Raw genomic sequence first — 57063 nt, 5'->3', positions numbered from 1 at the left:
CTGCCCGTTCGCACCCGGTGCCAGCGGCAACATCGCCACCGAGGACCTGGTGTACCTGTTGCGCGACAGCGGGATCGCCGTCGACGTCGACCTCGAAGCCGCCATCGCCGCGGCCCGTGTCGCCGAACAGGCCGTCGGGCACGAGCTACCCAGCGCGCTGCTGCGCGCCGGTGATCGAATCCTGGGCTGACATGGTGTCCGACGCTGGGACGACTCTGACCGCCAAGGGCCGCCAGACCCGCGAGGCCATCGAACTCGCGGCCCGGAAACTGTTCGCCGAGCGCGGATTCCACGGCACCACCTTGGCCGATATCACCTCGGCGGCCGGTAAGTCCGCGGCGGTGTTCTACCGGTACTTCGACGACAAGGAGGATCTGCTGGCGTCGCTGGCCGAGTCCTTCCTGCACGATATCGTCGAACCGTCCGGCACCCGCGTGCCGTTACCCGACTCACCCGAGGACACGGACTACTTCCACACGGTGGTGACCGGGTACTGGAACCTGTTCAAACGCAATATCGGCATCATGATCGCCGTCGCCCAACTCGGGGCCACCCAACCGCGGTTCGCGAAGGTCCAGCACGAGTTCCGCCGCTTCGGCATGGACATGGTCGCCGGCTCGGTACGCCGAGCACGTGAACAGGGCTACGCCCAGGACCTGCAGGCCGAACACATCGCCGCGGCCATCGCCCTGCTGTTCGAGAACTTCACCGTGGTGGTGGTCGGCAATCCCGGAACCGAACTACAGATCAGTGACGCCGACGCCATCACGACGCTGTCGACCATCTGGAAGAAAACCCTGTACGGCTTCTGATTCGAGGAGAGATCACCGTGGATTTCGCTTTGCCCGAACATCTTCCGGGCCTGCTGGCCGAGATGGACGCCTTCATCGAGGCCGACATCAAGCCGCTGGAACGCGAGAACATGCAGTACTTCGATCGCCGCCGCGAGTTCGCCCGGACCGATCTGGACAACGGTGGCGTCCCGACCCGGGAATGGGAGGACCTGCTCGACGAGATGCGTCGCCGTGCCGATGCTGCCGGCTGGCTGCGCTACGGTCTTCCGGCGGAGTTCGGCGGCCGCGGCGGCTCCAACCTGGACATGGCCGTCATCCGGGAACACCTGGCGCACAAGGGACTCGGCCTGCACAACGACCTGCAGGACGAATCATCGATCGTCGGCAACTTCCCGCAGGTCATCATGATGAGCAAGTTCGGCACCGACGCGCAGAAGGCCGACTGGATCGAGGCGATGCTCACCGGCAAGCGTTCGATGGCGTTCGGGCTGACCGAGCCCGACCACGGCAGTGATGCGACCTGGCTGGAGACCACCGCCGAACTGCACGGGGACGAGTGGGTGATCAACGGCACCAAGCGGTGGAACACCGGGGTGCACCGGGCCACCCACGACCTGATCTTCGCGCGGACCAGCGGTGCGGCAGGCTCGGCCACGGGCATCACCGCGTTCCTGGTGCCCACCGATACGCCCGGGTTCACCGTGCCCTACTACTGGTGGACCTTCAACATGCCCAGCGACCACGGTGAGGTCGAACTCAAAGACGTCCGGGTGCCCGCCGACGCGATGCTCGGCGAAGTCGATCACGGCCTGGAGGTCGGCCAGACCTTCCTGCACGAGAACAGGATTCGGCAGGCGGCCAGCAGCCTGGGGGCCGCCCAGTACTGTATCGACCGAGCCGCCCAGTACGCCGGGGACCGCATCGTGTTCGGCAAGCCACTGTCGGTCAACCAGGCCGTCCAGTGGCCGCTGGCCGAGCTGCAGACCGAGGCCCAGATGGTGCGACTGCTGGTGTACTACGCCGCCTGGCATCTGGACCGCGACCACCACATGGAGGTCTCGGACAAGGTGTCGATGGCCAACTACCGGGCCAACCGACTGGTGTGTGAGGCCGCCGACCGCGCCATGCAGATCCACGGCGGCATCGGCTACAGCCGCCACGAACCGTTCGAGCACATCTACCGCCACCACCGCCGCTACCGGATCACCGAGGGCGCCGAGGAGATCCAGATCCGGCGGGTGGCGCAGCGGATGCTCAAGTTCGGGCGCAAGTGACCGAATCTGCAGAGCTGGCAGACGCGCTACGCACGGTCCTCGGCGCCGACCGGATCACCGATCTGCGGGTACTCACCGGCGGGGCCAGCCGTGCCACCTGGGCGTTCAAAGCACAGACGGCCGCCGGGGAGCGTGCCTTGATCCTGCGCACCGGGGCACCCGACGATGTGCACGCCGGGATGGAGTTGGAGGCCGCCGCACTGCGCCGGGCCGCGGCCGCAGGTGCCCCGGTCCCCGAGGTCCTGGCGGCCGACGACTCCGCGGCCGCACTGGGCAATCCGTACCTGGTGTGTGACTTCATCGCCGGGGACACGATCGTGCGCAAGATCGCGCGCACCCTCGACGACGAATCCCGGCCCCGGTTGTTGCGCCAATGCGCACAGGCGCTGGCCGCGATTCACCGCGCCGACCCGCACGGTATCGGTCTGCCGAGCACCGACCCGCTCGACGAGTGGCGCACCCAGCTCGACGAGATGGGTGACACCACAGCGACATTCGAGTACGCCTTCCGCTGGTTGGACCGTAACCGCCCGGCGGCCACCCCGACGGTGCTAGTGCACGGCGACTACCGGATGGGCAACCTGATCGTCGACGACAACGGGCTGGCCGCCGTGCTCGACTGGGAACTGACCCATATCGGGGAGGCCCTCGACGACCTGGCCTGGTTCTGCATCCGCGCCTGGCGCTTCGGCGCGCCGGCCGCCCTGGGCGCCGGTGGGCTGGGCAGCATCGAGGATTTTGTCACCGCCTACGAGGAGGCCGGCGGTGCCGCCGTGGACCGGTCGGCGCTGCGCTGGTGGATCGTCGCCGCGACCCTGCGCTGGGGGATCATCTGCCGCTATCAGTTCGAGCGGCACCGCTGCGGGCAGACCCGGTCGGTGGAGCTCGCGGCGATCGGGCGCCGGGTGTGTGAGACCGAATTCGACCTGCTGCAACTGTTGGAGTCGCGATGACGGATATCCATTACCGGCCGACCGCGGCCGAACTTGTCGCCGCGGTGGCCGAATTCCTCGAGGGTGAGGTCCGGGATGCAACTGGGCCCAATAGTCGGCTCGCCGACGCCGGGGCGCTGAACTTCCACGCCCGCGTCGCCGCCAACGTACTGCGCACCGTGGAACGCGAGCTGCTCGACGACCGACCCGCCCCCGATCTACTGGGCCACCCCGATGAGGCGACACTGGCCGCGGCCATCCGGACCGGCGATTTCGACGACCGCGACGACGAACTTCTGCCCGTGCTGCGCGCGGTGGTGGGCCACCGGCTGGCGGTTGCGCACCCGGGCTACGAGCGGGACTGAGTCAGCCGTGCCGGCGACCCTCGATCAGGGTCTGGATCAGGTCGACGATCTGCTGTTGACCGGCCGCCGCCGCGTCGAGGCGACCGCGCATCTCGACGAAGCCGCGGTCGACGTGGGCACGCAAGTCGTTGAGATCCTCGCGCATCGCGTTGAAAGATCCGGTGTTGGCCTGCCGCAGGTCGCGGATCTCCGCCAGCAGCCCAGGGCCACTCGCTTCGAGATCGCCAGAGTCGGAGGCCACAGCCGGAGCCTACCGCCACCTGACGAGCCATCGCGGCAAATCTCAGACCCGTCGCACCCGGGCCAACCAGGCCGGTTCGTCGACCACGGTGCCCACCGGCACACCCAGCAGCGGGGCGTGCGCCTGCCCCACCACACCGCGGTACGTCGTCGTCTCCAACGACTCGATCTCCCAACCGTCGGCAAAGGCTTTGCGGATCACCTGCTCACTGACCTCCGGCCCGAAGCCTCGGCCGGAATCCGACAGCGCCAGCAGGTACAGATACCCGCCGGGTGCCACGGCGCCGTGCAGGCTCGCGACGTACCGCGCGCGATCCGCATCGTCGAAGATGTGGAACAGCGCGCTGTCCAGGATCGTGTCGTACACCTCAGCCAGGTCGAAGGCGTCGGCGACCTCGAAGCGGGCATCCACACCGTGCGCGGCGGCGTTGGCGCGCGCCTGCTCGACGGCGTGCGGGGCGAAGTCGATGCCGAGCACGTCATAACCCAGCCGGGTCAGCGCAATGGTGTGCTCACCGAGTCCGCAACCGATATCGAGCAGTCGGCTGCGCAACCGGCCGGTGCGTTCCAGCGCGACGACGGCGGGTTGCGGCTCACCGATCACCCAAGGCGCCGTGTGTGTTTCGTACGCGTTGTCAAACTTGAAAGCGGCGGCAAAGCGTCTACGCATGAGACCCAGTGTTCAACCTGAAGAGAAGTTGAGGTCAACCCCATGACAGCAGCCGTTGCGGACCGACTGTTCGACGCCATCGAACGCGGTGACTACCCGGATGTCGAGGCTTTGTGGGCCACCGACGTCGCCGTCTGGCACTCCGGGGACGCCGCCGACAACGACCGGGTCCAGGCGCTGAAGGTGATCCGCTGGTTCCTGCGGATCACCGCGACACGCCGTTACGAGATCCTGGATCGACAATTCTTCGAGGGTGGATTCGTCCAGCAGCACATCCTGCACGCCACCGCGACCCATGGCGCTTCCATCGATTTGCGGGTATGCATCGTGATCAAGGTGAGTAACGACGGTCTGATCACCCGTATCGACGAATACTTCGACCCCGCCGAGATGGCGCCGCTGCTGCCGAGCTGAGGAGCACAGATGGATCTGCAGGATTGGGCTGGAACCTGGCACCTGGATCCCGAACGCACCACCGTCACCACCCACAGCCCGACTTTTTGGGGATTCGCCCACGTCAAGGGGATCTTCGCGGTCGCCGAGGGCAGCGCCCAGGTGGGCACCGGCGTCGACGACACCGTCACCGGAGCTTTGCGTATCGATGCCGGCTCGGTACGCACCGGTATCAAGCGGCGCGACGCCCACCTGCGCTCGGCCGATTTCTTCGATGTCGACCGATTCCCGACGATCGACATCGCCGTCGAGTCCGCCGAGGTCACCAGCCCCACCTGGGTGACCCTGCACGTCCGGCTGACGGTCAAGGGTTCCGAACACGAACTCGACCTGCCCACGCACGTGCGCAACCTGGGCGGCGGCGCGGTTGCGCTGAGCACCACGACCACGCTGAACCGGCGCTCCTTCGGAGTGGACGGCAACCTGCTCGGCATGATGGGTGACGCGGCCGGTATCGAAGCGGCCGCGGTCTTCGTCCGGCAGCCGTAGCATCGCCGGTGTGGCCGACACCCATGCGCAGCTACGGATCCTGGTGTACAGCTCCAACAACCGCACCCGGGAGCAGGTGCGCTCGGCGCTGGGTCGACGCATCCACCCCGATCTTCCCGAGCTGAGCTACCTCGATGTCGCGACCGCGCCGGTGGTGGTGTCCGAGGTGGCCGGCGGCGGATTCGATCTGCTGATCCTCGACGGTGAGGCGGCGCCGACCGGCGGGATGGGGCTGGCCAAACAGCTCAAGGACGAGATCGAGGTGTGCCCACCGATTCTGGTGCTGACGGGCCGGCGCGATGATGCCTGGCTGGCGTCATGGTCGCGCGCCGAGGCCGCCGTGTCGCATCCGATCGATCCGATCCGACTCGGCGAAGCGGTGGCAGATCTATTGAAGCCGGCAAACTGATCCAGCACGAAATGCGCTGCGGCCGTTAATTCTTCATCACCCTCGCTGGTGACGGTGGAGCGGCCGAGCAACTGACTGCGATCCTATCGGAAATGCGGCGCCTCGACGGTTGACGCGTCTAAGCTGTGTTCTAGCTCACATCGACTCAACCACCGAGAGAGCGGCACAGACATGAACGTCTACACACCGATTCTGGTGCTCGGGACGATCGCGGCCGCCTTCGCGATCGTCTCGGTGGGTATCGCCACGTTCATCGGGCCGCGCCGCTACAACCGGGCCAAACTCGAAGCCTACGAATGTGGCATCGAACCACTGCTGCCCGCGGCCGACGCCAAGATCGCCACCGGCCAGCGATTCCCGATCAAGTACTACCTGACGGCGATGCTGTTCATCATCTTCGACATCGAGATCGTGTTCCTGTACCCGTGGGCGGTCTCCTTCGACTCGCTGGGCCTGTTCGCCGTCGTCGAGATGCTGCTGTTCATGCTCACCGTGTTCGTCGCATACGCCTACGTCTGGCGCCGGGGAGGGCTGTCATGGGACTAGAGGAACAACTGCCCGGCGGCATTCTGCTGTCCACCGTCGAGAAGGTGGCCGGGTATGTGCGCAAGGGATCGCTGTGGCCGGCCACCTTCGGCCTGGCGTGCTGCGCCATCGAGATGATGGCGACGGCCGGACCCCGCTTCGACATCGCCCGGTTCGGGATGGAACGCTTCTCGGCCACGCCGCGACAGGCCGATCTGATGATCGTGGCCGGCCGGGTCAGTCAGAAGATGGCACCGGTGCTGCGACAGGTGTACGACCAGATGGCCGAACCGAAATGGGTACTGGCCATGGGGGTATGTGCCTCCTCGGGTGGCATGTTCAACAACTACGCGGTGGTCCAGGGTGTCGACCACGTGGTGCCGGTGGATATCTACCTGCCCGGCTGTCCACCCCGGCCGGAGATGCTGCTCAACGCAATCCTCAAGCTGCACGCCAAGATTGCCGAGATGCCGCTCGGGGTGAATCGCGCCGAGGCCATCGCCGCGGCCGAACAGGCCGCGCTGGCAACACGACCCACCATCGAGCTGACGGGGTTGCTGCGGTCATGACAGAACTCGACAGGGAGGTCATCGGCACCCGCCGTGGCATGTTCGGCGTCACCGGCAGCGGCGACACCTCCGGATACGGACGCCTGGTCCGTGAGGTGGTGCTGCCGGGCAGTTCACCGCGCCCCTACGGCGGCTACTTCGACGAGGTCGTCGACGCCCTGATCGCGGCGCTGGGCCCGGACCGGTTCACCGATGCGATCGAACGGGTCGTGGTGTTCCGCGACGAACTCACCCTCGACGTACGTCGTGCCCACCTCCCCAACATCGCCCAGACCCTGCGTGACGATCCCGCCCTCCGTTTCGAACTGTGTCTGGGCGTATCGGGTGTGCACTTCCCCGACGAACCGGACCGAGAACTGCACGCGGTGTACCCGTTGATGTCGATCACCCATAACCGTCGGTTGCGCATCGAGGTCGCCGCACCTGATGCGGATCCACATGTGCCGTCGCTGTTCTCGGTGTACCCGACCACCGACTGGCACGAGCGCGAGACCTACGACTTCTTCGGCATCATCTTCGATGGACATCCGGCACTCACCCGCATCGAGATGCCCGACGACTGGGTGGGGCATCCGCAGCGCAAGGACTACCCGTTGGGCGGCATCCCGGTGGAGTACCACGGGGCGCAGATACCACCGCCCGACGAGCGGAGGTCCTACAACTGATGTCAGTGGAGACCGATCCCCCCGTCGTCATGGTCGGAGGCCAGGACTGGGATGCCGTCGTCGCCGCCGCCCGAGAACACGCCGGGGAACGCATCGTGGTCAACATGGGCCCACAGCATCCGTCCACCCACGGGGTGCTTCGACTGATCCTGGAGATCGAGGGCGAGACCATCACCGAGGCACGGTGCGGAATAGGCTACCTGCACACCGGAATCGAAAAGAACCTCGAATACCGTACCTGGACCCAGGGCGTCACCTTCGTCACCCGGATGGACTATCTGTCCCCGTTCTTCAACGAGACGGCGTACTGCCTGGGTGTGGAGAAACTGCTCGGTGTCACCGACGACATCCCCGAACGCGCCAGCGTCATCCGGGTGATGCTGATGGAACTCAACCGCATCTCCAGTCATCTGGTGGCGCTGGCCACCGGCGGTATGGAACTGGGCGCCATGTCGGCGATGTTCTTCGGATTCCGGGGCCGCGAGGAGATCCTGGCCCTTTTCGAAACCATCACCGGGCTACGGATGAACCACGCTTACATCCGGCCCGGCGGGCTGGCCGCCGACCTGCCCGACGAGGCCATGCCCCAGCTTCGCCGGCTGCTCGAGGTACTGCCCGAGCAGCTGCGCGATCTGGAGAAGATGCTGCGCGAGAACTACATCTGGAAGGCCCGCAGCAAGGGCATCGGCTACCTGGACCTGACCGGTTGTATGGCGCTGGGGATCACCGGTCCGGTGCTGCGGTCCACCGGTCTGCCCCACGACCTGCGCCGCGCGCAGCCCTACTGCGGGTACGAGACCTACGATTTCGACGTCTGCGTCGACGACGGCTGTGATGCATACGGGCGCTATCTGATACGCGTCGACGAGATGAAGCAGTCGCTGCGGATCGTCGAGCAATGTGTGTCGCGGCTGAAGCCCGGGCCGGTGATGCTCACCGACAAGAAGCTGGCCTGGCCCGCCGACCTCGAGATCGGCCCCGACGGGCTGGGCAACTCCCCCGACCACATCGCCAAGATCATGGGTTCGTCCATGGAGGCGCTGATCCATCACTTCAAACTGGTCACCGAGGGCATCCGGGTGCCGGCCGGGCAGGTGTACGTGGCGGTCGAATCGCCCCGCGGCGAACTGGGTGTGCACATGGTCAGCGACGGCGGCACGCGACCCTACCGGGTGCACTACCGCGACCCGTCCTTCACCAATCTGCAGGCGGTGGCCGCGATGTGCGAGGGTGGCATGGTCGCCGACGCGATCTCGGCGGTGGCCTCGATCGATCCGGTCATGGGAGGTGTAGACAGGTGACGCTCGTCGACCTACAGCTCGGACAGCGGCCCGACGAGGCCGGCCCGCCGATCAGCGCTGGGCCACAAACGTATTCGGATGCGGTGACCACACGGCTGACCGCCGATGCCGAACAGATCATCGCCCGCTATCCGAGCCCGCGGTCGGCCCTGCTGCCACTGCTACATCTGGTGCAGTCGCAGGACGGCTACCTCACCCCCGCCGGTGTCGGCTTCTGCGCCGCGCAACTCGGGCTCACCCCCGCGGAGGTGACGGCCGTCGCCACGTTCTACTCGATGTACCGGCGCACCCCCACCGGCGACTATCTGGTCGGGGTCTGCACGAACACGCTGTGCGCCATCATGGGTGGTGACGCAATCCTGGAGGTACTGCAGGACCATCTCGGCATCCACGCCGGGCAGAGCACCGCCGACGGATCGATCACGCTGGAGCACATCGAGTGCAATGCGGCATGCGATTTCGCGCCGGTCGTGATGGTCAACTGGGAGTTCTTCGACAACCAAACCCCATCCTCGGCACGGGATCTGGTCGACGACCTGCGCGCGGGCAGCGGCGCCCGACCCACCCGAGGCGCATCGTTGTGCACCTTCAAGGAAACCGCGCGCATCCTTGCCGGGTTCCCCGATCAGCGCCCGGGCGCCAACGACGGCGCCCCAGGCGATGCCACGCTCGCCGGCCTGCAACTGGCCCGCGAACGCGGGATGACTGCTCCCGCGTCGGCGCAGCAGAACGGGGAACGCCCGTGACCCTCGCCCCTGTCCTCAGCGCGCACTGGGACGACCCCGATTCCTGGACGCTGGACGGCTACCGGCGCCGCGGCGGCTATGAGGCCATGCGTATCGCATTGGCGATGGATCCCGACGAGCTCATCACCTCGGTCAAGGACGCCGGACTGCGCGGGCGTGGTGGTGCGGGTTTCCCCACCGGGCAGAAGTGGTCGTTCATCAACCAGTCCGATCCCAAACCCAAGTATCTGGTGATCAACGCCGACGAGTCCGAACCCGGTACGTGCAAGGACATTCCGCTGATGATGGCGAACCCGCATGTGCTGGTGGAGGGCGCGATCATCGCCGCCCACGCCATCCGCGCCGCACACGCCTTCATCTATCTGCGCGGTGAGGTGGTCCCGGTGTTACGCCGACTGCAGGGTGCGGTGGCCGAGGCGTATGCCGCCGGATACCTCGGGAACGGCATCGATCTGGTGGTGCACGCCGGGGCCGGCGCCTACATCTGCGGTGAGGAGACCGCGCTGCTGGATTCGTTGGAAGGTCGCCGCGGTCAACCCCGGCTTCGGCCGCCGTTCCCCGCCGTCGCCGGCCTGTATGCCTGCCCGACGGTGGTCAACAATGTCGAATCCATTGCCAGCGTCCCGGCGGTCGTGGCCCGTGGGGTGGACTGGTTCCGGTCGATGGGATCGGACAAGTCACCCGGATTCACGCTGTACTCGCTGTCCGGGCATGTCACCACCCCCGGGCAGTACGAGGCGCCGCTGGGCATCACCCTGCGCGAGCTCCTCGACTACGCCGGTGGTGTGCGAGCCGGGCACCAGCTGAAATTCTGGACCCCGGGCGGCTCGTCGACCCCGCTGCTGACCGACGAACACCTCGACGTGCCACTGGATTACGAGGGGGTGGCCAGGGCCGGATCGATGCTGGGCACCAAGGCGCTGCAGATCTTCGACGAGACCACCTGTGTGGTGCGCGCGGTGCGGCGCTGGACACAGTTCTACGCCCACGAGTCGTGTGGCAAGTGCACCCCGTGCCGGGAGGGCACCTACTGGCTGGCGCAGATCTACGAACGCCTGGAGACCGGACACGCGATGGCCGAGGACATCGACAAGCTGCTCGACATCGCCGACGCGATCCTCGGCAAGTCGTTCTGCGCGCTCGGTGACGGTGCGGCCAGCCCGATCATCTCGTCCATCAAGTACTTCCGGGATGAGTACGTGGCGCACCTCGGGGTCGGCTGCCCGTTCGACCCGCACGCGTCGACTGTATTCGCAACCGCGGAGGCCAGTGCATGAAGGTTCCGTTCTTCTCGCGAGCAGAAACAAAACTGCAGATTTGGAGCGAAATACCGCAGTTTTGCGTCTGCTCGCGGAGGCAAGGGGGAGATCTAAGATGACGCTGGCCGGGCCTGCCAAAGAGACCACCGACGTCGAGATGGTGTCGTTGACCATCGACGACCACCAGATCAGCGTCCCCAAGGGCACATTGCTGATCCGGGCCGCCGAACTGATCGGCATCCAGATCCCACGCTTCTGCGATCACCCGCTGCTCGACCCGGTCGGCGCCTGCCGGCAATGCCTCGTCGAAGTAGAGGGCCAGCGCAAACCGCTCGCCTCGTGCACCGCGACCTGCACCCCCGACATGGTGGTGAAAACCCAGCTGACCTCCGAGATCGCCGACAAGGCCCAGCACGGCGTGATGGAACTGCTGCTGATCAACCATCCGCTGGACTGCCCGGTCTGCGACAAGGGCGGCGAATGCCCCCTGCAGAACCAGGCGATGTCCAACGGCCGCGCCGACTCCCGCTTCACCGATGTCAAACGCACCTACCCGAAGCCGATCAACCTGTCCGCACAGGTGCTACTCGACCGCGAGCGCTGCGTGCTGTGCGCGCGCTGCACCCGGTTCTCCAACCAGATCGCCGGCGACCCGTTCATCGAACTGCTGGAACGCGGTGCGCTGCAACAGGTCGGCATCGCCGACGGCGAGGCATTCGACTCCTACTTCTCCGGGAACACCGTGCAAATCTGTCCGGTCGGCGCGCTCACCGGCACCGCCTACCGGTTCCGGGCCCGACCGTTCGACCTGGTGTCCTCGCCGAGTGTCTGCGAACACTGCGCCTCGGGCTGCGCGCAGCGCACCGACCACCGCCGCGGCAAGGTGCTGCGCCGGTTGGCCGGTGACGATCCCGAGGTCAACGAGGAGTGGAACTGCGACAAGGGTCGCTGGGCGTTCACCTACGGCGGCCAAGGCGATCGCATCAGCACACCGTTGATCCGCGAGACCGACGGCAGCCAGCGTCCGGCATCCTGGTCGGAGGCGGTGGCCGTCGCCGTGCGCGGGCTGACCGCGGCGGCCGGCCGGGCCGGGGTGCTCGTCGGTGGCCGGGCAACCGTCGAGGACGCCTGGGGTTACGCCAAGTTCGCGCGGATCATGCTGGGCACCAACGATATCGACTTTCGCTCCCGGCAGCACAGCTCCGAGGAGACGCAGTTCCTGGCCCACACCGTGGCGGGGCGACCGTTCGAGATCAGTTACGCCGATCTCGAATCGGCCCCGGCGGTCCTGCTGGTCGGTTTCGAACCGGAAGAGGAATCCCCGATCGTCTTCCTGCGGTTGCGCAAGGCATTTCGTAAACGCGGCCTGCCGGTCACCGCGGTTGCCCCATTCGCCACCCGCGGGCTGCAGAAGATGGGCGGGCGGTTGGTGCTGGCCGCGCCCGGCGGCGAGGCTGCCGCGCTCGACGGGCTGGAACTGACCGAGGGCACCCTGATCCTGGTCGGTGAACGGCTCGCCGCCGCACCCGGCGCCTACTCCGCGGTGATCCGGTTGGCGGCGGCCAACGGATCCCGGATCGCCTGGGTTCCCCGGCGGGCCGGCGACCGCGGCGCGCTGGAGGCCGGTGCCGCACCGAATCTGCTGCCCGGTGGGCGGCCCGTCGCGAATCCACAGGCCCGCGCCGAGGTCGCCGCCGCCTGGAACATCGAGACACTGCCCGCCGAGCCCGGCCGCGACACCGACGGCATTCTGGCGGCCGCGACGGCGGGTGAGCTGGCGGCACTGCTGATCGGCGGTGTCGACGTCGACGACCTACCCGACCCGCAGGCGGCGCTGGCCGCCGTCGACGCCGCGCCGTTCGTGGTCAGTTTGGAACTGCGGCACGGTCCGGTGACCGAGCGCGCCGATGTGGTGTTCCCGGTGGCTCCGGTGGCCGAGAAGGCCGGCACCTTTGTGAACTGGGAAGGCCGCCTTCGCCCGTTCGGCGCCGCACTGCCGCCCGCAGCGACCGCCGACATGCGGGTACTGGCGGCCCTGGCCGACGAGGTCGGCGTCGATCTGGGGCTCGCCGATGTCGCCACCGTCCGTGCCGACATCAACCGACTGGGTAGCTGGACCGGTCCGCGACCGACACCTCCGATCCTGCCCGCAGCCGACACCGCCGCGCCCGCGCCCGGGCAGGCGGTCCTCACCGGCTGGCGCATGTTGCTCGACGCGGGACGACTGCAGGACGGTGAGCCGCACCTGGCCGGGACCGCGCGCCCCGCGGTGGCTCGGCTGTCGGCGGCCACCGCCGCCGAGATCGGCTGTGCGGACGGTGATCCGGTGCGGGTGTGCAGCGAGCACGGTGCACTCACCTTGCCGGTCCAGATCACCGAGATGCCCGACCGGGTGGTGTGGGTGCCGTTGAATTCAAGCGGCGCACAGGTGTACCGAAGTCTGGGCGTACCGCTCGGCGCCATCGTCGGAATCGAGCGGTCATGACGGCACAGCGAGAAGCGAAGCGGGATCGCCGATGAATATGCCCGATTTGAACAGCTTCGGGCACGACCCGTGGTGGCTGATGCTCGCCAAATGCCTGGGCATCTTCATCTTCCTGGTGCTCACCGTGCTGGTGGCCATCCTGGTCGAGCGAAAGGTGCTGGGCCGCATGCAGATGCGGTTCGGCCCCAACCGGGTCGGCCCGTTCGGCCTGCTGCAGAGCCTGGCGGATGGCATCAAACTCGCGCTCAAGGAGGGGCTGATCCCGGCCGGAGTGGACAAACCGATCTATCTGATGGCTCCGGTGATCTCGGTGATCCCCGCGATCATGGCCTTCGCGGTCATCCCGATGGGCGGGCAGGTCTCGGTGTTCGGGCACACCACCGCGCTGCAACTCACCGATCTTCCGGTAGCGGTGCTCTACGTGCTGGCCGTCACCTCGATCGGGGTGTACGGCATCGTGCTGGCGGGCTGGGCGTCGGGTTCCACCTATCCCCTGCTGGGTGGTTTGCGGTCCAGTGCCCAGGTGGTGTCCTACGAGATCGCGATGGCGCTGTCGTTCGTCGCGGTGTTCCTGTACGCGGGCACCATGTCGACGTCGGGAATCGTTGCCGCCCAGCACAGTACCTGGTTCGTCTTCCTGCTGCTGCCCTCGTTCGTGGTGTACGTGACATCGATGGTCGGCGAGACCAACCGCGCGCCGTTCGACCTACCCGAGGCTGAGGGTGAACTGGTCGGCGGGTTCCACACCGAGTACTCGTCGCTGAAGTTCGCGATGTTCATGCTCGCCGAGTACATCAACATGACGACAGTATCCGCGCTGGCCGCCACCATGTTCCTCGGCGGTTGGCAGGCGCCGCTACCGTTCAGCCTGATCGACGGAGCAAACTCCGGTTGGTGGCCACTGCTGTGGTTCGTGGCCAAGGTGTGGGGCTTCCTCTTCTTGTTCATGTGGTTGCGCGCCACGCTGCCCCGGATGCGTTACGACCAGTTCATGGCGCTGGGCTGGAAGGTGCTGATCCCGGTGTCGCTGGGGTGGATCGTGGTGGTCGCGATCACCCAGACGTTGCGCGCTCAGGGCGCCCCAGCCTGGACGACGGCCGCGGTCAGCGTCGCGGCGATCGCCCTGCTCGCCGTCGTCGTGCTGATCCGACGCATGCTGCGCCGGCACGCGATCCCGCATTTCACCCTGCCCACCGATCCGGGTCAGGTCAGTGCCTTCCCGATACCACCGCTGCCACAGATTCCACGCCCACTACCCGACGTTAAGGAGTATTCCGATGTCTAAGGTCGGCGACGCGCTCGGCGGTTTCGGCGTCACCTTCAAGGCGATGCTGCAGAAACCGATCACCGAGGAGTACCCCGAGAAACCCGGCCCCGTCGCCCCGCGGTATCACGGCCGCCATCAGCTCAACCGCTACGCCGACGGACTGGAGAAGTGCATCGGCTGCGAGCTGTGTGCCTGGGCCTGCCCCGCCGATGCGATCTTCGTCGAAGGCGCCGATAACACCGAGGGGCAACGGTTCTCACCCGGCGAGCGGTACGGACAGGTGTACCAGATCAACTATCTGCGCTGCATCGGCTGCGGACTGTGCATCGAGGCCTGCCCGACCCGCGCCTTGACCATGACCAACGACTACGAGATGGCCGATGACAACCGCGCCGACCTGATCTACGGCAAGGACAAGCTGCTCGCGCCGCTACAGCCCGAGATGACGCCACCCCCGCACGCGATGGCCGAGGGCAGCACCGACGAGGACTATTACCGCGGCAATATCCGCGCCGACGGTGTCGTGCGGGAGACGGCACAGTGACCTCGACGGGTGAGGCGGTGGTCTTCTGGGTGCTCGGCACCCTGGCCCTGATCGGGGCCATCGGCGTCGTCGCCGCACCCAAGGCGGTCTACTCCGCGCTCTTCCTGGCCGTCACGATGATCAACCTGGCGGTGCTCTACATCGCCCAGGACGCGGTGTTCCTCGGCGTGGTGCAGATCGTCGTCTACACCGGTGCGGTGATGATGCTGTTCCTGTTCGTGCTCATGCTCATCGGCGTCGACTCCTCGGAATCGCTGGTGGAAACGATTCGCGGCCAACGCATCGCCGCGATCGTCGCCGGGCTCGGATTCGGTGTGCTGCTGATCGGCTGCATCGGTAACGCCGCACTCGGTCGGTTCGTCGGGCTCGAGCAGGCCAACAGCGCAGGCAATGTCGAGGGTCTGGCGGTGCTGATCTTCACCCGCTACGTATGGGCCTTCGAGCTCACCAGCGCGCTGCTGATCACCGCCGCGGTCGGCGCGATGCTGCTGGCGCACCGGGAACGGTTCGACCGCCGCAAGACCCAGCGCGAGCTGGCCGTCGAGCGGTTCGCACCCGGCGGTCATCCGACCCCGATGCCAAATCCCGGTGTGTACGCCCGGCACAACGCCGTCGACGTCCCGGCCCGGCTGCCCGACGGCAGCGCCGCGCCCACCTCGGTCAGCTCGGTGCTGGTACCGCGCGGAAGCGAACGCCCATGAACCCGGCCAATTACCTGTACCTGTCGGCGCTGATCTTCACCGTCGGCGCGGCCGGAGTGCTGTTGCGCCGCAACGCCATCGTCATGTTCATGTGCGTCGAGCTCATGCTCAACGCCGCCAACCTGGCGTTCGTCACCTTCTCCCGGATGCACGGCCACCTCGACGGTCAGGTGGTCGCGTTCTTCACCATGGTGGTCGCCGCCTGCGAGGTGGTCGTCGGGCTGGCCATCATCATGGCGATCTTCCGGGCCCGCCAATCGGCGTCGGTGGACGCCGCCAGTCTGCTGAAGAACTGATGCCATGGAAACCCTGACCTGGCTGCTGATCGCCCTGCCGCTGGCCGGGGCCGCGGTGCTGTTGCTCGGTGGACGAGCCACCGACAGATGGGGTCATCTGCTCGGCTGCGCCACGGCCCTGGGTTCATTCGTGCTCGGCGTGCTGGTGTTCATGAATCTGCTGGGTCGCCCGGTGCAGGACCGAACCGTGACGCAGACGCTGTTCAGCTGGGTGCCCGTCGGTGAGCTGCGGGTCGACTTCGGCCTGCAGGTGGATCAGCTGTCGATCTGCTTCGTGCTGCTGATCACCGGCGTCGGATCGCTGATCCACCTGTATTCGGTCGGCTACATGAGTCACGACCCGGAGCGCCGACGGTTCTTCGCGTATCTGAACCTGTTCCTGGCCGCGATGCTGCTGCTGGTGCTCGCCGACAACTTCCTGGGCCTGTACATGGGCTGGGAGGGTGTCGGTCTGGCGTCCTACCTGCTGATCGGATTCTGGTCGCACAAACCGAGTGCGGCCACCGCGGCGAAGAAGGCGTTCGTGGTCAACCGGGTCGGTGACATCGGCCTCGCGGTGGCGCTGATGGTGATGTTCTCGGCCACCGGAACCGTCTCCTACGCCGGGGTTTTCGCCGCCGCCCCACAACTGTCCGAGGGCACGCTGACCGCGATCGGACTGTTGCTGCTGTTGGCCGCGTGCGGAAAGTCGGCACAGGTGCCGCTGCAGGCCTGGCTCGGTGACGCGATGGAGGGCCCGACCCCGGTGTCGGCGCTCATCCACGCCGCCACCATGGTCACCGCCGGCGTGTACCTGATCGTGCGGTCCGGCCCGGTCTTCAATCTGGCTCCCACCGCGCAGGTGGCGGTGACCATCGTGGGCGCGGTGACCCTGCTGTTCGGTGCGGTGATCGGTTGCGCCAAGGACGACATCAAGAAGGCGCTTGCGGCGTCCACCATGAGCCAGATCGGCTACATGGTGTTGGCCGCCGGATTGGGGCCGGCCGGGTATGCGGTGGCCATCATGCACCTGATCACCCACGGGTTCTTCAAGGCCGGGCTGTTCCTGGGCGCGGGTTCGGTGATGCACGGGATGGACGACGAGACCGATATGCGCCGCTTCGGTGGATTGCGCGCGGTCATGCCGATCACCTTTGTGACGTTCGGGCTCGGGTATCTCGCCATCATCGGGGTGCCACCGTTCGCGGGCTTCTACTCCAAGGACGCCATCATCGAAACCGCCTTCGCCGCAGGCGGTGTCAAGGGCCTGCTGCTCGGCGGGGCGACACTGCTGGGCGCCGGGATCACCGCGTTCTACATGACCCGGGTGATGCTGCTGACCTTCTTCGGCCCCAGACGCTGGAGTGCGCAGGCGCATCCGCACGAGTCGCCGTCGATCATGACCATGCCGATGGTGGTGCTGGCCATCGGCTCCGTCGGGGCCGGTGCGGTACTCGCCGTCGGCGGCGGACTGGTGAGTTGGCTGGAGCCCGTGGTGGGCACCCATGAAGCCCACCATCTGATCCCGGTGTGGGCGATGACGGCGATCATCCTCACCGTCGTCGCGGTCGGTATCGGCTTCGCCTACCGGATGTACGCCACCCGGCCTGTCCCCGAGACCGCGCCGGAGGCATCGGCGCTGACCGTCGCCGCCCGCAACGACCTGTACGGCGACGCCTTCAACGAACGCACGTTCATGCGGCCCGGGCAGCAGCTGACCGCGGGCCTGGTCGAGATCGACGATGACGCCGTCGAGGGCGCCACCCGCGGGCTGGCGGTCGTCATCTCCGGTGCCTCCCAACGGTTGCGGGGATGGCAGACCGGCTTCGCCCGGTCCTACGCACTGTCCATGCTGGCCGGCACGGTTCTGGTGATCGGGGCGATTCTGATGGTGAGGGTCTGGTGAACGGCCTGGGCTGGCTGACCGCGCTGTGGGCGGTGCCGATGCTCGGTGCCGCGGCGGTGATTCTGCTGCCCTCCAAGGTGTTCGCCCGCTGGGCGGCGCTGGCGGTTTCGCTGGCGGTGCTGGCCATCGCGGTGCTGCTGGCGGTGCGGTTCGATCCCGCGGGCCCGCAGTTCCAGTTCGTCGAGGACTACCCGTGGATCCCGACGTTCGGCACCGGCTACATCCTGGGTCTGGACGGGATCGCCCTGGCGCTGGTGGTGTTGACCGCGGTACTGGTGCCACTGCTGATCGTCGCGGGTTGGAACGACGGTCAAGACGACAGTAGAGCCCGGTCCACCCAGTCCTACCTGGCGTTGACACTGGCCGTCGAGGCCATGGTGTTGATCTCGTTGATCGCGCTCGACGTGCTGCTGTTCTACGTGTTCTTCGAGGCCATGCTGATCCCGATGTACTTCCTGATCGGCGGCTTCGGCGGCGCGAACAGGTCACGCGCCGCGGTGAAGTTCCTGCTGTACAACCTGTTCGGCGGTCTCATCATGCTGGCCGCGGTGATCGGGCTGTACGTGGCCACCATGGACTCGCTCGGCGGCACCTTCGATTTCCGGGCCATCGTCGCCGCGGTGCAGAGCGGTCAGCTCGCCATCAACCCGGCCTTGCTGAATGCGCTGTTCCTCGGATTCATGTTCGCCTTCGCGGTCAAGGCACCGCTGTGGCCGTTCCACCGTTGGCTGCCCGATGCTGCCGTCGAATCCACCCCGGCGACCGCGGTCCTGATGATGGCCGTCGTCGACAAGGTCGGCACCTTCGGCATGATCCGGTACTGCCTGCAACTGTTCCCCGACGCGGCCAAGACCTTTCAGCCGTTGATCATCACGCTGGCGGTCATCGGCATCGTCTACGGCGCCGTCGTCGCGATCGGCCAGACCGATGTGATGCGGCTGATCGCGTACACCTCCATCTCCCACTTCGGATTCATCATCCTGGGCATCTTCGTGCTGACCAGCCAGGGCCAGTCCGGCTCCACGCTGTACATGGTCAACCACGGCATCTCGACCGCGGCCCTGTTCCTGATCGCCGGTTTCCTGGTGTCCCGTCGCGGGTCCCGTGCCATCGCCGACTACGGCGGGGTGCAGCGGGTCGCACCGGTGTTGGCCGGCACCTTCCTGGTCGCCGGCCTGGCCACTCTGTCGCTGCCCGGTCTGGCTCCGTTCATCAGTGAATTCCTGGTGCTGATCGGCACATTCGGCCGGTTCCCGGTGCTGGCGGTGATCGCCGCGCTCGCGCTGGTGTTGTCCGCGATCTACATCCTGTGGGCCTACCAACGGATGATGACCGGACCGGTGGCCGAGGGTAACGAGACACTGCGCGACCTGATCCCGCGCGAACTGATCGTGGTGGCCCCGCTGATCGCGCTGCTGCTGGTGCTCGGCATCTATCCCAAACCGGCACTCGATGTCATCAACCCGGCCGTCACCCACACGCTCACCACCATCGACGTCGAAGATCCCCTGCCGGCGACCGCGGAAGGACCGGGCCGATGAACGTCGAGGCGCCGATCATCGAATACGGCCAACTCTCCCCGCTTCTCATCGTGCTCGGGGTGGCGGTGACCGGTGTGCTGGTGGAGGCGTTCGTGCCGCGCCGCGCCCGGTACGGCACCCAGCTGGTCCTGGCGCTGGGCGGGCAGGCCGCTGCGCTGGCCGCGGTGGTGTCGGTGAGCATTGATCTGGGATCCTCCCCGGGCAACAGCGCGGCGGTGGGTTCACTGGCGGTGGATCGGCCGGCGTTGTTCCTGCAGGGGCTGCTACTGGTGATCGGCATCCTCGGTGTCCTGCTGGCCGCCGAACGTCGGATCCCCGCGAGCGCCGGGGCCGGGCTGGACGGTTTCACCCCGCAGGCCGCGGCGGTGCCGGGCAGTGTGGCCGAGAAGGTGGCCGCCAAAGCGGTTGTCGCGCAGACCGAGATCTTCCCGCTGATGATGATCGCGCTCGGCGGCATGATGATCTTCCCGGCCGCCGACGACCTGTTGACCATGTTCGTCGCACTCGAGGTGCTGTCGCTGCCGCTGTACCTGATGTGCGGGTTGGCCCGGCGGCGCCGGTTGGTATCCCAGGAGGCTGCACTCAAGTACTTTCTGCTGGGAGCCTTCGCCTCGGCCTTCTTCCTGTACGGAATCGCGCTGCTGTACGGCTATTCGGGCGGGTTCCGGCTCGACGATATCGCGACGGCCATCGAGGCGGGCAGCGACGGAAGCGCCCTGGCGCTGGCGGGTGTCGGCCTGGTGTCGGTCGGGATCCTGTTCAAAGTCGGTGCGGTGCCGTTCCATTCGTGGATACCCGACGTCTATCAGGGTGCGCCCACCCCGGTGACGGCGTTCATGGCGGCGGCCACCAAGATCGCCGCGTTCGGTGCGATGCTGCGGATCTTCTATGTCGCGCTGCCCGGTCTGGCCGACGACTGGCGGCCGATGCTGTGGATCATCGCCATCGTCACCATGATCGTCGGCACCCTGACCGCGGTCACCCAGACCGATGTCAAACGGATGCTGGCCTATTCGGCGGTCGCCCATACCGGATTCATCCTCACCGGTGTCATTGCGCTCAACGACGCCGGAGTGTCGGCGACCCTGTTCTACCTGTTCGCCTACGGTTTCAGCACGCTCGGCGCGTTCGCCCTGGCCGGTCTGGTGCGGCGCCCCGACGGCGATGAGGAGACCGGTCTGGCGCAGTGGGCCGGGCTGGGTCGGCGTTATCCGGTGGTGGGCGTGGTGTTCTCGCTGTTCCTGCTGGCCTTCGCGGGGATCCCGTTGACCAGTGGCTTCGTCAGCAAGTTCGCGGTGTTCAAGGCGGCCGCCGAGGGCGGTGCGGCCGCGCTGGTGGTGGTCGGTGTCATCGCCAGCGCGGTGGCCGCGTACTTCTACGTGCGGGTCATCGTGTTGATGTTCTTCACCGATCCGCCCGAGGATGCCCCCGAGGTGGTGGCGCCCAGCGCGCTGACCATGGGGGCGGTGACGTTGACGGCAGCGGTCACGTTCGCCCTCGGTGCGCTGCCGCAGCCGCTGCTGGATCTGGTCGACGGGGCGCAGCAGTTCGTCAGGTAGCGGCGACGGCGTCGCGCACCCGACCGGCGATCAGTTCGTACATACCGCGGGTGACCTCGGTGGCGTCGCTCATGATGTTGTAGCCGTGGTCGACGTCGGGTACCTCGACGTAGTCGACGAGGGCGCCGACGGCATCGAGGCTCTTCGCGTAGGCCGACGCCTCGTCGCGCAACCGGTCGTACTCGCAGGCGATCACCAAAGCCGGTGCGATACCCGCGATATCGTCGGCGTTGTCACCCCAGGCCGGCGAGGCCAGCGGGTCACGACGACGTTGACGCTCCGGGATGTAGGCGGTGTCGAACACCTCGCCCATCCACGGTTTCATGATGGCCTTGCCGCCGCGCGGGGAACGCTTGTGCGCCGTCGCGGTCATCAGGTCCAGCGGTGCGTAGTGCAGCACCTGCAGCGTGATCGCCGGACCGCGCTGCTTCAGCGCCTGCCGCGCCACCGCGGCCGACAGGTTCCCGCCGGCACTCTGACCGCCGATGCACAGCCGTGCCCCGGGCCAGTCCGGCTGTGCGGCGACCCAGGCGGCGATGTCGTAGAGCTGCTCGACCGGTGTCGGGAAGCGGTGCTCGGGGGCGAGCAGATAGTCGGTGTTGACGACGACCACGTTGGCGCGGGCCGCCAGGAAGCGGCACCACGGATCGTCCTGCTCACGATGTCCGACGACGAACCCGCCGCCGTGGATGTTGAGGTACACACCGTCGGGGGTCCCGGCCGGGCGATACACGGTGGCCGCGGTGTCGCCATGGCGGGTGGGAATGCTGATCTCGCTGGTGTCGGCGGTGATGTCGGCGAACCGCACCCCCGCCTTCGGTGCGGGATTGACGAGCTGGGAGAACAACCGGGCCAGGGTGTCGGCAACGACGGGGGTCGACAACAGCGACACGACGGGGCAACCTCCGGGAATGGGTGAAATCGGGTTTACCTTTTCGACTTTACGCATAGGTTCGACGACATGAGCGAGTTGCTGGCCGCAGACCACGGCGCGGTGCGATTGTTGACGCTGAACCGTCCCGCCTCCCGAAATGCGCTCAGCCACGAGTTGATCCGGGCGTTCTACACCGCGCTGAAGAGCGCCGACGCCGACGATTCGGTGCGCGCGGTGGTGATCACCGGGACCGATCCGGCGTTCTGCGCCGGGGTGGATCTCAAGGAGGCCGCCCGTGACGGACTGAAGTACTTCGAGGAGTTCCGCTCGCAGAGTTGTATCACCGCGGTCCGGGAGATGCGCACGCCGATCATCGGTGCGGTCAACGGGGCGACGTTCACCGGCGGTCTGGAGATCGCGCTGGGCTGCGATTTCCTTATCGCCTCCGAGCGTGCGGTGTTCGCCGATACCCATGCCCGGGTGGGTATCCTGCCCGGCGGCGGGATGACGGCCCGGCTGCCGCAGGTGGTGGGGTTGGCGATGGCGCGCCGTATGTCGATGACCGGTGAGGTGATCAGCGCCGAGCGGGCCGAGCGCATCGGGCTGGTGACCGAGGTGGTGGCCCATGATCGGTTACTGCAACGGGCCCTGGAGCTGGCCGGCCAGATCGCCGAGGTGCCGGGTCCGACCATGCTCGCGCTCAAGGAGATCTACACCGAGGGCGCGGCGGCCGTGATCGATCCGGCGCTGGCCGCCGAGGCCCGCATCGCGTTCGCCCAGCATCGTGACTTCGGCGGGCTCGGGGACCGGTTCCGGGAGGTCAGCGAGCACAACAAGAGTCAGCTGCGCTGACGCATCACCCCGTGCACCACGATATCGGTGGTCTGGGTCACCCACTGGTCATCGAGGTCCTGGCCGGGGGTCAGCAGCATCCGCAGCAGGGTGGCGCCACCGATCAGTTCGATGAGCCGCTGCGGGTCGACATCGCTGCGCACCTCGCCCCGCTCGACGGCGTGCACCAGGCGCAACCGCACCACCTCGAACAGCCCGGTGAACCGGCCCATCACCCGATCGTTGAGATCCGGGTCGGCGGCCATATCCGCGATCAGGCCCGGCAGCGCTGCGCGGACCACCGGGCTGGTGAACACCGCGCCGGCGGCGGCGATCATCGCCCGCACATCGGAGGCGATATCGCCTTCGGGCATGCTCAGCGCCGTCGGGGTTGTCGGGAAGGCCGCCTCGTGCACCAGCTCGGCCTTGCTGGACCAGCGACGGTAGAGCGCGGTCTTGGTGGTGCTGGCGCGTTCGGCGACGGCGGCCATGGTCAGGTTCGAATACCCGATCTGGACAAGGAGATCCACCGTCGCCGATAGGATGGCGGCATCGATCCGCGGATCCCGCGGGCGGCCGGCACCCTTGTCAACCGGTGGCAAGTCTGATTTCATAACGCTACCCACCGTATCGTAATTGGGGCCGAAAGGTTGCACCGTGGCACATGAACCGGCCGTCGAGGATGTCAGTCGCCTCCAACACTCCAGCCGAGACGTCAGCACACTGCCCGATCTGCTGTCGCAGTGGCTGTCCACCGTACGCCCCGAACGACCCGCCCCGCAGGTCAGCATCGAGAGCGGCGTCGACGCCAACGGGATGTCCTCGGAGACCATCCTGCTCACCGCCCGCTGGGACGGCGACGACGAGCAGCGCCTGGTGGCCCGCGTCGCGCCGACGCAGGCCGACGTTCCGGTGTTCTCGTCGTACCGCCTGGACCATCAGTTCGAACTGATGCGCCTGGTCGGTGAACTCACCGACGTCCCGGTGCCGAAGGTGCGCTGGATCGACACCGGCGGTTCCGTGCTCGGTACCCCGTTCTTCCTGATGGACCGGGTGGACGGCATCGTCCCGCCCGATGTCATGCCATACACATTCGGCGGCAACTGGTTTGCCGATGCCGAGCCGGCACGGCAACGCGAGTTGCAGGATGCCACCGTCGAGGTGCTGGCCAAACTGCATGCGATACCCGATGCGGCACAGCGGTTCTCCTTCCTCGCCGAGGTCGACCCACCGGGTGACACCCCGTTGCGGCGGCACTTCGGCTGGCTCAAGGATTGGTACGAATTCGCCGTCCCCGACATCGGCCGCTCCCCACTGGTCGAGCAGGCGTTGAATTGGCTGGAGGACCACTTCCCCATCGATGTCGCGGCAGGGACCCCGGTGCTGGCCTGGGGCGACTCCCGGGTCGGCAACGTGCTCTACGAGGACTTCCGGCCCGTCGCGGTGCTGGACTGGGAGATGGCCACCATCGGGCCGCGCGAGCTCGACGTGTCGTGGATCATCTTCGCGCACATGGTCTTCCAGGAACTCGCCGGGCTGGCCGGGCTGCCCGGCCTACCCGATGTGCTGCGCGAGGAAGATGTCCGCGCCACCTATGAGCAGCTGACCGGCGCCCGCCTCGGCGATCTGCGGTGGTTCTACATCTACTCCGGGGTCATCTGGTGTTGTGTCTTCATGCGCACCACGGCCCGCCGTGTGCATTTCGGCGAGATGGACCAACCCGAGGACGTCGAGTCCACGTTCTATCACGCATCCCTGCTGCGACGACTGCTGGAGGCATAATGCTGGGTCCGATGGACGAGTTCCCCATCCACCAAGTCCCCCAACCGATTGCCTGGCCCGGATCCTCGGACCGCAACTTCTACGACCGGTCGTACTTCAACGCCCACGACCGCACCGGGGACATCTTTGTCATCACCGGCATCGGTTATTACCCCAATCTCGGTGTCAAGGACGCGTTCCTGTTGGTACGCCGCGGCGACACCCAGACCGCGGTGCACCTGTCCGATGCCATCGACCAGGACAGGCTGCATCAACACGTCAACGGTTACCGGGTGGATGTGACCGACCCACTGCACCAGCTGCGGATCACCCTGGACGAAACCGACGGCATCGCCGCCGACCTGACCTGGAACGGCCTGTTCGACGTCGTGCAGGAACAGCCGCACCTGATGCGCCAGGGCAACCGGGTCACCCTGGACGCCCAGCGGTTCGCCCAATTGGGTTCGTGGAGCGGCCATCTGGAGATCGACGGCGAACACATCCCGGTCGACCCGGCCACCTGGATCGGGTCCCGGGACCGGTCCTGGGGCATCCGGCCGATCGGTGAGGCCGAAGCGCCCGGCCGGCCCGCCGACCCGCCGTTCGAGGGGATGTGGTGGCTGTACGTGCCGATCGCCTTCGACGACTTCTCCATCGTCATCATCATCCAGGAGGCCCCGGACGGCTTCCGCTCGCTCAACGACTGCACCCGCATCTGGAAGGACGGTCGCGTCGAGCAGCTGGGCTGGCCGCGGGTGAAGATCCACTACCGGTCCGGTACCCGGATCCCCACCGGCGCCACCATCGACGCCACAGCCGTCGACGGGTCCCCGGTGCACTTCGAGGTGGAATCCAAACTCCCTGTGCCCATTCACGTCGGCGGCGGTTACGGTGGCGACTCGGACTGGATCCACGGTGTGTGGAAGGGCGAGAAGTTCACCGAACGGCTCACCTACGACATGACCGACCCGGCGATCATCGGCCGGTCCGGTTTCGGCGTCATCGACCACGTCGGGCGGGCGGTGTGCACCGAGGGTTCGGTGACCTCCGAGGGCTGGGGTCTGTTCGAGCACGGAGCGCTGGGCCGCCACGATCCGTCCGGGTTCGCGGACTGGCTGACGGTCGCGCCCTAACTGTCAGGCCACCCAGAACAGGGCCGCGGCCGCCACCGCCTCCACCAGACAGTAGAACCAGTTCGGGTAGAACGGCGTCGGCCCGTCGAAAAGTGCCGAAGCGGTGCGAGCCAATGCCATTCCGGCCAGCGCCGCGGCCACGGTGATCAGGATCCCGGTGCGCACCTCGCCCGGGGTGACAAAGGCACAACCCAGCACTGCGGCAATGGCCAGACCGAAACCGCCATACACACCACGCACTTCCGCGCGCGACGAGGGTGTTTTGAGGATGTAGTCGAAGGGCCGCAGCATCGCCGCGGGCGCGGCCAACGCATACAGGCCCATGCCGGCGAAGAGCACCCCGACGATGACGATGATCGCGCCGCTCACGGTAGCCTCCTGATCAGTTGATGAGGAGTCCAGCATGGCGAACCTGCCCACCGCGGCGCTTCCACAAACCTGCTACCCGGCGGTGTGGCTGTGGCCGGGGCAAGCCCTGTACTCCGGCCCCGCGCTCGGCCTGGATCCGCATTCGGGCTCGGTGTGGTGTCTGGCCGTCGGTGTCGACGCGCCGCTGACCGTGCACGTCGACGGGCAGCACCTCACCACCCGCACGGCGCTGATCCCGCCGCGGCTCGTCCACCACCTGAGGATGCAGGGTCCGCTGGTGTCCTGTTATCTGGATCCGGCATCACAGCGCAGCGCCGCATGCCGCGACCAGTTCGAGGAATTCCGGCACGGCATCGGCGTGGGCCATCGGGCCGAGGCGAACCTGGTCACGGCGCCCCGTGATGATGCTGCGGCCCGGCGCTGGCTGGACATCGCCGCGCCCTCGCAGATCCACCACATCGATCCGCGTATCGAGTTGGCCGCCAAACAGATTCGTGACGATCCGGCGGCCGCACCGTCGGCGGCACAGTTGGCCGCCGATGCCGAACTGTCCGAGTCGCGGTTCCTGCACCTGTTCGCCGCCGAGGTCGGCACCAGCCTGCGCCGCTATCGGTTGTGGTGCCGGCTGATGTGCGCAGGCGCCGAACTGGCCGCCGGTGCCAATCTCACCACCGCGGCCGTCGAGGCGGGGTTCGCCAGCCCGTCGCACCTGGCCGACCGGTTCAAGACGACCTTCGGCCTGTCGGCGACACAGTTGCTTGCGACGGGACTGTCCGTGCGGGTGCCGTGAGTCAGGCGCTGACCTGTGCCGACTCCGCAGGTGTCGCGGCGGGCTTGCCGGACTGCACGCGGCCGAAGACCATCGACTCCTCGATCCGGTCGAAACGGTGCTCGAACGCGTCGAGTGCGTAGTTGTGCCGCACCTTCCACGGCCGGCGGGTGCCGGACTTCGGCAGCGCGTGCAGCGCCCGCTTGACGTAGCCGGCGTCCAGGTCGAAGGCCGGCTTCTCGGGCATGGCCACCGAACCCAGATGCGGGTAAGCATGTGTGTAGCCGTGAGAGTCCATGTAGGCCAACAGCTTGGCCACCGCGCGGGCTGTCATGTCGGCCCGCAACGTCCAGGATGCGTTGGTGTAGCCGATGCACCAGGCCATGTTCGGCACGTCCTCGATCAGGTACTCCTTGTAGACGAATCGATCGGTCGGGTCGACCCGGACACCGTCGACGTTGATCGCGATACCGCCGAGCGCCTGCAGTTGCAGACCGGTGGCGGTGACGATGATGTCAGCGTCGATGCGGTCACCGGACTGCAGCACGATCCCGTCGGCATCGATCCGGTCGATGCGGTCGGTCACCACCTCGGCACGGCCGGCGCTGATGTCCTCGAACAGGTCACCGTCGAGCACCAGGCACATCCGCTGATCCCACGGGTTGTAACGCGGTTTGAAGTGCACGTCGACCGGATAGCCGGCCGGCAGCGCCGAGATCTGGGTTGCCCGGATCAACTTGCGCCCGGCCTGGGGCATGCTCCGGAAGAACACGTAGTACAGGTAGTGCATCCAGGCGTTGCGGAACCGCACGACCTGATGGGCGACCCTGCGCGGCAGCATCTTCCGGACCGCCTGCGTCGGCTTCGGGACCGCAGGCATGGACATCATGTAGGTCGGCGAACGTTGCAGCATCGTCACGTGACCGGCCGTCTCGGACAGTGCGGGCACCAGACTGATGGCGGTGGCGCCGCTGCCGATCACCACCACCCGTTTGCCGGTGTAGTCGAGGTCCTCGGGCCAGAACTGCGGGTGCACGACGGCACCGCCGAAGTTCTCGATGCCGGGGAACTCCGGGGTGTAGGGCTTGTCGTAGTTGTAGTAGCCGGTCCCGAAGAACACGAACCGCGAGCGGTAGCTGACCTTGGCGCCGTCGGTTTCGGCGTGCACCGTCCAGGTGTCGGTGGCCGATTCCCAGTCCACCGAGGACACCGCGGTACCGAACCTGATCTGCCGGTCGATACCGTGCTTACGGGCCGTGGCGACCAGGTAGTCCCGGATATCGGCGCCCTCGGCGACATGTGCGCGTCCGGTCCACGGCTCGTACGGGAAGCTGAGGGTGAAGATATCGCTGTCGGAGCGAATCCCGGGATAGCGGAACAGGTCCCAGGTACCGCCGATGCGTTCCCGACGCTCCAGGATGGTGTAGCTCAGGTTCGGGTTGCGTTCGCGGATGCGGTAGGCCGCGTTGATACCGGAGATGCCCGCCCCGATGATCAGGACGTCGCTGAACTGGGGTTCGGCATCCTCGTTGCGCTCGACCATCGGACAACCTCCTCGTGGTCCTGCTCCGTACCAACCACCATAGGACCTCAGGTACGCAGCGCGTCAACGATCTGGGCCAAAGATCCCGCCGCGATCGGTCCCGGTTGGTAGATGCAGATGCGGTCGGCGATGCCGTCGACCCGGTCGCGGATGTGCGCGGCCACCTCGGCGGGGGTGCCGCAGGCGGCGATGGTGTGCAGCACGTCGTCGTCGATCAGCGCGCCCATCTCGTTCCATCGGCCCTGTTTGGACAATGCGTGGAGCTCGGGCTGCAGATTCCCCCAGCCGTGCACGTCGAGCACCGGGCGATACGCTGGTGTCGATCCGTAGAAGGCCAGCAGTTTGCGGGTGGCGTCGTGGTTGTCGCCGACCGAGACGATGATCTCCGGCACGATCGCCAGATCGGCCCGGGTGCGCCCAGCCGCGGCCAGCCCTTCGTCGACGGCGGCCATGGTGACCTCGTGCAGAAACTTCTTGTTGCCGAACGGCATCACCAGCAGCCCGTCGGCGTGCTGGGCGGTGGCCTTGGTCAACCGGGGTCCCAGTGCTCCGATGTAGATGGGCGGCGGGCCGTACGGGTTGTCGCGCGGGGTGAAGGTCGGCGTCATCAGGGTGTGCCGGTAGAACTCACCGCGAAAGTCCAGCCGTGCGCCCGTCGACCAGGTGTCGAAGATGGCCCGCAGCGCGGCGACCAGCTCCGTCATCCGGGCGACCGGCCGGTCGAACTCGGCCCCGAACCGCTTCTCGATCTGCGTGCGGATCTGGGTGCCCAGCCCCAGCGTGAACCGCCCCTGGGTCAGGATCTGGTGGTCGATCGCCTGATGCGCGAGGTGAATCGGATTGCGCGGGAACGCGATCGCCACATTCGTCATCAGATCCAAATCGTCGACACCGGCGGCCAGCGTCAGCGGGGTGAACACATCGTGCGGCCCCTCGAAGGTGAACACCCCGCTGGCGCCGGCGTCACGCAGTTCGGCGGCCCGCTCCGCGGCTCCGACAGGTCCATACAGCGCGGTCATCACCTTCACAGCCGGTCACCCTAATCGGAATCGCGCACGGGACGGCGCCGAAACGGCACACTGGGGATGTGACCGATGTGATCGTGGTGGGGGCCGGGTTCGCCGGATTGACGGCAGCACGAGAACTGAGCAGACAGGGGCATGAGGTCCTCGTGTTGGAGGGCCGCGACCGGGTCGGCGGCCGTTCCTATACCGCGACGGTCGCCGGGGTCCCGGTCGATCTGGGTGCCACCTTCGTCGGGCCCACCCAGGATGCGGTGCTGGCACTGGCCGCCGAGTTGGGCTGCGACACGGTGCCCACCCACAGCCGCGGCAAGAATCTGATCCGCTGGCACGGCCGGGTGCGCTCGTATCGCTCCACCATCCCGAAGCTGTCGCTCATCGAACTGCTCGATGTGTCGCGCATCCAGTGGCGCTTCGACCGGTTGTCCCGGCTGATCCCGGTCACCGACACCTGGGCGGCCGCCGCGGCGCCACGGCTGGACCAGAAGAGCCTGGACGGGTGGCTGCGCGCCGCGCACGCCAACGCCTCGACCCGCAATCTGATGGCGATCATGTCGCGGGTGACGTGGGGGTGCGAACCCGACGAGGTGTCGATGCTGCACGCCGTGCGTTATGTGAAGGCCGCCGGCGGTCTGGGCCGGATGCTCGACGTGAAGGGCGGCGCCCAGCAGGATCGTTTCCTGGCCGGCACCCAGCAGATCGCCGCGCGGATCGCCGCCGACCTCGGCGACCGGGTGCGCCTGTCCGCGCCGGTCACCGCGGTCACCCGCACCGACGCCGGCTACACCGTGAGCACCGACGGCGGCACCCACAGCGCCCGTGCGGTCATCCTCGCGATACCGCCCGCGCACCGCGCCGGCATCACCTTCACACCGCCGCTGCCCGAGGGACACGCCGAGCTGATCAACCACTGGCCGCAGGGCAATCTGAGCAAGGCCTACGCCGCATACGAGAAACCTTTCTGGCGGTCCGCCGACTGCTCGGGTGAATCGTTGTCCGACGAGGGCCCGGTGTTCATCACCTTCGATGTCAGCCCGTCGGACGACGGGCCGGGAATCCTGTTGGGATTTGCCGACTCCCGCACCTTCGACCCGCTGCCGGCGGCCACCCGGCGCGAACAGGCCCTGGATTGTTTCACCACCCTGTTCGGCCAGGCCGCGGCAGAGCCGGTGGACTATCTCGACCATTGTTGGAGCGCAGAGCAATTCGCGCCCGGCGGCCCAACCGCGGCGGTACCGCCCGGGTCCTGGACCGACCATGGCCGCCACCTACGCGCACCGGTGGACGGCATCTTCTGGGCCGGCACCGAGACCGCCGATGAGTGGACCGGGTTCCTCGACGGGGCGGTGCGCTCGGGGCAGCGCGCCGCCGCCGAGGTGAGGACCTACCTCACGAGCTGAGGCGTTGGCTCACCGCGGATTCGGCCAATGACCGCAGCCGCTGGTTGACCTCGACGGGCCGTTCCAGGATGGCGCAGTGCCCGCCGGCCAGCTCGACGAATTCGGCCAGGTTCGGGGCGTGGTCGGCGATGTGCCGTGAGGCGTTGATGGGCAGCAACCGGTCCTTGCGGCTGCCGATCACCAGAGTGGGGACGGTCAGGTTCCGCAGCGAGATGTGTTGTGCCCCAAGACCGTCAACCAGGACCCGGGCCCACCCGCCCCGCCCGGCCGGCGGTGTGGTCGCGAACAGCCGGTACACCAGTTCGCCCACCTCGGGATCGGCGTCGGCGCCGACGGCCAGGTAGTCGACGAACCGCCGGTTGGCCCGGTCGGCGAGTTTGGGCACCGGGGTGGCACCGAACGTCTTGAGCAGCGATCCGGCGGTCCGGATGCGGGTGGCCGACAGCGGCGCGGGCACCCGCGCCAGCTGCACGTTGCGCAGCAGATCCCCGGTGCTGGTGTTGATCAGGGCCACCGCGTCAGCGCAGCGGGTGACCCGGTGCGGGTAGCGCGCCGACCACGACGTGATCGCGATACCTCCCATCGAATGCCCGCCGATGATCGCACGCTGCCCCGGAGCCAGCGTCGCATCCAGCACCGCATCCAGATCGGCGGCCAGATGGTTGAGGCTGTATCCGTTGCGGCGCCGCGGGGTCTCGCTGCGGCCGTGCCCGCGATGGTCGTAGGCGATGACGCGGTAGTCGGCGGCCAGGTCGGCGATCTGGTGGGCCCAGACCTCGATGGCGCAGGTGATGCCATGGGCCAGCACGATCGGGTAGCCGTCGGCCGGACCGAATTCCTGGACGTACAGCCGGGTGCCGTCGGCCGAGTGCACGTCGACGGAGCGTCCCCGGGGCAGCGCGGGCAGGGTCACGGGTACTCCAATCGTCGGCGTCATTGCCTGGACGGGCAAGTCTAGCCCCGGGCGCGAAGCGCCACATCGATCACGTGACCAGCACCGGTTTGATTGCCGTGCCGGTCTTCGCCGCCGTCCAGGCCTGCGCAAAATCGTCGAAGGCGAACGTGCTGACCAGCCGGTCGAGCGGAAGCTGTCCCGCGCGGTAGAACTCGGCCAGCTGTGGGATGAAGATTTGCGGGTCACTGTCGCCCTCGACCACACCGCGCACCGTCAGCCCCTTGGCCATGATCAGCGTGACCGGCAGCTCGGCCGTCGGTGCGCCCAGCCCCACCAGGGCCAGCGTGCCGCGCGAGGCCAGCACCCCGACCGCGGCGGCGATCACGTCGGGACGCGCGGTGGTGTCGACCGCGCCGGCGACACCGCCGGTTACCTTCACGATCTCGGCCGCGGCATCAACTGCCGTCGGGTCGAGGGTGAGGGTGGCACCGAGTTCGGTGGCCAACGCCCGGCGTTCGGTGATCGGATCGACGGCGATGATCGTCTCGGCGCCGGCGATCCGGGCGCCCATCACCGCCGACAGCCCCACCGCACCGGCCCCGAAGACGGCGACACTGGGCGCGGGCCCGATGACGTTGAGCACGGCCCCGACCCCGGTCTGCACACTGCAGCCCAGCGGGGCCGCCAGCGCGGGGTTGATCCCAGCAGGCAAGGTCACCGCGTTGCGGCTGCTCGACATGGCGTGGGTGGCGAAGCTGGACTGGCCGAAGAACCCGCCGGCGATGGGGGCACCCTCCATGCGCAGGGCGCTGGTCTCGTCGCGGCGGCCGCCGCGCATGTTCAGGTTGGTGGACCGGTCGCAGTAGGCGGGCCGATCGGTGGCGCAGTTGGCGCACGTCCCGCAGCTGGCGAAGGTGAGCACCACCCGGTCCCCGACGCTATGGCCGGCCTGCGGACCGACGGCGACGACGGTGCCCGCGCCCTCGTGCCCGAACACCATCGGGGTCTTGGCGAAGATCGAGGCCATGGTGATGTCGGTGTGGCAGATGCCGACCGCGTCGATGCGGACCAGCACTTCGTCTCCGACGGGATCGCGCAGTTCGACATCGGTGAGCTGCGGGTCCTGCCCTGGCTCGCGGAGCACCGCGGCACGTGCCTTGATCACTTGACGCATGTTAAATGGTCAACCATGCGTGCGATTCAGATACCCCGACTCGATGGACCCGAGGCCGCCGAGGTGGTCGAGATCGACGAACCCGGCACCGACGGAGTGGTCATCGAGGTGCATGCGGCGGGTGTCGCGTTCCCCGACGCCCTGCAGACCCGCGGGCTCTATCAGCACAAGGCGCCGCTGCCCTACATCCCGGGCGCGGAGATCGCCGGGGTGGTGCGCAGCGCTCCCGCCGACGCCCACGTCGTCGCCGGGGACCGGGTGGTCGGGCTGACGATGTTGACCGGCGGGATGGCCGAGGTGGTGACGCTGCCGCCGGACCGGGTGTTCACCCTGCCCGAGCGGGTGTCCTTCGAGGCCGGCGCCGGCATCCTGTTCAACGATCTGACGGTGCACTGCGCGCTGCGCACCCGCGGTCGGCTCGCCCCCGGCGAGACGGTGCTGGTGCACGGCGCCGCCGGTGGTATCGGCACCTCGGCGCTGCGGCTGGCGCCGGCGTTCGGCGCGGCCCGCACCATCGCGGTGGTCAGCACCGAGGAGAAGGCCGCGACCGCGCGGGCGGCCGGGGCGACCGATGTGGTGCTCGCCGACGGGTTCAAGGATGCGGTCAAAGAACTCACCGACGGCCGCGGTGTCGATATCGTGCTCGACCCGGTGGGCGGTGACCGGTTCACCGATTCGCTGCGCTCGCTGGCCCCGGCGGGCCGGCTGCTGGTCGTCGGTTTCACCGGCGGCGACATCCCGACGGTGAAGGTGAATCGGTTGCTGCTCAACAACGTCGACACCGTCGGCGTCGGCTGGGGCGCCTGGGCGGCCACACATCCGGGCTATCTGGCCGAACAGTGGGCCGAGCTGGAACCGCTGCTGGCCTCCGCTGCGGTGACCGCTCCCGAGCCGGTCATCTACCCGTTCGAGCAGGCGGGTGCGGCGATCGCGTCGCTGGAAAATCGCACCGCGGTCGGCAAGGTCGTCCTCAAAGTCCGCTGATCCCCTGTGATTTCGGCGCGCTTTCGTACGGTGAGCGTACGCGAGCGCGCCGAAATCACACGACGGGCAAGACCAATCGCGAGTTCGGGCCTACCTCGTGGCGGGTCCGCACCAGCCGCGAGGCCGACCACACCGGCTCCCCCGTACCCGGATTGCGGGCGAACCGCGGGTAGGAGCCGCCGGCGATCGACACCCGGATCCGGGACCCGACCGCGAACCGGTGCGCGATCGGATCGAGGTCCAGCCGCAGCACCCCGGTGTCCGCCGGGGTGCGGCCGAGATAACCATCGCTGACGTTGTGGGACCGGCCATCGGCGGCGACCTCGCTGATCCGGACCGACACATCACACCAGCCGGTATCGCTGCGGTGCTCCAGTTCGACCCGCGGGACGCCGATGACCTCCAGCGGCTCGGTCAGCACCGGCCCGGTGAAGGTGATGACGTCGTTGCGGGCGGCCAGCGCGCTGTCCTCGCGATAACCGCGGGGCGAGAACAACAGTCGCCCACCGATCGTCGGAGTGGGGTCGTCGGGGTCGAACACGAATCGGGCCGGCGCTGCCCCCACCGCGGGCGGATCGGCGGTCAGCGCGGCCCGCGGCGCCAGGTACCGGATGTGCTCGTCGGCCGCAGGCGGCCAGGACGGCAGTTCGCGCCAGCCGGCACCCCCGACATGCACACGCACGCCGCCGGGACGGTGCCCGTCGAGCCATCGCAACGTCTCGCGCAGCACGTCGCCGCCGCCGTCGCCGTGGCTCCACGGGCCGACCAGCAGGGTCGGGTCGGCGCCGCGCTCACGCAGCCGCCGGTACTGGTCGAAGGTCTGGGCCAGGAAGACGTCCTGCCACCCGGTCGCCAGCAGCACCGGGGTGCTGACGGCCTCCAGCGCGTGGCCGAGCCGGCTGGGCTGCCAGTACGGGTCGGACACATCGGAGGTGCGCAGCCAGGATTCATACCAGGGCGCGCGGTCCTTGAGTACCTTGGTGCCCGCCGCGTGCAGTGGCACGATGCGCATCGGCCGGCGCAGCCGCAGGCCCATGGTCGCCATCCGGGCCACCGCGCGCACCGAGCCACCGTCCTCCTGGGTGGCCACCTGATAGCTCCAGGTGAGGAAGTCCGCCAGCGCCAAGGTTCCGGTGCTCCAACCGGATTCGGCAAAATCGTGTGGTGCCATCCCGATCACCGAGGTCTGCAGTTCCGGCGGTGGGTCAGCCAGCAGCGCCCACTGGGTGAAGCCCAGATACGAGGACCCGACGGTGACGAACGTGCCGTCGAACCAGGGTTGGGTGCGCATCCAGGCCACCGTGTCGGCGGCGTCCTCGGTCTCGGCGCGGCCGGGGTGGAAGTCCCCGCCCGACCCGAAAGTTCCCCGCACACTTTGCATCACGACCCGATAGCCGCGTTCGGCGTAGATACCGGCGGTGGCCTCGGCGGGTAGGTTGTCCCGGCCGTACGGGGTGCGGATGAGGACCGTGGCCACCGGTTCGGTGTCCGGGACGTACAGATCGGCCAGCAGGTCGACTCCGTCGCGCATCGGCACCGCCAACTCGCGGTGCACCCGGTATTCGGTGCGCGCGCGGGGCAGATCGTGCCGACGCGTCATGAACCGGATGAACAGTCGGACGCCGGCGCCGGGTCGGTCGGGTTGCTTGGTCACCATCGCGCACCATTGTGTCCGAATCGTCGCCGTAATCGCCCACCCGGCCCGCCGTTCGGTCAGTACGGTCGAGGTATGCGCAGCATCCTGTTCACCCCGGCGGTGGCCGTCGCACTGTTGTCGGCCCCGGTTGCGCATGCCGACGAGACCAACCAGAGCGCCTATCTGAACGCGTTGCGCAACGCCGGTATCGTGCCCGACTTCTACACGCCCGCGGCGGCCTTGGCCAGCGCCCAGAAGCTGTGCGCCACAATGGACGGCGGTGTCGACCAGTACGATGTCGTCGATGTGGTGATCGGCGCCGACAAGGTGCCCGAGAATGTGGCGACCTTCGTGGTGGGGACCGCGACCATCGCGTTCTGCCCGTGGAACTCGATGAACCGCTAGGTCGCGCCGACTTCCAGTCCGCGCTTGACCTCCAGGCGGCGCAGCTTGCCCGAGGTGGTGCGCGGCAAGGTGCCGGGTTTGACGAACACCACGTCGGCAGGCACCACCCCGCAGCCCGACGCCACCTCCTGCATCAGCTGGGTCCGCGCGCCGGCCTCGTCGGGACCGCGGAACTCGGCGGTGACGACCAGACCCGGACGCACCGAGCCCTCACCGATCCCCACCGCGACCACCGCACCCTCGCGCACCCCCGGAACCCGGGCGGCGAGCTGTTCCACCTCGGCCGGGAAGATGTTGCGTCCGGCGACGGTGATGATCTCCTTGGCGCGACCACAGACCACCAGGCCGCCATCGACCAGGTAGCCGAGATCGCCGGTGCGGAACCATTCGTCGGCGCCGCGCGGGGTGTCCCCCAGGTAGCCCGACATCATCGAGGTGCCGCGGATGGCGACCTCACCGATCTCGCGGTCGGCGACCTCGGTCGAGCCACCCTCGAACGGCTCGATCCGCACCTCCATACCGCTGATGGGCTTGCCGAGCACGGCGTGCCGGCGTGGGGCGGTGCCCTCTTCGGTGGTGAAGACGGTCTCGTCGACGCGCAGCCCTTCGCCGGGGGCCGGAACCGTTACCGCGCAGGTGGATTCGGCCAGGCCGTAGGACGGCGACAGCGCTCCGGCAGAAAAGCCGAAGCGGGCCATCTCGGTGGCGAACCGCCCGGTGAGATCGCAGTCGACGGGCTCACCGCCGTTGAGCGCGAAGCGCACCGCCGACAGGTCGACATCGGTGACGCGCCGGGAGTATTTGCCGATCATCGCGTAGGCCATGTTCGGGCCTGCGGTCACCGAGGCTCCACTGTCGGACAGCCAGTTCAGCCAGCGGAACGGCGAGGACTGGAAGGCCGCGGTCGGCGCCTGCCACACGTCGTTGCCGGCCAGCGCGCCCGCCAGCAGGAAGCTCAGCCCCATATCGTGGTACAGCGGCAGCCACGAGCAACCGACATCGCCGTCGCGCACGCCGATGCGCTCGTTGAGCCCGCTCAGGTTGGCCAGCACCGCGGCGGGCGGCAGTTGAACGGTCTTCGGGGTGCCGGTGGATCCCGCGGTGCCCTGCATGATCGACACCGGGGCGTCGAGGGCGGGCAGCTGCAAACTGCTCGATCTTTGCGCGCGCGCCATGTCGGCGAGGTCGCCGATGGTCGGCGCCTCACCTGCGGTGGTGATCTTCTCCAGGTAATCACCCTGACTGCCGACCCACTCGGCAGAGATACCGCGGAAGCGGGCCTGGGTTGCCTGCGCCCACTGCGTGACATCGGCGCCGCGGACCGGGCCGGGCAGGATCGAGACGGCCGCCCCGGCGTAGAAGGCGCCGATGACGGTGGCGAGCAGCTCCGCGGTGGGAGCGCCCACCAGCCCGATGCAGCGGATGTTCTCGGTGAGCAGACGTTCGGCGGCGTTCTCGGCGCGTGCGTGGATCTCCTGCCACGGGTGGCGGACCCATTCCTTGTCCTCGAGCAGGACCAGATCGCGGTCGCTGGCGGTCAGCGACTCTGCCAGCGCGGATGCCAGCACGTTGACCTTCGATCCGACCATCAACACTGCCCGCCGCACGCCGAGATGAGCTTCATGACTGGAAACTATATGACGTTTGCTCAAAATGGTTTCCTACGCTAACGCGCACGACAATTCGGCATCGGTTCGGTGGTCGCGGGCCGTTCGGTGACATGCGGGAAAGTTGAATTCAGAACGTTCCCGTCGCTGAGAAGGACCTCAGCAATGACGGACACCACACCCGCGGGCGCGACTACCCCGTCGGCTGCGCCGGGGCCGGCGCGGGTTCACCTGGGGATGGCGGGGCGGGCGCGCCGGGCGGCGGTGGCGCCGGCTGCTCACCGGGCGGATTGCACAGTTCGTCGAGTCGGGTGTTCTCGGTGTCGGCGTCCTGCAGCCGCTGGGTCTGCGCGGGGTCACCGGTCGGGATCTCGGCGATGGCCGCGGCGCCGACGTCCATCAGGGTGTTGCCGAAGTTGCGGGCGGCCTCGGCCAGGTCCTCGGGTGTCGCGGGATCGACACGATTGAGCAGGAACTGCCCGCCGCCGAGCAGTGCGAGGCGGGCACTGGCGGCGACGGCGATCGCGGCACCGAAATCGGCCTGCCCCTCCGGTGGCTGCAGACCACTGCTGTTGGCGACACCGACGCTGACCAGGGCGAAAGCATCACACACCTTGGCCTCGGCCTGGTCGCGTTCCTCCTGGCTGAAGGCCTCGGGCGCCGGAGCGGCGGCGGCACCGGGGGTCGAGGTATCCGAGTTCACCGGGTTGCGCCACATATAGGCCGAGGCACCGAGGGTTGCGATGGCGACGAGCATGGCGCTGACCGCAATCACTGCCGGGCTGCGCGAGGGTTTTGCCTGGTCCTCGGCTGCCGCCTCGACATCGGTGTCGTCGACTTCGGGTGTGTTCTCGTCGTCGGGCACGCCGGCCATCGTAGCTTTTGCGTGATCAGGAGTAAGTGCCCGGCGCGAGCTCGGCCCGCTCCAGGAACACCTGCATGGTCGCCAGCATCTGCCAGTGCAGGCGCTGCAGCCGCGCCGCCTGCTCGGGACTCGGTTCGAAGACGGCCGGGCCTTCGGCCGGCGGGGGTGGCAGCTCACCGAGCAGCCGGGCCATGTCGATCTCGATGAAGGTGTAGTCGCCGTAGGGCCGTTTCGGGTCGCCGGTGGCCGCCGGGTAGCGGCCCTCGTCGAGGCGGTCGCCGTTCTCGTACTCCGAGGGCCACCGGATGTTGATCCCGCGCAGCAGTGTCAGGTGATCGGCGGTGACGGCGACGGTGCCGTCGGCAGCCAGGCCGAGGTCTTCCTCGGACAGTTCGCCGTGGCCACGCAGTGCGATGCGGACATCCGCTGGCTCGATGTTGACCAGCGGGTAGTGACCAGGGTCCAGGGTCGCGTGCCGCAGGAAGCGCGCCATGGTGGCGTACATCTCGACGTGGCGCAGCGCCTGCACGTCAGGGTCGTCGGTGCCGAACACCTCACCCAGTTGGGCGAGCAGATCGCTGCGGCCGTAGGGGCGGTCCGGGTCCAGCATCGGAGCGCCACGTTCGGCGCCCTCCCAGGCCAGCCGGGCCTGGCGCAGCAGACCGAGGTGGGTGGCGGTGACGTCGAAGGGTCCGTAACCGAACCAGCTGTCGTAATCCAGGTCGAGCTCGTCGGCCGGGTCGCTCCACGTTTCGTACACCGACGCGGGCACGGTCGCCCGGTTCACCCGGAACATGTTGTCGGCGGCCGATTGCAGTGCCGCCTCGTGATCGGTGCCATCCCGGCGGGACTGCCGGTACGCGCCCGCGAACTTGACCATGAACTTCGCACGTTCGAACACCGCTGCTCCTGCCTGGTGGTTGTTGCAGAGTCAAGCATAAAGACCGAATACCTGTCATTTGACAGAAACATTCGTCGCTTGTTGTTAACAGCATCCGAATCATCGGTTACATCACCGCAACCACCGCATCGCACTCGACGCGAAAACTGTCACCTGACAGAAAGTCCGCTCCATGCGGGCTCCCCGACTGCGCGAGAGTGATCAGTGAGCAGCACCGACACCACGGCCGGCGCCCGGGCCCACGCCCGGGCCCAGCACGGCAGCACCGCCGAGTTCATGCGCCACCAACCGGCCGCAACCTCCCCGACCGCACCCGCCGACATCCCCGTCGAGGCGCTGGTGTGGTCGGAAACCGTTGCCCCGGGCGGCTATACGAGCGCGGTCCTGGCCCGCGGCACCCGGATCCGGCTCACCGACCTCGCCGGGGACGCCTGCGCCCATCTGCTACTGCATCGCGCCGACGCACCGCATGAACGCCTGAACGTCGCCGACACCGTGAAGGTGCCGTGGCAGGCCTACGTCACCACCGGCCATCCGCTGCTCAGCGGATTCGGCCGAGTGCTGGCCACCGTCGTCGCCGACACCTCGACCCGACACGACAGCCTCACCGGAACCTCCACCCGCGCAGGCAACCTGGAGCGCTACGGGGCCGCTGTACCGGAGTCGGCCTCCCCAGCCGGCCGGGAGTTGTTCACCCTGGCCGCCCTCAAACACGGCCTGGACCGCCGCGACGTGGTGCCCTCGGTGTCGTTCTTCCAGGGTGTCCGTGTCGACTCCGACGGCACGTTGCGCTGGCTCGGATCCGCCGGTGCGGCAACAACAGTGGATCTGCTGCTGCACGTCGACACGATCGTGCTGCTGGCCAACACCGCACACCCGCTGGACCCGCGGCCGGGGTTCACCTGCTCACCGCTGCTGGTGCACGCCTGGCCCGCACCGACCGAGTTGACACGACTGGCCGCCGGAGACCTGGTGGGGCCGCTGGGGCCCGAGCACACCCAGGCCATCGTCAACACCGACGCCGATCTCGCCGCGAGGGGACAACTGTGACCGCTGTGGAGATTCCCGCCCTGGTACCGGGCACCGTCATGCTCGACGAGCACGTCGCCGCACGCGCGTCGTGGTCGGCCGTGGTGGCCGCCGGCGATGTCCTCACCATCGTCGACCTGGCCGGCAATCAGGCCGTCGACTGCCTGCTGTATGCGGCCGGCGATAACGGGGTGCGCTACTCGGCACCGGAAACCATTCGGCGCCAGGGACGTATCGCATTGACCACCGGATCGGTGCTGCGCGCCGACACCGGTGACGCGCTGATGACCGTCGTCGCCGACGAGGTCGGTGTCCACGACACGCTGGGCGGCGCCTGCTCCAAGGAGTCCAACACCCTGCGTTACGGGCAGCACACCCGCGCCCAGCACGGCTGCCTGGACAACTTCCTGATCGAAGGCGCACGCCACGGGCTGACTGCCCGCGATATGGCCAGCAATATCAACTGGTTCATGAACGTGCCGGTCGATCCAGACGGGGCGTTGGGCATCGTCGACGGACTGTCCGGCCCCGGCAAGCGCGTCGCGTTGCGCGCCGAGATCGACACGCTGGTGCTGGTGTCGAACTGCCCGCAGATCAACAACCCGTGCAACGCCTTCGATCCGACCCCGGTACGGATGGTCGTCACCCGGCCCTTCGGAGCAGCGGCATGAACCACACCGGGTCCAACCACACCGCGACAAGCCACACCGTCCTGATCGCCAACCGCGGTGAGATCGCGGTCCGCCTGATCCGCGCCGCGCGCGAACTCGGACTGCGCACCGTCGCGGTGTTCTCCGACGCCGACCGTGGCGCACCGCATGTGGCACTCGCCGACGAGGCGGTCCGCATCGGTCCGGCCGCACCGCGGGACAGCTATCTGCGCACCGCAGGCATTCTCGACGCGGCGGCCGCCACCGGCACCACCATCATTCATCCCGGCTACGGATTCCTTTCCGAGGATGCTGATTTCGCCGCCGCGGTCGAAGCGGCGGGTATCGCCTTCGCCGGCCCCGATCCGGAGCAGCTGCGCGTATTCGGCACCAAGCACACCGCGCGTGCGGCGGCCCGCGCCGCCGGCGTGCCGATCTTCCCCGGTTCCGATCTGCTCGACGATCTCGACGACGCCGTCTCCGCCGCCGAAACGATCGGCTACCCGGTGATGCTCAAGGCGACCGGTGGCGGCGGCGGTATCGGGATGCAGGTGTGTCGCAACGCCGATGACCTGCGCACCGCCTATCAGCGGGTGGTCGCGCAGGCCGAACGCAGCTTCGGGTCCGCCGGTGTGTTCGTCGAACGTTATGTCGAGAACGCCCGCCACGTCGAGGTCCAGATCTTCGGTGACGGCACCGGTCGGGTGCTGTCCCTGGGTGACCGGGACTGCTCGCTGCAACGGCGCCACCAGAAGGTGATCGAGGAAGCGCCGGCCCCCGCCCTGCCCGACGCGGTGCGTGCACAGTTGCACGCCACCTCACGCGCGCTGGCCGCCGCGGTCCGCTACCGATCCGCGGGCACCGTCGAGTTCGTCTACGACGCGGCCCGCCAGGAAGCGTCCTTCCTGGAGGTCAACGCCCGTCTGCAGGTGGAACATCCGGTCACCGAGGCCGTGACCGGTGTCGACCTGGCCGGCTGGATGGTACGACTGGCCATCGGCGACACCACGATGTTCGACGATCACCCCGACGGCACCGTCGCCTCGACCGGGCATGCGGTCGAGGCCCGGATCTACGCCGAGGACCCGACCCGGGACTACCGGCCCAGTATCGGCACCATCACGAAGGTCGGATTCCCCGACCCTGTCCATTTTCCCCAAGTCCGGGTCGACGGCTGGATCCAGGACGGCACCGACGTCACCGCCTCCTACGATCCGCTGCTGGCCAAGGTGATCACCCACGCCGACGACCGCGATGCCGCGTTGGACCGGCTGGCCGAATCGCTGGCCAAGACCGAGCTGCACGGTATCGAGGTCAACCTCGGAATGCTGGGTGCGGCACTCGAACACGCCGACGTCCGCGCCGCAAGGCACAGCACCGCGACGCTGGCCTCCGTCACCGACCCGCGCGCCCGGATCACCGTGGAGCGGCCCGGCCTGCTGACCACCGTGCAGGACGTGCCCGGTCGGGTCGGCCTCTGGCAGGTCGGGGTGCCGCCGAGCGGACCGATGGACGATCTGTCGTTCCGGTTGGGCAATCAGGCGCTGGGTAACCCCGAGCACGCGGCGGGGTTGGAATGCACCGCGACCGGCCCGGCACTTCGGTTCAGCCACCCGACGACGGTCTGCGTCACCGGGGCCGAATGCCTGATCACCGTCAACGGTGCGCCCGCCCCGATGTGGGAACCGATCGATATTCCCGCCGACGGCATCCTGGACGTGGGCGCCGCCGAAACGGTCGGGCTGCGCACCTATGTGCTGCTGGCCGGTGGGCTGGATGTACCGACCTACCTGGGCAGCGCATCCACATTCACCCTCGGCCGGTTCGGCGGCCACGGCGGCCGGGAGCTGCATGCCGGTGATGTGCTGCGCACCAACACTGCCCAGCCGGCCGAGCCCACCCCGGTTCCCGCCGGGCAACGGCCCGCGTTCACCCAGGAGTGGGAGCTCGCCGTCACCGAGGGGCCGCACGGCGCCCCGGAGTTCTTCACCCGCAACGACATCAACACCCTGTTCGACAGTTCCTACCGGGTGCACTTCAACTCGGCGCGCACCGGGGTCCGGCTGGAGGGACCGAAACCCGAGTGGGCCCGCCCCGACGGCGGTGAGGCCGGGCTGCACCCGTCCAACATCCACGACAACGCCTACTCGGTCGGTGCGCTGGACTTCACCGGGGACACTCCGATCCTGCTGGGTCCCGACGGGCCGAGTCTGGGCGGGTTCGTCTGCCCCGTCACGGTGATCTCGGCCCAACGGTGGAAGCTCGGGCAGCTACGTCCCGGCGATACCGTCCGCTTCGTCCCCGTGCGGGCCGCCGACGCCCCGTCCCGCACTGATCTGAGCGCCCGCAGGGTGACCCCTCTGCCTCGCAGCGGTGACGGCGATGACGGTGTGCTGGCCCGGCGCGATGGCACCGGCGGCGCACCCGCGGTCACCTACCGGCGCAGCGGCGATGACAACGTCCTCGTCGAATACGGGGACATCGTGCTGGATCTCGCGCTGCGGGCCCGGGTACACGCCCTACACACCCGCCTGAACGGCAGCGCCAACGGCATTCTCGACCTGACCCCGGGCATCCGCTCGCTGCAGGTGCACGTCGATCCCGATGTGCTGCCGATCACCCAGTTGCTGGGTCTGCTCGCCGAGATCGAGGACGACCTGCCGGCCTCCTCGGAGCTGGCGGTACCCAGCCGCCATGTCCGGCTGCCACTCAGCTGGGACGACCCGGCGACCCGGGAGGCGATCGCCCGCTACACCTCCGGGGTGCGTGACGACGCTCCGTGGTGCCCGTCCAATATCGAATTCATCCGGCGTATCAACGGTTTGGACGGTCAGGCCGATGTGTACGACACGGTGTTCGCCGCCGAGTACCTGACCCTCGGACTCGGCGACGTCTATCTCGGCGCCCCGGTGGCCACCCCGCTCGACCCGCGGCACCGGCTGGTCACCACCAAGTACAACCCGGCCCGCACCTGGACCGCCGAGAACTCCGTCGGCATCGGCGGCGCGTATCTGTGCATCTACGGGATGGAGGGCCCGGGCGGTTATCAGTTCGTCGGGCGCACCACCCAGGTGTGGAGCCGCTACCGGCACACTGCGCCGTTCGAACCGGGCAGCCCGTGGCTGCTGCGGTTCTTCGACCGGATCTCGTGGTATCCGGTATCGGCCGAGGAACTGCTCGAGCTGCGCGCCGACATGGCCGCCGGTCGCGGCAGCGTCGACATCACCGAGGGCACCTTCTCGCTGGCCGAGCACGACAAGTTCCTGGCCGACAATGCCACCGATATCAGCGCATTCCGCGAGCGGCAGGCCGCGGCGTTCGCGGCCGAACGCGCCGCCTGGGAACGCGCCGGCGAGTTCGACCGGGCCGAACGCGCGGCGTCCAACGCCACCGCCCCCACCGAGGACGTGGTGCTCGGCGACGGTGACCAACGGATCGACGCGCCGTTCTCCTCGAGTGTGTGGAAGGTCGACGTCGCCATCGGCGACCAGGTGGTCAGCGGGCAACCGCTGCTGGCATTGGAGGCGATGAAGATGGAGACGGTGCTGCGGGCCCCCTCGGACGGAGTGGTCACCCAGGTGCTGGTCTCGGCCGGGAATCTGGTCGATCCGGGGACCCCGCTGGTGGTTGTCGGGACGGGAGCGAGCGCATGACCGCGATCGAACGGGTCCGCGCCGCCTACGCCACGATCGACGCCGCCGACCGCCCCGAGATATGGATCACGTTGCGGCCGTTGACCGAAGCGCTGGCCGATGCCGAAGTCGCCGACGCCGCGGGCGGACCGTTGACAGGTCTGGTTGTCGCGGTCAAGAACAACATCGACATCGCGGGCATCCCGACCACCGCGGCCTGCCCGAGCTTCGCCGCCACACCGGCGACCACCGATGCGGCGGTGGTGGCCCGGCTGCGGGCCGCCGGAGCCGTCGTCATCGGTGCGACCAACCTCGACCAGTTCGCCACCGGTCTGGTCGGTACCCGCAGCCCCTACGGTGCGGTGCGCGATTCCCGGCGACCCGAATACATCTCCGGCGGTTCGAGTTCCGGGTCGGCGGTGGCCGTCGCCCTCGGCCTGGTCGATATCGCTCTGGGCACCGACACCGCGGGATCGGGCCGGGTGCCTGCCGCACTGCAGGGCATTGTGGGGATCAAACCGACGCTGGGCGTGGTACCCACCGACGGGGTGGTGCCGGCCTGCCGCTCCTATGACTGTGTGACGGTGTTCGCCCGCGACCTGGACACCGCCGACGCCGCGATGGGCGTCATCGCCGGTGGCGCACGGCCGTTCCCACCCGACGCCCCGCTGGCCGCTCCACCGGCCACCCGGGTCGCGGTGCCGCGCACCTTGCCGGGGCTGTCACCGGAGTGGGCACAGCTGTTCCGGTCCGCATGTGACCAGTTGGCGAGCAAGGGTGTCGAACTGGTCGATATCGACCTCGATCCGTTCCTGGCGGCCGCCCGGCTGCTCTATGACGGCGGACTGGTTGCCGAACGGTACGAGGCGGTCGGCGATTTCGTCGACACCCATCGTGGTGCCGCGGATCTGGACCCGACCGTGGCGGGCATCATCTCGGCGGCGGGCACGGTGTCGGCGGCGCAGCTGCTGGGTGACCGGACACTGCTTGCCGAGCTGACCGCGACAGCGATGGCCCAGCTCGAGGGTTGTCATGCGCTGCTGGTGCCGACCACCACCGAACATCCTCTGCTGGCCGAGGTGGCCGCCGACCCGGTGGCGGTCAACTCCCGACTGGGCACCTACACCAACTTCTGCAATCTGATGGATCTGTGCGCGATCGCGGTGCCGGCCGGAACCGATTCGGCCGGAGCACAATTCGGCGTCAGCCTGGTTGCCCGGGCCGGAGCCGATGCGTTGGCCCTCGACATCGCCCGGCTGTTGACCGATGGCCCCGCCACCGACGTCCCGTGGCCCACCCGTGCCGGGCTGGACACCACCACGCTGCTGGTGGTCGGGGCGCATCTGCGGGGTCAGCCGCTGGCCTGGCAGCTCGATGATCGCGGTGCCCGCTGGATGGGTCGGGCCGACACCGCACCGCAGTACCGGTTGGCCCGTTTGCACACCGAACCGCCCAAACCCGGACTGGTTCGGGTCGCACCGGGGTTCGGGACGGCCATCGGCGGCGAGCTGTGGCAGATCAGCACCGCCATGCTCGGCGATTTCCTGGCCGCGCTGCCGGCTCCGATGATGCTCGGCAAGGTCGAACTCGCCGACGGTTCCGAGGTCGTCGGGTTCGGCTGCAGTCTGCAGGCCTGGCAGGACGGCGAGGACATCACCGCCCACGGCGACTGGCCGGGTTATCTGCGCCGGGTGAATCCGACGACGGCAGCTTCGTGGGATGACGTCACCCAACGGGTATGGCGGCGCACCGCAATGGTGGTGCCCGACACCGTGATCGACACCGGTACCGAGGTCGAGTGGCTGCAGGCCGGCGAGCTGTACATCGATCTGCGCACCCCAGCGGGCATGCCGGCGCTCACCGGCACATCGCTGGACACGTTGACCCCGGAGGATCTCCTGACGCTGCGCACCCAGCAGGCGTTCGCCGGGCGTCTCGTCGACGACGGCGGCGCCTGGACCTGGCACCGGGAGATCGACCTGCACCCGGCCGAGGAGCTGCCCGACCGTGGCCGCCTGCACCTGGCCGACGGTGTCCTGATCGAAACCGGCATCGGGCGTGACTATTTCGAAGACTGGGTCTGCGACCGACCCGTCGGCGAATCGTTGCAGTTGCGACTGCGTGACGAGGACGGGCAGCGTGGCATGCTGCTGCGGGTCGGCGACCGGTTCGGATTCGCCCGCGGTCGTGACACCGCACAGACCGCGATGGACGTGGAGATCTCGCTCGGCGTCGTCGACGACACCGGTTGGCACATCACCCGATCGACGTGGGCGTTCCGGGTCGGCGACGATCTGGCCCCCGAACTCGGCGCCACGGCGGTGACCACCACCGAACGCGATCGCTCCGGTGCCACCGTGCGGCGGCACTGGACGGTGGCCGCCCTCGACCATGCCCTTGCGACAGGACCGTCATGAGTGCCGATTTCACCGATGTCCCGGTGCTGGACATCGCCGCACTGCTCGACGACAACGACCCGGGCTATCCCGATGCGGTGGCCGCCCTCGGTGACGCGGCCCGCCGCGTCGGCTTCGCCCAGATCGTCGGGCACGGTATCGATCCGAGCCTGTTCACCGACCTGCTGACGTACACCCGCGCCTTCTTCGCGTTACCCGATGCCGAGAAACGCAAGGTGCACATCGCGCGGTCGACCAATCACCGCGGTTACGTGCCGCCCGGCGAGGAGGTCTTCGCCGCGGGTACCGCCGACGCCAAGGAGGCCTTCGACCTATCCGTCGAACTGCCCGCCGACGATGCTCGCTACCTGGCCGGCCATCCGCTGCTGGGCCCGAACCAGTGGCCGGAACTGCCCGGCTTCCGAGACGCCGTGACCGCCTGGTACGAAGCGGTTTTCACATTGTCGCGGCGACTGCTGCGGGCGTTCGCGGTGGCGCTCGGCGAGCCCGCGGACCGGTTCGACCGGCACGTCACCACCCCGCCGTCGCAGCTGCGACTGATCCACTACCCGTTGGATCTCGATGCGGCGGACCGACCGGGCATCGGGGCGCACACCGACTACGAATGCTTCACGCTGCTGCGCCCGACCGCGCCCGGCCTGGAGGTGCTCAACGCCGCCGGCGACTGGATCGACGTCCCGCTCATCGACGATGCGTTTGTGCTCAACATCGGTGATCTGCTGGAGATCTGGACCAACGGCCAGTTCGTCGCCACCACCCACCGGGTGCGCAAGGTCGCCGAGGAGCGGTACTCGTTCCCGCTGTTCGTCAACGTCGACGATGACACCTTGGTGGCCCCGCTGCCGGCGTTCGTCGGCGCCGACGCGCCCGCCCGCACCCCGGTGGTCGCCGGCGAGCATCTCTTCGCACAGACCGCACAGAGTTTCCGCTACCTGCAGGAGCGTCTTGCCCGAGGGGAGGTGACACTGCCCGAGGGCGCCCATCCGCTGGCGACGTTCGGCCGAAAGGCCGTCGCCAATTGATCTCTTCCCCTCTCCGGCAACGTCGCCGGGACTCCCGCATACCCCTACTCCCCCGATGGAGTCCGCCATGATCATCACCGGCGTTGCCATATTCCTACTCATTCTCACCATCAGCGGTGTCGTATCCGCGCGTCGTGTGCGCGGCGACTGTTCGAACTATCTGGTGGCCGGGCGCGCACTACCCGCCGTCCTGGTCACCGCCGTCCTGATCGCCCAGCCCGTCGATTCCAATGCCACCATCGGCAACGCCGACCTGTCCGCGGCCTTCGGGTTCTGGGCGGGCGCCGCACTGCCCATCGGTCTGGCCGTATGTCTGGTGTTGATGGGGCTGTTCTTCGCCAAGCGGATGCGCGCTGCCGATGTGGTGACGTTGCCCGAGTACTTCCGAAACCGGTTCGGCCGCAGCACCGAAGTCGCGTCGTCGTATCTGACCATCGCCAGTTTCATCATCCTGCTGGCCGGCAACCTGGTCGCCGTCGGTTTCCTGTTGGAACGTTTCCTGGGCGTCTCCTACGCTTTCGGCATCCTGCTGACGGTGCCGCTGGCGCTGCTGTACACGATCAGCGGTGGCATGTTCGCCTCGGTGTACACCGGCGTCGCCTGCGTGATCGTCAACGTCATCGGCGTCACCGGTCTGGTGATCTGGGTCGCCTCCACCCACGGTTTCAGCGCTCCCGAGGGGATGGGTGCCGGCGATCTGGCGCAGCTCACCTCCAGTGATTCCGGTGCGGTGATCAACTGGGCCACCATCATCGCGCTCGGCCTGGGCAACCTGGTCGCCATCGACCTGATGCAGCGGGTGTTCTCCGCACGCACTCCCGGTGGCGCACAGAAGGCCTGCTTCGCGGCCGCTGCGGGTCTGCTGATGCTGTGCATCCCACTGTCTTTTGTCGCGTTGGCGGCGGTCAGCATCGTCGGTGACGCTGCGACCGACGGGCCGATCCTCTACACGCTGCTGGGTCAGTACGCACCGGCGTGGCTCGCGATCATCGTGATCTCGGGGCTGCTCGCGGCAACCCTCACCACGATCAGCGGCATCCTGCTGTCGACGGCGGCGGTGCTGATCCGCAACATCCTGCGCATCGACGCCGATGCGGTGATCATGACGCCGCGGGTACTGACCGCAACCCGGTGGGCGACGCTCCCGATGGCGGTGCTGGCTGCCGCCGTTGCGCTGCGGGTGCCGCAGACCGGCATCCTGTTGACCCTGGCGTTCGATCTGCTGCTGGCCAGCCTGGTGGTGCCGTTCATCCTCGGGCTGTACTGGTCGCGCGGCGGCGCGGCCGCGGCGTGGGCGGCGATCGTCGTCGGCATCGGGGTGCGGATGACGTTCTTCGTTCTCACCCCGACTATCTACGGGGTCGACAACACGCTGCTGTACATCCCCAACGAATGGGTCACCCCGGCGGTGGACGGGTGGAGCACGCTGCTGGCCGGTGCCGCCTCTCTGGTGGCGTACCTGATGGTCGCGGTGGTCAGCAAGCCGTCGGCGCAGCCCACCGAGCAGTCCGAGGCGACGCCCGCCCCGGTACTGACGACGGCGCAGTCCTGAGCCGCGGAGCAAAAACCCATGGCTGCGCACGTGTCGAACCTGTCGGACTGGCAGGATCGACACGTGCGCACCACCGCGAGCGGCCGACCCCGCCTGGAGGGCCGCAAGAGGCCGGGCCAGACCGCCCGCGACGAGGTGCTCGACGCCGCCGCCGAACTGTTCACGACCATGGGGGTGGCGGCCACCTCGACACGCCAGATCGCCGAGGCCGTCGGGATCCGGCAAGCCTCGCTGTATCACCACTTCCGCACCAAGAACGACATCCTGGCCTCGCTGCTCAGCGGCACCGTGGTGTCCTCGCTGAACGCGGCGCAGCAGATGGCCGACCGCCCCGAACCGCCGGTTGTGCTGCTGCACGCGCTGAGCTATCTGGACTGTCGACTGTTGTGGGACAGCCCGTGGAACCTGGGCATTCTGTATCTGCTACCCGAGGTCCGCGATCCGCAGTTCGCCGAATTCCATTCTCAGCGCGCCGAATTGCGTGAGGCGTACCGGGCGTTGGCGCACCGTGTGCTCACCGAGGTCCGTCCGGCGCCGGACGCGCTCGATATCGGTGCCGATGCCGACGCGGTGTTCCGGTTGGTGGAGAGCCTGCCCAACCTGCGCGCCGACGGTCTGGGTGATCCCGAACAGCCGCGGCGCACCGCCGACCTCGCCGTGCATCTGCTGGGCTGGCGGGGCGACTGGGAGGGGCTACGCGCCGCGTCGCAGGCCGTCGCGGACGAGGTCGCCGGCACCACACCATGACGGCGCTCGACGACTGGCCCTCGCTCGGTCACGAAATCGAGCTGGCGCGGGCGTTGTTCGGTTCGCCAGACCGGGTCTCGGCTTGGTTGTCGCAGGAGCTGTCGCGCACCGAGGACGACGAGTTCGCCCGATCGTTCTCCGATCACATCGACCTGCCGGGCGTGAGGCACCGCGACTATCTGCATCGGCTGATCGACACCGCGCGTGGACACGTGCTGGGCGGCATCAGATTCCGGGGCCGCGACATCAGCAAGCCGTTCGTCGAGATCATCGCCCACACCTTCGACGACACCGCGGCGCTCACCGAGTGTGTCGCGCGGGAATGGGAGATCTTCTCCCCCAAGGCACTCCGGGTCCGGCTGCCGCCAGCCGCCGGCCATCTGCTGGACCAGACCGTGCACATCGCCCGGTGCGCGGACATGCTGCCGCCTGTACCGGAGGTCCGGCTGGCGCCGTTCGACCATGTCGAGGATGCCCTGGACACGGTGCGCATCAGGTACCGCGAGCTGGATCCCGAACTCGCCCACAGGGTGAGTGCGGCCAGCCGCGATGATCTGCGTAGCTGGCATGACACCGGTCGGCTGCACGCCATCGAGGCCGACCGGACCGTGGTCGGTGCCCTCGCCGTGGTTCCCGCCGACATCCTGTGGATCGATGGGGCCGTGGTCCACGAGGAGGTGATCGCCGCCGAGCACGCCGGCCACCACTACGCGTCGAAGGCGCAGCGCCGCTGGGCCGCCGACAACCCGAACCCGGACGAGCTGCTGATCGGCACCATCGACGGGCTCAATGTCGCCTCCCGGCGGGCCGCCGAGGCGGCGGGGCGGACGCGGCTGCTGGACCTGGTGTTCGTGCCGCTGGGGTGAACTGTCAGTCGACCCCGAGCATGACCTCGGTCGATTTCACCAACACGGTGGCGGGTGTGCCCTCGGCCAGGCCCAGTTCCTCGACGGCCTCCTTGGTGATCGAGGCCGTGACGATCTGGCCGCCCGGGTCGAGGCGGACCTTGACGGTGGCCATGACGGCGCCGGTGGTCACCTCGGTGACGATGCCGGTCAGTTGATTGCGCGTGGACAACCGCATGATGAGCCTCCTGCTCGGTAGGTGGCGTGACCACACTTCACCCTAGTGATCGCGGCCACCACGACCTCCATATCCGCGTTCGCGGTCCCAATGCGCTATTTTCTCCGCATAAGCGGATAAGGAGAGATCGGGTGTCGGCAATACGGATCAAGGATGCCGCCGCGCTGCTCGGGGTCAGCGATGACACCGTGCGACGCTGGGTCGACAGCGGTGCGCTGCCTGCGGACAAGGATGAATCCGGCCGCAAGGTGATCGCCGGCGAAGCGCTGGCGGCCTTCGCCCGCGACCATGCCGAACCGCCGGCCGACCCGACCGGTGGCGTCAGCTCCGCGCGTAACCGCCTCGTCGGACTGGTCACCAAGGTGACCTCGGACAAGGTGATGAGCGAGGTCCAGATGCAATGCGGACCGTTCACCGTCGTCTCGCTCATGAGTACCGAATCGGCGCGCCAACTCGGGCTGGAGCCGGGCGCGCTGGCCGTCGCGGTGGTCAAGGCCACCAACGTCATCATCGAAACCCCCGGAGGAACATCGTGAAATCGCTCGCCATCGCCGCCCTGGGCATCACGGCCCTGCTCGCCGGCTGCTCCCCCTCTGAGACGGCGGCGCCGTCCTCGACGAGTGCGGCACCATCGGCTGAGATCACCGGCGATATCACCGTCTTCGCCGCGGCATCGCTGAAGAAGACCTTCACCGAACTGGGCACCCAGTTCGAAACCGACCATCCAGGCACCACCGTCACGTTCAACTTCGCCGGGTCCTCGGATCTGGTCGCCCAGCTCACCCAGGGCGCCCCGGCCGATGTGTTCGCCTCGGCGGATACCAACAACATGACCAAGGCTGTCGACGGTGGTGTGGTGGCCGGCGAGCCGGTGGACTTTGCCACCAACACCCTGACCATCGTCACCCCGCCCGGAAACCCGAAGGGCATAACCTCTTTCGCTGATCTGGCCAAGCCCGACACCCAGGTCGTGGTATGTGCCCCACAGGTGCCGTGCGGGTCGGCGACCGAGAAGGTCGAGAAGGCCACCGGCGTCACCCTGTCCCCGGTGAGCGAGGAAGCCGCGGTCACCGACGTGCTCGGCAAGATCACCTCCGGCCAGGCCGATGCCGGTCTGGTCTACGTCACCGATGCCGCCGGGGCCGGCGACAAGGTGACTTCTGTTCCGTTCCCGGAATCCGGTGATGCGGTCAACACCTACCCGATCGCCGCAATGAAAGATGCCGCCAATCCCGCTGCCGCGCAGGCGTTTGTCGATCTCGTCACCAGCGCGCCCGGGCAGGAGGTCCTCGCAGCGGCAGGTTTCGCCGCCCCGTGAGGCACCCGGCGGCCCGCGCGATCCAGGTCGGTCTGCCGGCGTGGATCTATCTGCCGGCCGGCGTCGGCGCCCTGTTTGTGATCATGCCGCTGATCGCGATCCTGCTGTCGATCGACTGGGGCAACTTCTTCCCGCTGATCACCTCCGAATCATCGAGAGCGGCACTGCTTCTCAGCCTCAAGACGGCAAGCGCAAGCACGTTGGTATGCATACTTCTCGGTGCGCCGATGGCACTGGTGCTCGCCCGTGGCCAGTTTCCCGGGCAATCGATCCTGCGGACCCTCGTGCTGCTGCCGTTGGTGTTGCCACCGGTGGTCGGGGGTATCGCGCTGCTGTACACGTTCGGACGTCAGGGTCTGCTCGGCCACCAGTTGGACCTGTGGGGTATCAAGATCGCGTTCTCCACGACGGCGGTGGTGTTGGCGCAATCCTTTGTGTCACTGCCGTTCCTGGTGGTCAGCCTGGAGGGTGCGTTGCGCTCGGCGGGATCGGGCTATGAGCGCATCGCCGCCACACTCGGTGCCCGCCCGACCACCGTGCTGCGGACGGTGACACTGCCCCTGGTGCTGCCCGGATTGGCCTCTGGCGCGGTGCTGGCCTTCGCCCGTTCGCTCGGCGAGTTCGGGGCTACGCTGACGTTCGCGGGGTCACTACAGGGGGTCACTCGTACCCTGCCGCTGGAGATCTATCTGCAGCGCGAGACCGATGCCGACGCGGCCGTCGCGTTGTCACTGTTGTTGATCGTGGTGGCGGCCGGCATCGTGATCGCCTCGACCAGCCGACGTTTGGCGGGGCCGCTGTGAGTGCAGCAAACGATTCAGCCTCTGCGGCGTTGACTGTGCGCGCCCAGCTCGACGAGCGCAACGTCGAGTTCGACATCACGCTTGCCGACGGCGAAGTACTGGCGGTGCTGGGACCCAACGGCGCCGGGAAGTCGACGCTGTTGCAGCTGATCGCCGGACTGCTGCGCGGCGACACCGTGCGGATCACGCTGGGCGACACCGTCCTCACCGATACCGCCGCCGGTGTTTTTGTCGCGCCACACGCGCGCGGGGTGGCCATGCTGTCCCAGCAGGCCATGCTCTTCCCACATATGACGGCGGCCGCGAACGTCGCCTACGGCCCGCGCTGTCGTGGTCTGTCGAGGTCTGCGGCCAACGATCAGGCCCGCCACTGGCTCGACGCGGTCGGCGCGACCGAACTCGCCGACCGCAAACCTGCCCAACTGTCCGGCGGGCAGGCCCAACGGATCGCGGTCGCCCGGGCGTTGGCCGCCGAACCCCGACTGCTGCTGCTCGACGAACCGATGGCGGCACTCGATGTGACGGCGACGCCGGCACTGCGCCGACTGTTGCGCGATGTGCTGGCCGACCGCACGGCCATCATCGTCACCCACGACCTGCTCGATGCGCTGGCCGTCGCCGACAAGGTGATCGTCGTCGACGGCGGCAGGGTGGTCGAGAGCGGCCCGGTGCGCGAGGTGCTGACCGCGCCGCGCAGCGACTTCGCCGCCCGCATCGCCGGGGTCAACCTGATCTCCGGGGTGATCGTCGAACCCGGCACCCTGCGGACACCATGGGGCACACGGATTTCCGGTCTCGGCGATATCGCGGTCGGTGCGGCCGGGGTGGCGCTTTTCCGGCCCGCGACGGTGGCGGTGCATCTGACCGCCCCACATGCGAGCCCCCGCAATATCATCGAGGTACCGATCGCCGAACTCGACATGCACGGCAGCACCGTGCGGGTCCGCGGCGCCGAACAGCCCGACGGCGGCACCGGGCTGGCCGCCGATATCACGGCTGCGGCGGCCGCGGACCTGGATCTGCAGCTGGGTCAGTCGGTGTTCCTTGTGGTGAAAACTCAGGAAGTGCAGCTGCATCCGGCGCTGATACCGATGATGTAGGCATGCACGATCGATCCCTGCCGCCACTGCGACTCGCCATCGTCATCGGTGCGCTCGGTGTGGTGTTCGGCGATATCGGAACCAGCCCCATCTACACCTTGCAGACGGTGTTCAACCCTGCCGATCCGCATCCGGTGCCGCTCACTGAGGCCAACGTGTACGGCGTTGTCTCGCTGATCTTCTGGTCGGTCATGCTGATCGTCACATTCACCTACGTCACCCTGGTGATGCGCGCCGACAACCACGGCGAGGGCGGCATCATGGCGCTCATCACGTTGCTGCGGCGCGGCGCGAGCACGCGGGGTCATCGCACGGCGATAATCCTCGGATTCCTCGGACTCTTCGGCGCGGCACTGTTCTTCGGCGACTCGATGATCACGCCGGCCATCTCGGTGCTATCGGCCGTCGAGGGGCTCAAGACCCTCGAACCCGACCTGCACGACTGGGTGGTGCCGATCACCGCGGTCATCATCGTCGCACTGTTCAGCGTGCAGCGGCAGGGCACCGCGGTCGTCGGGCGCTTCTTCGGGCCGATGATGATCGCCTGGTTTCTGGCCATCGGGGCCTGTGGGGTGAACGGCATCGTCGCCGGCCCGGGAATCCTGGCGGCGTTGTCGCCCACGTACGCGATCACCTTCATCGGCGGGCACTTCCACATCGCCTTCTTCGCGTTGGCCGCGATCGTATTGGCAGTCACCGGCGCGGAGGCGTTGTACGCCGACATGGGCCATTTCGGGCGGCGCGCCATCGTGATCGGCTGGCTCGGTCTGGTGCTGCCTGCCTGCACCCTGAACTACTTCGGCCAGGGTGCGCTGCTGTTACGTGATGACAGCGTGCACAGCGCACCGTTCTTCCTGCTGGCACCGGAATGGGGCCGGTTGCCGTTGGTGTTGCTGGCCACCGCGGCCACCGTCATCGCCTCGCAGGCAGTCATCACCGGAGCGTTCTCGGTGGTATCGCAGGCCGTTCAGCTCGGGTATCTGCCGCGGCTGCGAATCACGCACACGTCGGCGAAGGCCATTGGGCAGATCTACGTCCCGTGGATCAACTGGGTACTGATGGTGTCGGTGCTGACGCTGGTCTTCGCGTTCGAAACCTCGGCGGCGCTGGCATACGCATTCGGCATGGCGGTCAGCGGGACCATCACGATCTCCACCCTGCTGTTCCTGTATTACGCGCGGCAGCAGTGGAAGTGGCCGCTGTGGCTGCTGCTGGCCGGGGGCGGTGCGTTGCTCACCGTGGACCTGATGTTCTTCGCCGCGAATCTGACGAAGCTGGCGCACGGGGCATGGCTGCCGCTGGCCATCGCGATTCTCGCGTTCACCGTGATGACGACCTGGCAGCGCGGCAGGCATCTGGTCACCGCCTCACGACGCGAGATCGAGGGACCACTTCGACCGTTCATCGACGATCTGGCCGACCGGAAGCCTCCGCTGGCACGCGTACCGGGCACCTCGATCTACCTCAACCGCAGTGATGACACCACCCCACTGGCCATGCGGGCCAACGTCGAACACAACCACGTCCTGCATCAGCACGTGATCATCGTGTCGGTGGAGACCCTTCCGGTGCCCCGACTCTCCGACGATCAACGCATCACCGTGGATGCCCTCGGGTACCGCGATGACGGCATCGTCCATGTCACGGTGCACGCCGGTTATATGGAGCGGCCGGACGTGCCTGCCGCACTGCGTATGTTGCCCGCCGAGGTCACCGACGGCGGCATTGATCTGGAGGCCGCGTCCTACTTCCTGTCACATCTGGAACTGGTACCCGGGGACAGCACCGACATGGTGGCGTGGCGCAAGCACCTTTTTGTCGCGACGTCGTTCCTGACCGCGGACGCCGCCGGCTACTTCCACCTGCCTCAGGACCGCACGGTACTGGTCGGGTCACGATTGGATGTCTGATCGAACCCCGACGTGTGATCCCCATCACAAAGTGGTTAGTATCGACGGACGCCGGGGCACTTGACCCGGCGACGAACTTTGCGGAGCGGGTGCTCCGAGCCCACGGAACGGCCCCGGTGTGTTTCCCGGGGCCGTTCCAATGTTCCGGGGTCGTTCGGCCGAATCAAGCCACCTACCTGCGGTTTTGACGTCCCATTTGACTTGTCGGCAGCGCGCGTAGTATCGAACACATGTTCGATAAATCATCGTTGCGGGAGCTCAACGACGAGGCACTCATCACCGAGCTTCAGGGCGCCACCGTGGCCGAGTCCTGCGAGGCGGCCCGCCGGCTCGCTCTGATCGCCGAGGCCACCGCACGCTGGTGCGAGGACGAGGACGACAGCTCGGCGCTCAAGCTCATCGATGGGTGGGCGTTGGCCAAGGCGCAGGTCTCGGCGGCCTGCAATCTGGGGCCGCAGGCCGCGAGCACCCAGATGCGCATCGGGGTCGCCCTGCGCGAACGGCTACCGCAGACCGCGGCGGTCTTCGCCGACGGTGCGATCTCGGCGAAAGTGATCACTGCAATCACCTGGCGCACCCACCTGGTCACCGACCCCGACGCCCTAGCCTCGATTGATACCGGGATCGCCGAGAACGCCCACCAGTTCGGCGCCTTATCGGAG

57 protein-coding genes (1 of these 57 only partly in view) are annotated in these 57063 nt (G+C 67.9%); 43 read left to right on the top strand and 14 right to left on the bottom strand.

Going from position 1 to position 57063, the window contains the following annotated elements; translation table 11 throughout:
- The 5 genes in view from ACLBYA_RS11200 to ACLBYA_RS11180 are tightly spaced (at most 17 nt apart) and all read left to right on the top strand, a layout consistent with a single transcriptional unit that may run on beyond the window.
- Nucleotides 1–190, top strand: the 3' portion of a protein-coding gene (locus ACLBYA_RS11200; protein ID WP_447709474.1) for a hydroxymethylglutaryl-CoA lyase. It extends 713 nt beyond the left edge of the window; the window shows 190 of its 903 coding nt (coding positions 714–903); its start codon lies beyond the left edge, outside the window; its stop codon occupies nt 188–190.
- 1 nt (nt 191) lies between these two features.
- A complete protein-coding gene (locus ACLBYA_RS11195) occupies nt 192–812 on the top strand; it encodes a TetR/AcrR family transcriptional regulator (RefSeq protein WP_447709473.1) in 621 nt (206 codons plus the stop codon).
- Between the two features lie 17 nt (nt 813–829).
- Nucleotides 830–2068: an acyl-CoA dehydrogenase family protein gene (locus tag ACLBYA_RS11190; RefSeq protein WP_447709472.1), complete on the top strand. Its 1239-nt coding sequence runs from the start codon at nt 830–832 to the stop codon at nt 2066–2068.
- Nucleotides 2065–3021 (top strand): phosphotransferase family protein, encoded by a 957-nt coding sequence (locus tag ACLBYA_RS11185; RefSeq protein ID WP_447709471.1) that lies wholly within the window; start codon nt 2065–2067, stop codon nt 3019–3021. Before ACLBYA_RS11190 ends, ACLBYA_RS11185 begins: the two co-directional genes overlap by 4 nt.
- On the top strand, nt 3018–3365 hold the full coding sequence (locus tag ACLBYA_RS11180; RefSeq protein WP_447709470.1) for a DUF6285 domain-containing protein: 348 nt from the start codon (nt 3018–3020) through the stop codon (nt 3363–3365). Before ACLBYA_RS11185 ends, ACLBYA_RS11180 begins: the two co-directional genes overlap by 4 nt.
- A 1-nt stretch (nt 3366) precedes the next feature.
- On the opposite strand, the gene ACLBYA_RS11175 is transcribed toward ACLBYA_RS11180, so the two are convergent.
- Both ACLBYA_RS11175 and ACLBYA_RS11170 read right to left on the bottom strand, forming a co-directional pair.
- The gene (locus ACLBYA_RS11175; RefSeq protein ID WP_447709469.1) at nt 3367–3606 is read right to left on the bottom strand and encodes a hypothetical protein; all 240 of its coding nucleotides are present in this window, start codon (nt 3604–3606) and stop codon (nt 3367–3369) included.
- 42 nt (nt 3607–3648) lie between these two features.
- A complete protein-coding gene (locus ACLBYA_RS11170; RefSeq protein ID WP_447709468.1) occupies nt 3649–4275 on the bottom strand; it encodes a class I SAM-dependent methyltransferase in 627 nt (208 codons plus the stop codon).
- Between the two features lie 42 nt (nt 4276–4317).
- Between ACLBYA_RS11170 and ACLBYA_RS11165 the strand changes: the two genes are divergently transcribed.
- The 17 genes from ACLBYA_RS11165 (at nt 4318) to nuoN (ending at nt 20969) form a co-directional block, all read left to right on the top strand.
- Entirely contained in the window at nt 4318–4689 is a 372-nt protein-coding gene (locus ACLBYA_RS11165) for a nuclear transport factor 2 family protein (RefSeq protein ID WP_447709467.1), read from the top strand.
- A 9-nt stretch (nt 4690–4698) separates the two neighbouring features.
- Nucleotides 4699–5217, top strand: coding sequence for a YceI family protein (locus tag ACLBYA_RS11160; RefSeq protein ID WP_447709466.1), 519 nt, complete (start codon nt 4699–4701; stop codon nt 5215–5217).
- 10 nt (nt 5218–5227) lie between these two features.
- A complete protein-coding gene (locus tag ACLBYA_RS11155; protein WP_447709465.1) occupies nt 5228–5626 on the top strand; it encodes an Rv3143 family two-component system response regulator in 399 nt (132 codons plus the stop codon).
- Nucleotides 5627–5797: 171 nt separating this feature from the next.
- Entirely contained in the window at nt 5798–6172 is a 375-nt protein-coding gene (locus ACLBYA_RS11150; protein WP_083060460.1) for an NADH-quinone oxidoreductase subunit A, read from the top strand.
- Nucleotides 6163–6720, top strand: coding sequence for a NuoB/complex I 20 kDa subunit family protein (locus ACLBYA_RS11145; protein ID WP_447709464.1), 558 nt, complete (start codon nt 6163–6165; stop codon nt 6718–6720). Before ACLBYA_RS11150 ends, ACLBYA_RS11145 begins: the two co-directional genes overlap by 10 nt.
- Entirely contained in the window at nt 6717–7385 is a 669-nt protein-coding gene (locus ACLBYA_RS11140) for an NADH-quinone oxidoreductase subunit C (RefSeq protein WP_447709463.1), read from the top strand. Before ACLBYA_RS11145 ends, ACLBYA_RS11140 begins: the two co-directional genes overlap by 4 nt.
- Nucleotides 7385–8686: an NADH dehydrogenase (quinone) subunit D gene (gene nuoD / locus ACLBYA_RS11135; protein WP_447709462.1), complete on the top strand. Its 1302-nt coding sequence runs from the start codon at nt 7385–7387 to the stop codon at nt 8684–8686. The genes ACLBYA_RS11140 and nuoD overlap by 1 nt, the downstream gene beginning before the upstream one ends.
- On the top strand, nt 8683–9432 hold the full coding sequence (gene nuoE / locus ACLBYA_RS11130) for an NADH-quinone oxidoreductase subunit NuoE (RefSeq protein ID WP_447709461.1): 750 nt from the start codon (nt 8683–8685) through the stop codon (nt 9430–9432). The genes nuoD and nuoE overlap by 4 nt, the downstream gene beginning before the upstream one ends.
- On the top strand, nt 9429–10709 hold the full coding sequence (gene nuoF / locus ACLBYA_RS11125) for an NADH-quinone oxidoreductase subunit NuoF (protein ID WP_447709460.1): 1281 nt from the start codon (nt 9429–9431) through the stop codon (nt 10707–10709). The genes nuoE and nuoF overlap by 4 nt, the downstream gene beginning before the upstream one ends.
- 97 nt (nt 10710–10806) lie before the next feature.
- The gene (locus ACLBYA_RS11120; protein ID WP_447709459.1) at nt 10807–13176 is read left to right on the top strand and encodes an NADH-quinone oxidoreductase subunit G; all 2370 of its coding nucleotides are present in this window, start codon (nt 10807–10809) and stop codon (nt 13174–13176) included.
- Between the two features lie 31 nt (nt 13177–13207).
- Nucleotides 13208–14461 (top strand): NADH-quinone oxidoreductase subunit NuoH, encoded by a 1254-nt coding sequence (gene nuoH, locus ACLBYA_RS11115; protein WP_447709458.1) that lies wholly within the window; start codon nt 13208–13210, stop codon nt 14459–14461.
- Complete coding sequence (gene nuoI / locus ACLBYA_RS11110) at nt 14454–14987, top strand: NADH-quinone oxidoreductase subunit NuoI (protein ID WP_447709457.1); 534 nt, start codon at nt 14454–14456, stop codon at nt 14985–14987. Before nuoH ends, nuoI begins: the two co-directional genes overlap by 8 nt.
- Nucleotides 14984–15688, top strand: coding sequence for an NADH-quinone oxidoreductase subunit J (locus tag ACLBYA_RS11105; protein WP_447709456.1), 705 nt, complete (start codon nt 14984–14986; stop codon nt 15686–15688). Before nuoI ends, ACLBYA_RS11105 begins: the two co-directional genes overlap by 4 nt.
- Entirely contained in the window at nt 15685–15984 is a 300-nt protein-coding gene (nuoK, locus tag ACLBYA_RS11100) for an NADH-quinone oxidoreductase subunit NuoK (protein WP_447709455.1), read from the top strand. The genes ACLBYA_RS11105 and nuoK overlap by 4 nt, the downstream gene beginning before the upstream one ends.
- A 4-nt stretch (nt 15985–15988) precedes the next feature.
- On the top strand, nt 15989–17869 hold the full coding sequence (gene nuoL / locus ACLBYA_RS11095) for an NADH-quinone oxidoreductase subunit L (protein WP_447709454.1): 1881 nt from the start codon (nt 15989–15991) through the stop codon (nt 17867–17869).
- The gene (locus ACLBYA_RS11090) at nt 17866–19410 is read left to right on the top strand and encodes an NADH-quinone oxidoreductase subunit M (RefSeq protein WP_447709453.1); all 1545 of its coding nucleotides are present in this window, start codon (nt 17866–17868) and stop codon (nt 19408–19410) included. The genes nuoL and ACLBYA_RS11090 overlap by 4 nt, the downstream gene beginning before the upstream one ends.
- Nucleotides 19407–20969, top strand: a complete 1563-nt coding sequence (nuoN, locus tag ACLBYA_RS11085; protein WP_447709452.1) for an NADH-quinone oxidoreductase subunit NuoN — start codon at nt 19407–19409, stop codon at nt 20967–20969. Before ACLBYA_RS11090 ends, nuoN begins: the two co-directional genes overlap by 4 nt.
- Here nuoN and ACLBYA_RS11080 read toward each other — a convergent pair.
- On the bottom strand, nt 20962–21861 hold the full coding sequence (locus ACLBYA_RS11080) for an alpha/beta hydrolase (protein ID WP_447709451.1): 900 nt from the start codon (nt 21859–21861) through the stop codon (nt 20962–20964). The genes nuoN and ACLBYA_RS11080 overlap by 8 nt on opposite strands.
- A gap of 69 nt (nt 21862–21930) precedes the next feature.
- Between ACLBYA_RS11080 and ACLBYA_RS11075 the strand changes: the two genes are divergently transcribed.
- The gene (locus tag ACLBYA_RS11075) at nt 21931–22695 is read left to right on the top strand and encodes an enoyl-CoA hydratase (RefSeq protein WP_447709450.1); all 765 of its coding nucleotides are present in this window, start codon (nt 21931–21933) and stop codon (nt 22693–22695) included.
- Here the strand turns inward: ACLBYA_RS11075 and ACLBYA_RS11070 are convergent.
- On the bottom strand, nt 22683–23288 hold the full coding sequence (locus ACLBYA_RS11070) for a TetR/AcrR family transcriptional regulator (RefSeq protein ID WP_447709449.1): 606 nt from the start codon (nt 23286–23288) through the stop codon (nt 22683–22685). The genes ACLBYA_RS11075 and ACLBYA_RS11070 overlap by 13 nt on opposite strands.
- A gap of 43 nt (nt 23289–23331) precedes the next feature.
- On the opposite strand from ACLBYA_RS11070, the gene ACLBYA_RS11065 reads away from it, so the two are divergent.
- Together ACLBYA_RS11065 and ACLBYA_RS11060 are read left to right on the top strand one after the other, a co-directional pair.
- Nucleotides 23332–24456, top strand: coding sequence for a phosphotransferase family protein (locus ACLBYA_RS11065; protein WP_447709448.1), 1125 nt, complete (start codon nt 23332–23334; stop codon nt 24454–24456).
- Nucleotides 24456–25568 carry a hypothetical protein gene (locus ACLBYA_RS11060; protein ID WP_447709447.1) on the top strand — a complete coding sequence of 371 codons (1113 nt, stop codon included), beginning with the start codon at nt 24456–24458 and terminating at the stop codon, nt 25566–25568. Before ACLBYA_RS11065 ends, ACLBYA_RS11060 begins: the two co-directional genes overlap by 1 nt.
- Before the next feature lie 3 nt (nt 25569–25571).
- Here the strand turns inward: ACLBYA_RS11060 and ACLBYA_RS11055 are convergent, their stop codons facing one another.
- Nucleotides 25572–25973 (bottom strand): DUF4345 domain-containing protein, encoded by a 402-nt coding sequence (locus ACLBYA_RS11055; protein WP_447709446.1) that lies wholly within the window; start codon nt 25971–25973, stop codon nt 25572–25574.
- On the opposite strand from ACLBYA_RS11055, the gene ACLBYA_RS11050 reads away from it, so the two are divergent.
- The gene (locus ACLBYA_RS11050; RefSeq protein WP_447709445.1) at nt 25972–26727 is read left to right on the top strand and encodes a helix-turn-helix domain-containing protein; all 756 of its coding nucleotides are present in this window, start codon (nt 25972–25974) and stop codon (nt 26725–26727) included. The genes ACLBYA_RS11055 and ACLBYA_RS11050 overlap by 2 nt on opposite strands.
- Before the next feature lies 1 nt (nt 26728).
- Here ACLBYA_RS11050 and ACLBYA_RS11045 read toward each other — a convergent pair whose 3' ends face one another.
- Nucleotides 26729–28249 (bottom strand): flavin-containing monooxygenase, encoded by a 1521-nt coding sequence (locus ACLBYA_RS11045; RefSeq protein WP_447709444.1) that lies wholly within the window; start codon nt 28247–28249, stop codon nt 26729–26731.
- A gap of 47 nt (nt 28250–28296) precedes the next feature.
- Nucleotides 28297–29268 carry a TIGR03617 family F420-dependent LLM class oxidoreductase gene (locus ACLBYA_RS11040; protein WP_447709654.1) on the bottom strand — a complete coding sequence of 324 codons (972 nt, stop codon included), beginning with the start codon at nt 29266–29268 and terminating at the stop codon, nt 28297–28299.
- 68 nt (nt 29269–29336) lie between these two features.
- Between ACLBYA_RS11040 and ACLBYA_RS11035 the strand changes: the two genes are divergently transcribed.
- Nucleotides 29337–30671 (top strand): flavin monoamine oxidase family protein, encoded by a 1335-nt coding sequence (locus ACLBYA_RS11035; RefSeq protein ID WP_447709443.1) that lies wholly within the window; start codon nt 29337–29339, stop codon nt 30669–30671.
- Here ACLBYA_RS11035 and ACLBYA_RS11030 read toward each other — a convergent pair.
- Together ACLBYA_RS11030 and ACLBYA_RS11025 are read right to left on the bottom strand one after the other, a co-directional pair.
- Nucleotides 30661–31584 (bottom strand): alpha/beta fold hydrolase, encoded by a 924-nt coding sequence (locus tag ACLBYA_RS11030; RefSeq protein ID WP_447709442.1) that lies wholly within the window; start codon nt 31582–31584, stop codon nt 30661–30663. The genes ACLBYA_RS11035 and ACLBYA_RS11030 overlap by 11 nt on opposite strands.
- Nucleotides 31585–31654: 70 nt before the next feature.
- Nucleotides 31655–32728 (bottom strand): NAD(P)-dependent alcohol dehydrogenase, encoded by a 1074-nt coding sequence (locus ACLBYA_RS11025; RefSeq protein WP_447709653.1) that lies wholly within the window; start codon nt 32726–32728, stop codon nt 31655–31657.
- A 27-nt stretch (nt 32729–32755) separates the two neighbouring features.
- Here ACLBYA_RS11025 and ACLBYA_RS11020 point away from each other — a divergent pair, with 27 nt between their 5' ends.
- Nucleotides 32756–33724 carry an NADPH:quinone oxidoreductase family protein gene (locus ACLBYA_RS11020; protein WP_447709441.1) on the top strand — a complete coding sequence of 323 codons (969 nt, stop codon included), beginning with the start codon at nt 32756–32758 and terminating at the stop codon, nt 33722–33724.
- Between the two features lie 55 nt (nt 33725–33779).
- Here ACLBYA_RS11020 and ACLBYA_RS11015 read toward each other — a convergent pair whose 3' ends face one another.
- Complete coding sequence (locus ACLBYA_RS11015; protein WP_447709440.1) at nt 33780–35381, bottom strand: CocE/NonD family hydrolase; 1602 nt, start codon at nt 35379–35381, stop codon at nt 33780–33782.
- 72 nt (nt 35382–35453) lie between these two features.
- Between ACLBYA_RS11015 and ACLBYA_RS11010 the strand changes: the two genes are divergently transcribed.
- Nucleotides 35454–35765, top strand: coding sequence for a DUF732 domain-containing protein (locus ACLBYA_RS11010; RefSeq protein ID WP_447709439.1), 312 nt, complete (start codon nt 35454–35456; stop codon nt 35763–35765).
- Here the strand turns inward: ACLBYA_RS11010 and mbtM are convergent.
- From mbtM to ACLBYA_RS10995, 3 genes are all read right to left on the bottom strand, one after another.
- Nucleotides 35762–37354, bottom strand: a complete 1593-nt coding sequence (gene mbtM / locus ACLBYA_RS11005) for a long-chain-fatty acid--ACP ligase MbtM (RefSeq protein ID WP_447709438.1) — start codon at nt 37352–37354, stop codon at nt 35762–35764. The two genes, ACLBYA_RS11010 and mbtM, sit on opposite strands and share 4 nt — an antisense overlap.
- Before the next feature lie 211 nt (nt 37355–37565).
- Nucleotides 37566–38237, bottom strand: a complete 672-nt coding sequence (locus ACLBYA_RS11000; RefSeq protein ID WP_447709437.1) for a hypothetical protein — start codon at nt 38235–38237, stop codon at nt 37566–37568.
- Nucleotides 38238–38262: 25 nt separating this feature from the next.
- Nucleotides 38263–39138 carry a hypothetical protein gene (locus ACLBYA_RS10995; RefSeq protein ID WP_447709436.1) on the bottom strand — a complete coding sequence of 292 codons (876 nt, stop codon included), beginning with the start codon at nt 39136–39138 and terminating at the stop codon, nt 38263–38265.
- 204 nt (nt 39139–39342) lie between these two features.
- On the opposite strand from ACLBYA_RS10995, the gene ACLBYA_RS10990 reads away from it, so the two are divergent.
- The 8 genes from ACLBYA_RS10990 (at nt 39343) to ACLBYA_RS10955 (ending at nt 51053) form a co-directional block, all read left to right on the top strand.
- Nucleotides 39343–40188: an urea amidolyase associated protein UAAP1 gene (locus ACLBYA_RS10990; protein ID WP_447709435.1), complete on the top strand. Its 846-nt coding sequence runs from the start codon at nt 39343–39345 to the stop codon at nt 40186–40188.
- Nucleotides 40189–40226: 38 nt separating this feature from the next.
- Nucleotides 40227–40838, top strand: coding sequence for an urea amidolyase associated protein UAAP2 (locus ACLBYA_RS10985; protein ID WP_447709652.1), 612 nt, complete (start codon nt 40227–40229; stop codon nt 40836–40838).
- Nucleotides 40835–44470 (top strand): urea carboxylase, encoded by a 3636-nt coding sequence (uca, locus tag ACLBYA_RS10980; RefSeq protein ID WP_447709434.1) that lies wholly within the window; start codon nt 40835–40837, stop codon nt 44468–44470. The genes ACLBYA_RS10985 and uca overlap by 4 nt, the downstream gene beginning before the upstream one ends.
- Nucleotides 44467–46866 (top strand): allophanate hydrolase, encoded by a 2400-nt coding sequence (gene atzF / locus ACLBYA_RS10975; protein WP_447709433.1) that lies wholly within the window; start codon nt 44467–44469, stop codon nt 46864–46866. Before uca ends, atzF begins: the two co-directional genes overlap by 4 nt.
- Entirely contained in the window at nt 46863–47888 is a 1026-nt protein-coding gene (locus ACLBYA_RS10970; protein ID WP_447709432.1) for an isopenicillin N synthase family dioxygenase, read from the top strand. The genes atzF and ACLBYA_RS10970 overlap by 4 nt, the downstream gene beginning before the upstream one ends.
- 67 nt (nt 47889–47955) lie before the next feature.
- Complete coding sequence (locus ACLBYA_RS10965; RefSeq protein ID WP_447709431.1) at nt 47956–49440, top strand: sodium:solute symporter family transporter; 1485 nt, start codon at nt 47956–47958, stop codon at nt 49438–49440.
- Nucleotides 49441–49458: 18 nt separating this feature from the next.
- The gene (locus tag ACLBYA_RS10960) at nt 49459–50187 is read left to right on the top strand and encodes a TetR/AcrR family transcriptional regulator (RefSeq protein ID WP_447709430.1); all 729 of its coding nucleotides are present in this window, start codon (nt 49459–49461) and stop codon (nt 50185–50187) included.
- A complete protein-coding gene (locus ACLBYA_RS10955) occupies nt 50184–51053 on the top strand; it encodes a hypothetical protein (protein ID WP_447709429.1) in 870 nt (289 codons plus the stop codon). Before ACLBYA_RS10960 ends, ACLBYA_RS10955 begins: the two co-directional genes overlap by 4 nt.
- Nucleotides 51054–51057: 4 nt before the next feature.
- Here ACLBYA_RS10955 and ACLBYA_RS10950 read toward each other — a convergent pair whose 3' ends face one another.
- On the bottom strand, nt 51058–51270 hold the full coding sequence (locus ACLBYA_RS10950; RefSeq protein WP_447709428.1) for a TOBE domain-containing protein: 213 nt from the start codon (nt 51268–51270) through the stop codon (nt 51058–51060).
- A 131-nt stretch (nt 51271–51401) separates the two neighbouring features.
- Here ACLBYA_RS10950 and ACLBYA_RS10945 point away from each other — a divergent pair, with 131 nt between their 5' ends.
- The 6 genes from ACLBYA_RS10945 to ACLBYA_RS10920 all read left to right on the top strand — a co-directional run.
- Nucleotides 51402–51806: a TOBE domain-containing protein gene (locus tag ACLBYA_RS10945; RefSeq protein WP_447709427.1), complete on the top strand. Its 405-nt coding sequence runs from the start codon at nt 51402–51404 to the stop codon at nt 51804–51806.
- Entirely contained in the window at nt 51800–52588 is a 789-nt protein-coding gene (modA, locus tag ACLBYA_RS10940; protein WP_447709651.1) for a molybdate ABC transporter substrate-binding protein, read from the top strand. Before ACLBYA_RS10945 ends, modA begins: the two co-directional genes overlap by 7 nt.
- Complete coding sequence (locus ACLBYA_RS10935; protein WP_447709426.1) at nt 52585–53391, top strand: ABC transporter permease; 807 nt, start codon at nt 52585–52587, stop codon at nt 53389–53391. Before modA ends, ACLBYA_RS10935 begins: the two co-directional genes overlap by 4 nt.
- Before the next feature lie 35 nt (nt 53392–53426).
- On the top strand, nt 53427–54491 hold the full coding sequence (locus ACLBYA_RS10930; protein ID WP_447709650.1) for a sulfate/molybdate ABC transporter ATP-binding protein: 1065 nt from the start codon (nt 53427–53429) through the stop codon (nt 54489–54491).
- A gap of 2 nt (nt 54492–54493) precedes the next feature.
- Nucleotides 54494–56401, top strand: coding sequence for a potassium transporter Kup (locus ACLBYA_RS10925; RefSeq protein WP_447709425.1), 1908 nt, complete (start codon nt 54494–54496; stop codon nt 56399–56401).
- Between the two features lie 230 nt (nt 56402–56631).
- Nucleotides 56632–57063, top strand: a 432-nt coding sequence (locus ACLBYA_RS10920; RefSeq protein ID WP_447709424.1) for a DUF222 domain-containing protein, incomplete at its 3' end; no start/stop codon positions are given.

It is taken from the genome of Mycobacterium sp. C31M, assembly GCF_053345865.1.
The sequence above is the reverse complement of the archived record's forward strand: the minus strand, read 5'-3'. Positions and strand labels throughout refer to the sequence as shown.

What these genes read in the sequence shown, in the direction of transcription:
- uca (WP_447709434.1), top strand. Translation starts at nt 40,835, where the DNA reads ATGAACCACACCGGGTCCAACCACACCGCGACAAGCCACACCGTCCTG.
- nuoK (WP_447709455.1), top strand. Translation starts at nt 15,685, where the DNA reads ATGAACCCGGCCAATTACCTGTACCTGTCGGCGCTGATCTTCACCGTC.
- ACLBYA_RS10985 (WP_447709652.1), top strand. Translation starts at nt 40,227, where the DNA reads ATGCTCGACGAGCACGTCGCCGCACGCGCGTCGTGGTCGGCCGTGGTG.
- ACLBYA_RS11010 (WP_447709439.1), top strand. Translation starts at nt 35,454, where the DNA reads ATGCGCAGCATCCTGTTCACCCCGGCGGTGGCCGTCGCACTGTTGTCG.
- ACLBYA_RS11150 (WP_083060460.1), top strand. Translation starts at nt 5,798, where the DNA reads ATGAACGTCTACACACCGATTCTGGTGCTCGGGACGATCGCGGCCGCC.
- ACLBYA_RS11075 (WP_447709450.1), top strand. Translation starts at nt 21,931, where the DNA reads ATGAGCGAGTTGCTGGCCGCAGACCACGGCGCGGTGCGATTGTTGACG.
- nuoL (WP_447709454.1), top strand. Translation starts at nt 15,989, where the DNA reads ATGGAAACCCTGACCTGGCTGCTGATCGCCCTGCCGCTGGCCGGGGCC.
- ACLBYA_RS11140 (WP_447709463.1), top strand. Translation starts at nt 6,717, where the DNA reads ATGACAGAACTCGACAGGGAGGTCATCGGCACCCGCCGTGGCATGTTC.
- ACLBYA_RS10950 (WP_447709428.1), bottom strand. Translation starts at nt 51,270, where the DNA reads ATGCGGTTGTCCACGCGCAATCAACTGACCGGCATCGTCACCGAGGTG.
- ACLBYA_RS11055 (WP_447709446.1), bottom strand. Translation starts at nt 25,973, where the DNA reads ATGCTGGACTCCTCATCAACTGATCAGGAGGCTACCGTGAGCGGCGCG.
- atzF (WP_447709433.1), top strand. Translation starts at nt 44,467, where the DNA reads ATGACCGCGATCGAACGGGTCCGCGCCGCCTACGCCACGATCGACGCC.
- ACLBYA_RS11120 (WP_447709459.1), top strand. Translation starts at nt 10,807, where the DNA reads ATGACGCTGGCCGGGCCTGCCAAAGAGACCACCGACGTCGAGATGGTG.
- ACLBYA_RS10960 (WP_447709430.1), top strand. Translation starts at nt 49,459, where the DNA reads ATGGCTGCGCACGTGTCGAACCTGTCGGACTGGCAGGATCGACACGTG.
- ACLBYA_RS11060 (WP_447709447.1), top strand. Translation starts at nt 24,456, where the DNA reads ATGCTGGGTCCGATGGACGAGTTCCCCATCCACCAAGTCCCCCAACCG.
- ACLBYA_RS11070 (WP_447709449.1), bottom strand. Translation starts at nt 23,288, where the DNA reads ATGAAATCAGACTTGCCACCGGTTGACAAGGGTGCCGGCCGCCCGCGG.
- ACLBYA_RS11015 (WP_447709440.1), bottom strand. Translation starts at nt 35,381, where the DNA reads ATGGTGACCAAGCAACCCGACCGACCCGGCGCCGGCGTCCGACTGTTC.
- ACLBYA_RS11045 (WP_447709444.1), bottom strand. Translation starts at nt 28,249, where the DNA reads ATGGTCGAGCGCAACGAGGATGCCGAACCCCAGTTCAGCGACGTCCTG.
- ACLBYA_RS11160 (WP_447709466.1), top strand. Translation starts at nt 4,699, where the DNA reads ATGGATCTGCAGGATTGGGCTGGAACCTGGCACCTGGATCCCGAACGC.
- ACLBYA_RS11180 (WP_447709470.1), top strand. Translation starts at nt 3,018, where the DNA reads ATGACGGATATCCATTACCGGCCGACCGCGGCCGAACTTGTCGCCGCG.
- nuoD (WP_447709462.1), top strand. Translation starts at nt 7,385, where the DNA reads ATGTCAGTGGAGACCGATCCCCCCGTCGTCATGGTCGGAGGCCAGGAC.
- nuoI (WP_447709457.1), top strand. Translation starts at nt 14,454, where the DNA reads ATGTCTAAGGTCGGCGACGCGCTCGGCGGTTTCGGCGTCACCTTCAAG.
- nuoH (WP_447709458.1), top strand. Translation starts at nt 13,208, where the DNA reads ATGAATATGCCCGATTTGAACAGCTTCGGGCACGACCCGTGGTGGCTG.
- ACLBYA_RS11165 (WP_447709467.1), top strand. Translation starts at nt 4,318, where the DNA reads ATGACAGCAGCCGTTGCGGACCGACTGTTCGACGCCATCGAACGCGGT.
- ACLBYA_RS11040 (WP_447709654.1), bottom strand. Translation starts at nt 29,268, where the DNA reads ATGACCGCGCTGTATGGACCTGTCGGAGCCGCGGAGCGGGCCGCCGAA.
- ACLBYA_RS10925 (WP_447709425.1), top strand. Translation starts at nt 54,494, where the DNA reads ATGCACGATCGATCCCTGCCGCCACTGCGACTCGCCATCGTCATCGGT.
- ACLBYA_RS10965 (WP_447709431.1), top strand. Translation starts at nt 47,956, where the DNA reads ATGATCATCACCGGCGTTGCCATATTCCTACTCATTCTCACCATCAGC.
- ACLBYA_RS11050 (WP_447709445.1), top strand. Translation starts at nt 25,972, where the DNA reads ATGGCGAACCTGCCCACCGCGGCGCTTCCACAAACCTGCTACCCGGCG.
- ACLBYA_RS11170 (WP_447709468.1), bottom strand. Translation starts at nt 4,275, where the DNA reads ATGCGTAGACGCTTTGCCGCCGCTTTCAAGTTTGACAACGCGTACGAA.
- mbtM (WP_447709438.1), bottom strand. Translation starts at nt 37,354, where the DNA reads ATGGTCGGATCGAAGGTCAACGTGCTGGCATCCGCGCTGGCAGAGTCG.
- ACLBYA_RS11145 (WP_447709464.1), top strand. Translation starts at nt 6,163, where the DNA reads ATGGGACTAGAGGAACAACTGCCCGGCGGCATTCTGCTGTCCACCGTC.
- ACLBYA_RS10955 (WP_447709429.1), top strand. Translation starts at nt 50,184, where the DNA reads ATGACGGCGCTCGACGACTGGCCCTCGCTCGGTCACGAAATCGAGCTG.
- ACLBYA_RS11020 (WP_447709441.1), top strand. Translation starts at nt 32,756, where the DNA reads ATGCGTGCGATTCAGATACCCCGACTCGATGGACCCGAGGCCGCCGAG.
- ACLBYA_RS11195 (WP_447709473.1), top strand. Translation starts at nt 192, where the DNA reads ATGGTGTCCGACGCTGGGACGACTCTGACCGCCAAGGGCCGCCAGACC.
- ACLBYA_RS10970 (WP_447709432.1), top strand. Translation starts at nt 46,863, where the DNA reads ATGAGTGCCGATTTCACCGATGTCCCGGTGCTGGACATCGCCGCACTG.
- nuoN (WP_447709452.1), top strand. Translation starts at nt 19,407, where the DNA reads ATGAACGTCGAGGCGCCGATCATCGAATACGGCCAACTCTCCCCGCTT.